This window comes from Polaribacter sp. Z014 (assembly GCF_023555435.1).
Lineage (GTDB): Bacteria > Bacteroidota > Bacteroidia > Flavobacteriales > Flavobacteriaceae > Polaribacter.
In genome coordinates, this window is record NZ_JALCZP010000005.1 from 1 (window position 1) to 57,671 (window position 57,671).

Genomic DNA, 57,671 nt, shown 5'->3' on the forward strand with positions numbered 1-57,671 from the left:
GCTCACTTGGGAAATTCCTCCGGAATTTCGCCGTTCGTACTTTATTTACTAAATTCACTGCTTAAACAACGCAACAAAGCTTATACAACAACGTTGTGTGTAATTTACACGCAACCAAATCGGAATTTGAACATCTAATAAAAAAACAATATTATGAAAAATTTGATTTACTTATTTATTTTGACTTTAGGAATAATTTCTTGCAGTTCTGATGATGAAATTGAAAATAATGAATATGAATTTATAGCGGAGTATTCGACTACTGTAACTGTCGGTGGTGTAGTTGGAATATCTGAGCGAACTTTCGAAATCGGAGAAGTTTACTCTGCTACGGACCAAAGTGCTGATGCAATAACAATAAGAATTGCTGAACATTCGGAATTAAATGATGATTGCCCAAATAGTTGGTGTTATCAAGAATTATTAGATGTTCCGAGTGAATTTCTTCAATTATTAGAATAAGTGATTTGAAAAAAAACTACACACAACACCGTGTATAATTAATTGCTGTTTTTGGCTCACTTGGGAAATTCCTTCGGAATTTCGCAGTTCGTGTTTTATTTACTAAATTCACTCCTTAAAACACGCAACAAAGCTTATACATCAACGTTGGCATTCATTGACGTGAAACCTAAAAAAGAACAAATGACAAATAATTTATCGAAAGTCAAATCAGAGATTGAAGAATACGCAAGTGAATCAAATTTAACTGAATTACAAGTTCTTGAAAAATTAAAAGACTTTTATTTTAATAAAAAAGTAACAGAGAATTTAAGACTTTATAAAAAAGGAAAGAAAAAAGTGAGCGAAATAACAAGAGACTTGAAAATCTCGCCACGAAAATTTTATGCTATTTTGGAAAAAAAGAAAATAGAACATACTAAATATAGTAAAGCAGAAAATATCGAAGAACAAAACGAATAAAAAATCGAACAGTATTCTGAATTTAGCAAGTTTCGGAATTACAAACTCAATCGGAATTGAAAAAGTTTGCGGAATAAATAAATATCCGAATTTACTCAAATCTACGAAAAATAAAAAAACGAATTAAGCTGAATAAGCAAAACCTGAATAAAAACAACGAAATGCCAACACCGTATAAACTTTATTGCTATTTATAGCTCACTTGGGAAATTCCTCCAGAATTTCACCGTTCGTGTTTTATTTACTAAATTCACTGCTTAAACAACGCAACAAAGCTTATACAACAACGTTCTACGCAATTAAACCAAAATGACCGAAATCCTATATAAATACAGAGGTTTAGACAACTTCAAAAACTTTGTTGACATTCTTCCCTTTAAATATTCCTTTTACTAAACCTTTTTCACACAAACCTAAAAAGGCACTTTTCGGACAACTTTTTTCTTGAGAACTTATGGAGTCAGAAAAAGCCCGTTTTACTTCCGCTTCCCAATTGTCTTTTGGATTTCCTTTTGCTTTAGCTATTTTTAAAGCAACTTCTCCATATTCATTATAATTAGACATCATTTATTTTCTTTTTAATTCATACTTGATGACAATTTCTTTTCAAGCCCTAAAGTAAGCAAACGAACTGATATATAATTGTGGATTTCCGTATATAGGAAAACATTGTTCTATAATCCTAATATCATAAAACTAGATAATCTCCAATATTTTTATTGGTTGATAATATTTTGTTTTAAAAACCTTTAAATATGTGTAATACAATTGCCCCAATTTATAATTAAAGAAATAATTTTCCATTACCATTGCAATACTTTTTAAATATCATCAAGATAATTTAACAATACTTATACCAATTAAGAGCAATCCTTTGCCAATTTAAAGGATTGATTTACCAATTTAGAACCCATGTTGACCAATTCTGAATCCATGTTAGCCAATTTTGAATCCATGTTCACCAATTTAGAACCCATGTTCACCAATTTTAATCCATGTTCACCAATTTAGAACCCATGTTTACCAATTTTAATCCATGTTTACCAATTCTGAATCCATGTTTACCAATTTTGAATCCATGTTCACCAATTTAGAACCCATGTTGACCAATTCTGAATCCATGTTTACCAATTTTTTAGGCTGATTTATTAATTCTAAACGCCTGTTGTACCAATTAACTACAAATGAAATCCACTCTGCGCTTTTAATTGCAATTTGCAATACTCTTTATACAGCATTACAACGATTTTAAAGAAATCTAAAAAGGAACACTATTTGTTCCCTTGCAAGAAATCCTCCAAATCACAATTATAAAAACCTTTTTCAGTTAATTCTTCATCACTTAATCCCTTTCTCATATCCCAAATTTTTGCTGAGATATCTAAAGTTTTTAGCTCCTCAATTCTTTTATGAGCAATACTTACTGCTTGTTCACTTAAATCTGGAACAATTAAAACCTTCTCACCCGATAATACTTTCATTTTATCATCTGTTAGACCATTTATTCCTCCATAGGACAACCAATTAAAATTTGGAAAATGTATTGCACAAACAATTGCAGTTTTTTCACCTTCAACTAAAATTACAGGATAATCATTTTTAAATAAAAGATGTTCACCAAAAAGGCAATCGTGATATCCATCATCCTTTACAAATGGTACTTTAAACCGAGTTGTTCTTTTTCCGTTCTTTTGATGATAGAAAATTTTAGATTTCTGAACTTTATTATCTTTATTTACATTCCAAAAAACCGTTCCACCATCTTCAGTACTACCTATATAATACCTATTTTTTACATTATCAACCTTTATATTACCGTATAGAGCTCTCAGATGCACTAATAAATTATTTTCAGGTAGTCGCTCCATACTTTCATGAACCTTTAAAAAATCGATGTATTTTTTAGGTGTAATACAATCAGAATCATTTTTAGCAATACTCTTTATGTTTTGTAATACAGAATTATCATATAAATGTAATACAGAATTAAACTTCTTATTAATTACATTCCAATAAAACTCATTCCCAAATTCATCTTTATAAATTGTTGGTGGTAACGTTGCTTTTCCACATGAGTGACAATACCCATAATTATCTGGATACCCTTTATAAGTTACAAACTTTAAATTTTTATTGCTTTTATGACAACATGGTGTTACAATATTCTTGTTACGTTTTTTATTAAATACTAAGTATTGCTCTATTTTATGATACATATTCTTTTAGTTTGGCAACCGGCAACCAACAACATTTTCTAAACAACCTTCAAAACACTTAGAATGTGCTTTTTAGAAACAAAAACACAAAAGTTTCTAGTTGCCAGTTGCTTAGTTCTTATTCCATTTTTTAGACACCGTTCCTTTATGTACACCTGTAACTTCAGCAACCGCTTTTTGAGAAGCCTTATTTTTTTTAGCTAATACAATAACATCATCAATAGAAACTTCTTTTTGTTTTTCTCCTATAGTATCTTCAATAATAACTTGAAAATTTAAAAAATAAAACTCATTTAAAGCTATTGCCAACTCTACTGACTCAATAGTTAGTTTTGTATTAAAAGTACTCTCAGAAGCATTTAACATCATAAATGATAATAAACAGAATTTATGAATTGAAATTTGCATTTTAGACAAATATTCTTTTATCATAGGTTTCGCTTCCTTTTGATCATCAATTAACTTCTGAATGTAATTAAATAATTTTATTTCAGCTTCATTAGTAAAATCAACTTGAAATTGTTTCCTCAGTTCTTCTGGGTTTTCACTTTGCTTTTTATATTCCAATAAATTTTTAATCGATTGGTTATATTTATCTTCACAACCATTCGGAATACCTTCTGACCTTAACACCCTATTCTCAGTCAATTTTGTAGTAAATAAAAGTCTATCTATAAAGCCACTTTCTAAATTACCATTAGCAAACAAATCTTTTACAAACTGATGCTGCAAACCACCAATTAATGTGGGATAACTTTCAGGAATCCTAAAACTAACCGTTGTTTTTCTAGAAACATCTACTACACCGTTTGTATAACCTTCTAACAAAAAGTTTCTCCACTCTATACCATCCCTACTATTAGAGTTTCCCATTTTTTCGACTAATCCGAAAATTTCATCCATGCAAATGCCAATTGAATTAGGGTTTTCGAAATGAACTTGGTGAGCAGCTTCAATGGAAGCATTTTGAATAAGTGTTTGCTTCCTTGCAATTACTTCATCATCTTTATTTCTATTTAAATCTAAATAAGTTTCATAATCCTTATCGTCTGCCTTTTTTATAGGATTTGTGGCAGTTTTTATAGCTTCACTTTTTACATCTCCTCTGCTTCCAATAATTGCGAAATAAAGGTTTGCATAATTCTTATAACCTAATGCATTTATAAAAAAGGTTCTACCTGCTGCTGTTGAAAACGAAAATAACATAGAACTCAATAAATACTCTTTTGGTATTCTTTTATATTTGAATCCATTTTCAATTAAAGCAGATAAATCTAGAGGTAATTTTGAAATAATTACCTCTAATTGATCTCTTAAAATATCTTCTTTTGATTTTGTTAAATTTCCTAAAACTTCTTCTATTTCTATATTAGATTCAAACATTATAAAGAAGGATTAATTAATAATACTTGTTCTACTGTCAACTTCTTACAGTTATGGGAAAGTATTTCTTTAACTTGCTCTGCGACAAAACTTCCTTTTGATTCTAAAGACTGAATCCTTTCTTTAAAAGTTGTGTTATTTTTTACTACTACAGCAGAAGTGCAGATTGTTAATTCTTCTAAATTAACAATCTTTCTTTGCTTAATTTCTGGAAACGACATAATTATAGGTTTTAAATTAGACCGTAAAATTATGTAAGATTTGTACTTTTTTTAAACTTGGTATATACCAAGTGCTATACCAAGTGCTATTTTATTAGTGCATTTACGTAGTCTATATTGGTTTGATTTCCAACTGAAGATTTATCAAGTTTTGAAATAAATTTTCTAATATTTTGCTCACTATTACCTGTTAATAAACTAATTAGTGAAGCTCTTTTTCTGTAGTCCATTTCATCCCAAGTATCAACCTCAATTTCCCTAATTATATCTATTAAGATAAGTTTTTGTGGAATAGTTAATACCTTCTCATTTTTAAATTTACTGGTATTAGTAGAATCTAGTTGTGATTCTAAATACTCTAAAATCATCTTAGTTTCTTCAATTTTTATTAATTCGTCAAAAGGATAAGTTTCTTTATAGTAAATTGTTGACAACTCACCTGTAACATATTCTTCAATTGTCTCTACGGATATTTGATCCTTAAAATATGCTTCAAAATCTTCATATAAAATTGCAGAAAGATCCTCTGAACTCATAAGGTATGCTAGCGATAAGTCGTACTTATGAAATTTCTTAGAAGCTTTTGCATATTTCTTTTTTACAAGTGCTATCCTTTCATTTTGATCTATTGTAGTCTTCAGTTCTCCTTTAATTTTAAGAACAGGGTACTCCTCTTTTTTTACGCAATCTAAAATTTCATAGTAGAAAGTTGCATAAATTTCATTTAATAACTCCTTACTAGGTAAAACAATTTTAGTAGATTCACTTTTAGATAGAATACCTTTTGTTATAAATAATTCTCTTTTATCACTTTCATTTAATTTTTTTAAATCCTCTTTTTTAAGACTGTTTCTATATTTACTCATTTTTTATTTGGCTATAATTTTACTTAATTTTTATAAATAAACTTAAAAATATTTAATCCAAAACTAGAGTAAAATATCCACTTGAAAGAATAAAATTACAACATAATATCATTCTTTTTTAAGTGATAAAAAAGATGAAAAAAGCACCAATAATTAATAATACTGATGACTATTTATGAAAAAATCTTAAAATACAAAAACTTTATTCGTTTAGCTCTTTTATTTTTAATACTTTAGCCTTATAAATCATAAAAAAAATCGTGCCCCTATTCGTACCCCTTTGGTACTAAATAGAAAGAAAACTAAAAATATAAACAATTAACAATCAATATAGTAAATTTTCAAAATACTATACTACATAATTGAGGGGGCTGTGTTCGCAAGAACGTGGAAGTTCGAATCTTCTCGTGCGCACAATTTAATTTAACAATGTATTTAAATTCAAAGAATTAAGTTTTTTTGCCTATTTTTTTACGAATTCTACTCTACTTTTAGATCCTTAATCTTTTTATTTCCTTTTAATTAAGTTTCTATAAAATACTTTTTTATTATAATCCACAACTTTTGGTATTGATATATTATTTATGCCAATGGTGAGTTGTCATGGATGTTAAAAAAAAACTAAGCACAACACCGTGTATTAAAAAATGCTATATTAGTCCTCCATTCAATAACTTAACGCAACAAATCTAAATGAGAAATTAATAAATGAACAATAAACTTTTCTTTCATTATTTAAGTTATTTACAATACCCATTTTTAGTTGGTGGTTTATATTTTACATTTAAGTCAAACTCTAATGGATTTAATCTTCAAGCCCTTAATAATATGCTGATTTTTATGGGACTTGCAATTAGTTTTGCCTCTCTTCAAGACACAAAAAAGGTTTCTCTAAAATTTGAGAAAAAGATTTGGGAAAACCCTAAACTTGGAAAAATATTCATTCGTTACCTTATTATAACAACTCTTTTAATTTTTGTGTTTGGAATTTTTGGATATTTTATTTCAGATAATAAAAACATAAAAGAAGTATCATTTGGAATCATAATTTTTGGAGTTGGATTGATTGGAATGCTAAAAACTGGAATGGAAATTCTTGAAAATCATATAAAGAATGGAAAAAACAAAACAAATAAATAAAAACTACTGCCAACACCGTATAAACTTTAGTGCTGTTTTTAGCTCACTTGGGGAATTCATGCGGAATTCTCGCCGTTCGTGTTTTATTTACTAAATTCACTGCTTAAACAACGCAACAAAGCTTATACAACAACGTTGTAAAACATTAACAAAAAAACTATGAAAAATCTAATTTTATTAATTCTAACTTCTTTTCTTCTAATTTCATGTGATAATGATGACAGCCCAAGTGATGAAATGTCTAATGATGCCGTTATTGGTAAATGGGTACAGATTGCAAGAGCATTTGATGGTGTAAATGATGAAAATCTCGATGAATGTGAACTTATGGAAACTATAGAGTTTAAATCTAATAATATTGTATTAGAAGAAGATTACGATCCTGATTTCTTATTTCCTGATGACACTAGTTCCTCTGAATATGATGGATGTAAATTGAGTAAAACTATAGAATATACGTGGACAAAAAACGAAAATGTATATCAATTTAGTTTAGATGGAGAAACTGCTGAACCAATAATAACTTTCGAAAACGGAGATCTGAAAATAACTTTTGAAGAAATATATAATGGTGCCACACAAACAGATTCAAGAACATTTAGAAAAATTGAATAATAAAAAAGTTTTACAAGACCGTTTAAAAATAATTGCAATTTAGTGCTTAATCTAAGGTCGTTACGTGTTTGTAATGTCTGATTTTCTTTCGGAAAATCCTGACATACAAACCCGCAACATAGCTTATACAACAGCGTTATACACAAGCAAAAAAATAATTCACTCAATCAAAAAGGCAGTTTACTCATTTAGTCTTTTAATAATTTCAACTTAAATGTACTTTGGAATAAAAACAAAATGAAAATACTTCTTTACTTTTCTTTATTTATAACTCCTATAATAATTCACTCACAAAATAAAGAGTTAGATTTTGAATACTTTCTTTACGGAATAAATCATTGCTACTTTGAATATGGAAATAGAGAATTCAAGGGCAATCAAGTGGATGTTTTTTTTGAAGATTTATTTAAAGAGGATATTATCGCTGAGTTTTTGAACAAAAAAATTGAAAAAGACAGCATTGATTATGTAATAATAAAAAGAATTGATAAAGGTCCCAATTTCACGAATGACAGAGATGATAATTTAAGTCAATATTACATGTTTTCTGAATTAATAGAAAATGGACTCAAGGAAAATTTTGATGAAAAATTTTTATACAAAGAAAAGTTGAAATTAGATAAGAAGAAAGCCCACTCGTTCTTAACTGGAGCTTACCTAAGAAGTGGATTTAAAATAAATGACACATTATATAAAGTTAGTATATTTTCCTCTTCTAAACCTGAAAAATGCTATTCAGTTCTAAAATATACTAACTCAACAAATGTAGTTTATAAAATAAGGAGTCAGGAAAAAGATAGATTCATTAACCCGAAATCAACGGTTTATTTTAATCCATCTAACGAATTAAAAAAATATTTCGATTTAGTGAAAAATGTACCAAGCGTTACAGAGCGACTAAATATTTACTTCTCAGATTACTATCTTGAAAAGATTTTATCCGAAAAAGATGTAAAAAAAATAAAGAAAATAAAGGAGGAGTTTGCTGAATTTAAAACTCTAAGCGAAAAAGGTGTTAAAGAAATGAACTTAGAAGATATTAAAATAGTTGAGGAATTATTAAATGAATAATGCCTGTTTACAACGCCGTATAAACTTTATTGCTGTTTATGGCTCACTTGAGAAATTCCTGCGGAATTTCGCCGTTCGTGGTTTATTTACTAAATTCACTGATTAAACAACGCAACAAAGCTTATACAACAAAGTTAGCTACAAGTATGAAAAACATTCAGTACATATTAATAATTTTAAGCCTTTTGATTATAAGTTGCAATCAAGAAAAGCCTAAAACGGACATAACTGAAAATTCTATTTCAATATTAATAGATGATAGAGTAGAATTGTTGAGGGTTGCTTACTTCTTATCACTTGAAGATAGTATTGATGTCAATTTAAGACCTTGCAAAACGGGATTTTATAAAACAAATTTCGAGCCTTATAAAAAATACACCAACCATCCTTTAGTTCAAAAAATAGGAAATGGAGATGAATGGAATGCTGATTTACCAAGTATTGCGCTTTGCCTTGACGAAAATTTAAAACCAAATGACAATCTTAATACAAAAGAACTTTCTGAACAATTTGGTTGGTATGGTAAAAACATTGATTCGCTATCAAAACTATTGATTGATTTCAAAAAAACAATTGCTTTCAAAAATGACTACAATGTAAATTTTAAACCTTTTACGGATTCCATAAAATCTAATCGAATAACAGAAAAACTAAATAAATTTTACAGAACGAAAAAGAAAACAAGTCTTAAAATATTATTCGATCCACTAAATAGAATTACTAATAAGGCTATAACCTTTACAAACAACCCAGAAAATGAAAGGTTATTTCTTATAACATATCTGTGTGATGAACCAAATGATTCTATCAAAGTATTAAAACTAAAATGGAATGATGATTATAGAAGGATTGTAATTCACGAAAACAGTCATATTTATACTGACAAATTATTCAGTAAATACTATGACAAAGAATTAGATTCTTTAGTAAAACAAGATAAATTCAAAGAAAAATACAAGGATATTGACGAAATTATAGTTTGCGGAATAACCGCGAAAATATTGGAACTGAATTATGGACAAAAAGTTGGAGAAGATGAAATTAATCATCAGCCAAAAAACTCAAGAATCGTATATGAACATTTGGATAAATATGTAAATAATAATAAAATGGAATTTGAACAAATATATAAGGAGATTATAGAACAATTAAAGAAAAAATACCAGTAGCTACGCCGTGTATGTTTTATTGCTTGGTTTTAGCCTACTTACAAAAAACCTTATGGGTTCATGCTTTTTTAGTAATTTAGTTACTGGATTACGCAACTATCCTTATACAAACCGTTTTGTATGCAATTTAAACAGTAAGAATAAATGTTAGATAATTTTATTAATCACCTTCAAATAACCGAAGAAGAACTTCAAGATGAACTTCGCAAAAACTCAAATATAACAACACATAAAAAGGGTGAATTAATTATTAAAAACAATCAATATATTAAAGTATTAAAAATTGTTTTACGTGGAAAAGTAAGAGTCTATCAAGAAAATGAAGAACGTGAAATTCTTATTTATTATTTAAACGATATGGAGACCTGTACTTTGTCTCTATCTGCTTGTTTTGAAGATTGTAAAAGTACTGTAAATGCTATCGCTGAAGAAGAATGCACCATTTTAAATATACCTGTGAGGTTTGTTAAAGATTGGAATTATAAATATAAATCTTGGAACACTTTTACAACAAATACCTTTCGAGAGAGTTATAATTATCTGATTAATCAATATTCTAATTTAGCCTTTCAACCACTTAAAGATAGATTATTTGATTACCTGATTTCAAAAGCAGATAATTCGATAGTAAAGAAATCTCATCAAGAATTAGCAAGAGAATTGGGCACAACTAGAGAGGTTATTTCTAGACTATTAAAAACACTCGAAAAAAACAAAAAACTTCTTCTAGGCCAAAAAGAAATACTCATTTTAAACGCTATTTAAGTTGTGTGCTAAAAGTCACAGGTAATTATCCTTTCATTACTTTTTCTTTGTACCAACTTAAAACTACAATAAAATGAAAAGTGTTAAAAATAAACAGTCATTTACAGAACATACTCCAACAGCACACCACCAAATAGCATTAGAGGTATTGAATGCCAGTAAAGCTTGGTTAAACAATTTCAATAATGGAAATGCTGAAGCTTGCGTAAAAGGATATGATGAAAAAGCAACAATGAAGGTTACGCCAATTGGAATAAAAAAAGGGACAACAGAAATTTCAGAATTCTGGACACCTTTTATTAAATCGGGGGCAAGCAACTTAATTTACACAAACGTAAGTATAGAAATAGCAGATGAATCTACCGCATTTTTATCTGCAAATTGGAGCATGAATGTTGGAAAAGGAATTATTTATCAAGAAAAATGGGAGAAAATAAATGATGAGTGGTTATTAACATATGATGAATTTGAAATATTAGAACAGTTTGAGTCTCCAAAAGAAAATACGACTAGCCCTATAGCAAGTCATATAATCTTAGAAGATGTAATTAAAGCTTCTATTAAATTTACTAAAGGTTTTAACGCAGGAAATGGAATAGTGTGCGGAAATGGATATTCAGAAAAAGCGACGCTAAACGCAATACCATTTGCATCTATAAATGGAAAGAATGAAATTCAGGTTTTTTGGGAGAAACTGATTAAAGATGGTGCTACAAACCTTACATACCACAATCCTACATTTAAAGTAACAACAGGTAATAATGCTTTTATATCATCACAATGGAGCATGAATATTGGTGAAGGTAAAATATACCAAGAAAAATGGGAGAGAATTAATAACGACTGGTTATTAACTTATGATGAGTTTAAAGTATTAAAACAATATTAATTATTTTAATAAGCGCTTTCTATTAAAAGGAAGGCGTTAAATCTTTTTTATATGAAATTACAAAGTTTTACATTACACATATTCGAGTCAGAAAAGACGGTATCCTTTTATATAGATGTATTAGGATTTAAACTATTAAATGAATTATCAGAAAATGATTCTACGTATTATAACTTATGTTTTGAAAGCACTCGTTTTTACCTTCAGTTAAAATACACGCCATCACTTAAAAAAAACAGCATATCAACAAGAATCGGTAGACAATTATTGGAAGTATAGCATATTTGTAAATGACATTCAAAGCGTTTATAAAGAGTTACAAAAACAAAACATTGTTATAAGTGAACCTTCTCAATTTGGCGATATTGGTTATCTAGCTCACACCACTGACCCAGAAAATCATCAAATAGAATTTATCCAAAAAACATTTAAACAAAATACGGTAAAAACGTTAGCTAATAGTAACTCCCCTTTATTAGAAAATCCGGAACTAGGATTAATCACAATTAGAACAAAAGACCCAATCAAGAGTATCAATTTTTTTGAAGAGATATTAGATTTAAAATTATTTGTTAGGATGTATGTCACTAGAGGAAATGGATTTACATTATATTTTTTAGGAGACAAAAACTTAAACGTTCCTAATCTAGATATTGATGCTATAGAAAATAGAGAATGGCTGTATCAACAAAGCCACTTGTTTATTGAAATCCAACATTATTGGAACAGTGAGTATGATACTAATTTCTCTTTAAAGGCAACCCCAAACAATGGATTAAAGCGTATTAATTTTTCAGGAGATTTAAAACTATTAAAAGAAAAATTAGAAATTAATAATATTCCGGTTCATCAGGAAGGAGATAGCATCACTTTTGAAACAATAGATAAACATCTAATCTCGTTAAAAAATTGCATTCAACACCGTGTTTAATTAATGGCTAGTTCTCGACTACTTACGAAAGTCTTATCGTATTTTACTCTGAGATAAATAGTTATATGTTATTTGAGGGTAATGTATGATGTGTATGACAGAGCAATATGACCCGTATGAAAACGCAATTGCAGAGCGAATTAATAAAACTTTTAAATATAAATATGGACTAAAAAAAATGAGTGAAATACTTCCATTGCTCAAGAAGCAACAAAACAAGCTGTAGATATCTAAAATAATTAAAAACGCATTTTAGTCTAGATTTAAGAAAAACGTCAGAAGTACATTTAAATCAAGTACCAATCGTATCGAAAAAATAATGTAATTTTACTTGAACTAACAATTTAAAAACAAACCTAGTTCAAAATATTTTTCACCTTCTAAACGGTTAAAAAAATAGTTTGAACTATATAAATTAACCTAAAAAAAGTCAACTTTTATAAGTTTAAAACAAAAAAGAAATGAGGAATATATTAATACTAATTTTGATTTCAGGAATATGGAGTTGTAAACCTGAAAAAACACAAGTTCAAAACTTTGCAACATTTACAGGTCAACAGGTAACAGGTGTAACTGTAAGTGATAAGGGTAGAGTTTTTGCTAATTTCCCAAGATGGAGAGAAGGTGTGAAACACTCCGTTATTGAGGTATCTGAAAAAGGAACGTCAACAGCCTATCCTGATCAAGAATGGAATAATTGGAAAATGGGTAAAACAGTTTCTGATAGTGTATTTGTAGCTATTCAGTCAGTAGTAGCCTTCGAAAATATTCTTTATGTTTTAGATACACGTAATCCATTATTTAAAGGCGTAATAGATTCACCTAGAGTTTTTGCCTTTGACCTTTCAACAGGTCAATTAATAAAAACCTATATCCTAAGCAAAGAAAGTTTCCACAAAGATTCGTACATCAATGATTTACGTGTGGATAAAAAAAATGGCAAAATCTATTTTACAGATTCAGGACATGCAGGAATTGTAGTGATGGACATAAAGTCTGGAAAAAGCTTTAGAGTACTAGATAATCACCCTTCAACACTTGCAGAAACAGATCATTTAACTTTTAACAATGGAGTATGGAAAAATACGGTTCATTCAGATGGAATAGCACTCGATACTCAAAATGATGTGTTATACTTTCACGCACTTACAGGCTATAATTTATATGCCCTTTCTACAAAAAAATTAATAACAGAAAATAATAAAGAAATAGAGGAAAGTGTAAAACTTATCACAAAAACATCTGCACCAGATGGAATGATTATTGATTCTTCGGGGAATCTATTTTTTGCTGATTTAGAAAATCAAAAAATTATGAAACTAGATATTTCAAGTGGAAAAATTAGTGTTGTAGTGGAAGGTGAAAAAATTAAATGGGCTGACACATTTAGTATCTATAAAGACGAGCTATATTTTACAAACTCAAGAATTAACGAAGCTAAAGGAGATATTAGCGAAATGGAGTTTAGTATTCATAAAATAAAAATAAACTAAGCACAACTCATACAATTTACCGTTAGCCACAATATATAACAAGAACTAAAATGAATAAACTAAAAATGACGAGACTACTATTGATACTATTTTTATGTGCTAATATTTCTTCCTACGCTCAAGAATCAAGCACGTTTGATGATAAACATTTTGTTGAATATCTTACGAATTCATTAAAAAATAACGACGTAAATATTGAAAATAAAAATGCCTTTTTAAAAGCATCTAGAAATTATTGGAACGATAGGAAATTAGATTATAACTTACATCCAGAAAATTATGAAAAAGCAATATCTTTATTTCACGAGAATCAAGAAAAATTTAAAGGAATAGAAAGAGCCGCAAATAATAAGAGCAATAACAGGATTGAAAATGCTGTTAAGAATTTTCAAAATCTTGATGATAGAAATACATTTTCAAAAAATTCAATTTTATTTGTAGGAAGTTCAAGTATTGCTGGTTGGAAAACTTCAATTTCATTTCCTGAATTCTATATTATTAACAGAGGAATTGGAGGGATGAATATGACAGAAATAATACAACACTATGAAATTTTAATAAAAAAACATGCTCCTTCAGTAATTGTAATTTATTGTGATATTGACATTGAGCAAGGAAAATCTCCTGAAATTGCTGTTAATGCATTCAAAGAACTTATACGTAAAATTAAAGAAGACTTACCTAAAACATCTATATTATTACTTTCTATGAAACCTGTAATGATAGATGATTTCATAGGTAGAAATATCCGTAAAAATAAGATGATTACAAATGAACTACTTTTAGAATTTAGTGAAAAAGAAAATAATATTCAATTTGTTGATCTTGCTTCTCCAATGTTACATATAGATGGAAAACTAAAAACGGAGATTTTTATTAATGATGGAATGCATTTAAACAAATTAGGTTATGAAATTTGGAATCCAATAATTCGAAATATTTTACTTGAATTAACTAAATAAAAGCACAGCACACAACATCTTGGTATATTTTATTGCTTAAACAAGCAACAAAGTATACCAAAAACCGCTGCCAGTAATTAAAAAAATCTCAAGTTGTTTTCAATACAATCTATAGAAGCAAAATATTTTATTAAAAATTATAATGTTCCCTTGTATTCCATTATTTTATTGGATGACGAGTCGTATTTTTCTGTCAATTTTGTAAAATATAAAACGAAACGAAAGTCTATTTTATTCCTTTCTCCTTATCAAAATTTAAAATGGTTAGGTTCTACTTCTTCAAAAGTGAAATTACTACAATTTCACGGAGATTTTTATTATATTGAGTATCATAAAAAAGAAGTTGCTTGTAATGGATTGTTATTTAATAATATCTATTTGCAACCATACATTTCACTCAATAAAATTAAATTTCAAGAAATATCGCAACTAGTCGATAAAATGGAAAAAGAAGTTGGAGCCAATAAAAGGTTTTCAGAATCTGTTATAAAATCTTATCTACAGCTCATATTAGCTATTTGTAGTAGTGAAAAAGATGAACAACTTGGCAATAGACTCACACAACAAACTAATGAAAATGAGCTGCTCATATTTCAAGGTTTGTTAGAATTGCATTTTCATAAAGAACGTAATTCTTCATTCTATGCCAATAAGTTAAATATGTCCCTTTCTTCATTTAGTAAAAAAATAAAATCTCAAGTAGGAAAAACACCAACGCAACTCATTCAGGAGCGTGTTATTTTAGAAGCTAAGAAATTATTGCACCTAACTTTTAAAACTGTAAAAGAAGTTTCAATTGAGTTAAATTTTGATGACGAATTTTATTTTAGCAGATATTTTAAAAAAGAAGTTGGATTATCACCCACTCATTTTCGCGAGAAAGTTGGGATTTCTATAGTGGCAAAATAGTCCATTGTTCATCCGCTTTTATCCATTCTTTAGCTCATTCTTAATATTTAGTTTTGCTCTCAAACAAATATAATTATGAATAACTTACTTAATTTACTAATAAACAGTCAAACTAACTTTATCAATTTTATTCGTTTTGCCATTTTTATAGTGATGGTTTGGATTGGTGGTCTAAAAGCTTATCAATACGAAGCAGATGGAATAGTTCCTTTTGTAACAAATAGCCCTTTAATGAGCTTCTTTTATGAAAACAGTAACAAAACAGGCATCAATGAAGAAGGAAAAACTGTTAAAGAATACATGTTACACAAAAACCCAGAAGGTAAAATGGTAGAAAAAAATATAGAATGGCATAAATCAAATAATACATATGCCTTCTCTTATGGGTTAGGAAGTGTAATAGTTATTATAGGACTTCTGACACTTTTGGGAATTTGGTTTCCAAAAATCGGTCTTTGGGGTGGATTGTTGACGTTTGGAATGTCTATTGTTACCTTAACTTTCCTCATAAGCACTCCAGAAGTATATGTTCCAAATTTAGGAGGCGATATGCCAACACCTCAATTTGGATTTCCTTTTCTATCTGGAGCCGGAAGATTGGTTTTAAAAGACATTATTATGATGGCAGCTGGGTTAATAATTGCATCTGACTGTGCAAAGAAGATAAAAATTACTGACAACATTAGGCGAAATTAACTGATTAATTTTCATCTACTTAGAGAAGTACTCACGAACTTTCTATCTATGCTTATTTACAAAGTTCCGCTAAACCGAAAAGTAAGAATATTTTAACCCTTTACTATTAACAGGCATAACAACCAATAATTAAAACCAGAAGTAGAAAAACCCTCTTTTCATGTTAATCGCATCATACATTTTTCAAAAAAAAACACCATTTATTGAAATTTGATGTTGCATAAATTTTTATAATTTCATAATTTAGATTGAATAAAAAAACAAAGCCGAAATAGACTAAAAAAAGAGTGAACTATATTCGGATGATATCAAAAATTAAAAACAAAATAAGTAAACCATATGAACAAAAAATTAATTGTCATCACAGGAGCAAGTTCTGGATTTGGAATGGAAATGGCTAAGGAATTCGCAAAAGAAAATTACCCATTACTTCTATTAGCAAGAAGAATTGAAAAAATGGAAGCTTTAAACCTTCCAAACACAATGTGTGAAAAAGTAGATGTTACTGATAAAGATTCATTTGAAAAAGCAGTTAGAAAAGCCGAAAGTATTTACGGAGAAACTGATTTATTAATTAATAATGCAGGAATAATGCTTTTAGGAGATATTGCCTCTCAAGATGCTAAAGAGTGGAAGGCAATGTTAGATGTAAATGTAATGGGAGTTATGCATGGTATGCAAATTGTCATGAATAACATGAAGGAAAAAAAATCAGGAACGATTATCAATCTTTCATCTATTGCAGGGATTCAAGCCTTCGGAGATCATGGAGCTTATTGTGCAAGTAAATTTGGAGTTACAGGTCTAACACGTGTTGCAAGGGCAGAAATGTCTGCACATAACGTTCGTGTATTATCTATTTTGCCTGGAGCTGTAAACACAGAGTTATTAAGTCATACAACAAGTGATGAAATAAAAAAAGGATATAATCAATGGAAAGAAAGTGTTGGAGCAGTTAATATTACAGCCAATGATGTAGCTAAAACAGTTAAGTTTATGTATGAATTACCTCAAAGTGTCTCGTTAAGAGAAGTTATAATTACAGACACAATGCAAGATAACTAACTAAACACAATACTTTTGCTTACAAGGTATAAAAATAATAAAGGTTAAGTGCCAAACCCAAAGTTGATGCTTATTAACAAAGTTTGCCAAATTTAAAGTTTGACGGTTAGATGAAAAAATAAAGAGTAAAATTGTAAATTTGGTTGATTGTTAAACTCGAAAATCATTGTATAATCACCCCCTTGTTACTCATAAAAAAATAGTTACCAATAATTAAAGAATTGGAAGTATTATTAACTTCTTTGAACGAAAATGATACTTTAAAAATAAACAGAGTAATAAGTAATGCTACTATAGATTTTAATATTGAGCATAAAAATGCTGTTATAACTAAATTAAAAGATATTCTCACTAAAATAAATATCAAAGGAATCCATTGGTATAACGAAAATGGATTGTACAAAATAACAACTGATGATGGCTATTTTCTAAACGAAACATCAATTAAAATAAAAGGTAAAGAAATCACCTTAAGCTATAATGATATAGGACATTCATAATTATTATTAGATGAAACATCATTTGACTTTGGAGGTAGTTATGATTCAACTAACGAATATGCTTCTTGGTATACATTTGAAATAAAAAATAATAAATTAGTGCTAATCCAACATCAAGTGGCAGGATAAAAAACTATTGGTTGGTTTTAGCTTACTTAGAATTTTAATTTAAAAATGAGTCAAGCTAAAAGAAGTAATTTATTGATTTATAAAAAGGTAAATAATTACTAGTAAGTACAATACCATCTAAAAAATTAATTTTAGATGGTCTTAATACATTATATAAGTCCCCCAACTTTTAAATGTATATGTCTTTATATTGCGGTAACAAAATTATAGCTTTTATGACTTTGAATTTTTAGTTTTCGATAACTTGATGGTTATGGAAGTTGAATGGATTAAAAAGGGCTTTAAGTATAATAGTATGCTTTTTCTTCTTTCTGTGTTATACCAAATGAATTTTGATATTAGTAAGAATTTAATACTTCTAGCACTTCATTTCGTTTTCGTACAGAAACCGGAATGCTAGAGTTATCGGTAAGCATAAGATAGCCGCCATCAGATTTTATAAACTCTTTTATATAAGTTGTATTTATTAAATGACTTTGGTGTACTCTTAAAAAACCGACTTCCTTTAACATGTCTGCGTAATACTTTAATGTTTTAGAAACGAGTATTTTATAGTTGTCTTTAAAGTAAAATGTAGTGTAGTTATTATCCGATTTACAGCGGATTATATCTTCAATATTTACCACAATTATTTTTTCTGAAGTATGTAGAGATATTTTACTAGGCTTATTGTTGGGAGCCGTTACCGCTTCTTGTAAAACATGCAGTTGTTCTTTATCTGGTTGAATTTGACTTTGGGCTTTTTCTATTGAAATTGCTAAATCTTCATCAGAATATGGTTTTAAAATATAGTCTATTGCTGCAAACTTAAAAGCTTTTATAGCAAAAGCATCACTTGCGGTTACAAAGATAATTTTCGATTTTAAATCAGGAAAAATTTCTAGGATATCAAAGCCTGTTCCATCGCCTAACATAATATCTAAAAATAAAATATCTGGTTGTTGTTTGCGTAATAATTTGGATGCTTCTACAACTGATTTAGCTTTTCCTATAATTGATATTTCAGGGTGATTGTTAGAAATATCATTTTCTAACATTTCTAATGCTACAGGCATGTCATCTACAATAATTGCAGTTAATTCTTTCATATTAAACTTCTTCAGTTAGTTCAAATAGTGTAATTTCTGGTCGTACATTTAGTCTTACTTGATATAAATTTCCGAGAGCTCTATTTATATATAAGGTTCTACCGTCATATAAATCAAATTCACCAGAAGAGTATCTTTTATTTTTTACAGGAAGAATTGGCGGGTTTAAAAACGGGGGTTTTACTTGTCCACCATGCGTGTGTCCAGACAATATCCATCCTTTATAATTATTCCAAACATTTAGATCGCAAACATCTGGATTGTGGCATAATACTACGTTGGCTTTTTTAGAATCATACTTATTCATTATTTTTACTGGGTTAAAATTAGAACTCCAATAATCATCAATACCTAGTATATTTAAACCACTAAAACTTACTTCTTCATTTCTTAAAATAGTAATATTCTTTTTATCTAAAATGGTAGAAATTCTATCGGCAACCTTGGGTTCTAACCAATTAATGCCATAATCATGATTTCCTAAAACACCTGCAGTTCCTAACGTTCCGTTTACGGCATGTTTAAAAACTTTTTCTAATTGATCAAACTGTTCAGGTGTTTCATAAGAAACAAAATCTCCTGTATAGACTACAAATTCAGGATTATAAAGTTTTGCTTTTTTAAAAGAATCTATAATATATTCATAGTTAAATCTATTACCAACATGTATATCGCTAATTTGCATAAGCGTTTTTCCTATTAAGTTTTTTGGTAAATTTTTTATAGGCATTTTTACTTTTACAAATTCCAACCAAAAAGGTTCTACTTGCCAAGAGTAAAGTCCGCCAATAAGGCTCGCTCCAACACCTGTTAATAATGTGTTTTTTATAAATTTTCTTCTTTCCATATTTTTAATAATCTGTTTTTAGGGGAATTTTAAACATAACTTTGGTACCTTTTATTTCATTTTTCTCTTTTATTTCTTCCATAGAAAATGAATTATATTTGGTTAAATGCAGAATCCGTTCTTTAGTAACTTCTAGCGCCACAGATTGATGATTTGATTTTACTTTTTTAGATTGATGAAAGCCAATGCCGTTATCTTCTATGGTAAAATATAAGAATTTATTTTTGATTTCAAATAAAAGTTTAATTGTAGCGTCTGTTTTATTAGGAAGAAAAGCGTGTTTAATACAGTTTTCTACAAAAGGCTGCAATAACATTGGCGGAATTAAAATTTCTTCGGAGTCTATATTATTTAAAGCAGTTTCAATGCTATAGTTAAAAGATTTGGAATTCATTTTTTGTTCTAAATCTAAATAATTCTTTAAAGTATCAATTTCATCTTGTAAGCTTATTTCTTCTAATCGAGAATTATTTAAGATACTTCTTAGAAGTATTGAAAACTGAGAAATGGTCTTGTTTAATTCCTTCGAATTTCCAGAATTACCAAGTGCTTTTATCCCATTTAAAACATTAAAAATAAAATGCGGATTCATTTGTAGCTGTAAGGCTTTCTGTTCTAAAGTTAATACATGATTTTCTGTTTCTAAAGCAGTAATTTTTTGTTGATTTTTTTTATTCGTTTTTCTAATATAGATTTCAATAATTGCAGCTAAAAGTAAGCATAAAAGAACGCCACATAAAATTAAAAACCAAGCTTTTTGGTAGATTGGGGTTTCTATAAAAAATGAAAAAGACACTTTTTTACTAAGTAGGCTTCCTTCTTTAGATTGAATTGTAAACGTATAATCTCCTGCTTTTAAATTTGCAAAATCAACTTTATTTTGATGACTCCAAGGCGTAAACTCATTGTTTAGTTGATAACGATATTCTATGTTCTTCGGACTCTTTAAATTGATCGTTTTAAAAGAAAACGAAATGTTATTCTCATTTGGTTTTAAGGCTAGTTTGGCAATGTTTAAAGAATCGATTAATTTATAATTTACAGCAATACTTTCAATAAAAATTGTAGGTTTAACTATGGCTATAGCAGTACTATATTTGTACAATCCTTTGTTTAAGCTTGCAATCCAAACAGAATTATGGTTGTCTTTAAAAACAGTATTTATTTTATCAGAAATAGCAGCATTGTATTTGTTTATTTTTCTATTAAATAGATACGTATTTGCATCTAAAATGTCAATTCCCTTTTTTTGGGAAGTAACCCAAATTTCATCATTTATTTTTTTGATAGATGAAATGTTTTCTAACGTAGAGATACTTTTTAAAATACTATTATCACCAATAATTTTTAACCCTTTATTATACGTTGACGCAATTAACTGATTCTTATTTATTAAAAGAGAGGTGCTGTTTTCTTCTAAAATTCTATTAACTTTTAATGGTTTGTAAAGTTTGTCTATACTCCATAAACCTTTTATAGAAGCTATATAAATGCTGTTTTTAAAAGAAATAATGTCATTAATAATAGAAAAATCTATTTGAGTATTTATCTTTAAAGGCTGTATATAATCTTTTTTCAATTCGCAAACTCCTTGCACGGTTGCTAAAACTATTTTATTACGAATCGATTTTATTTTAAGAATTTCTTTACTCTCATAAAATGTAGATTTGTTATTTTGTAGTAGTAAAAGTCCGGTTTTTAAACCGATATAAATTTTGCCTTTTTCAATAAAAATACAAGTTGCTTTTTCTTGTTTGTAGTTCGTGAAATTTACACCATCAAATTTTGAGTAACCATTATCGGTTGCAATCCATAAATAACCTATCTCATCTTGAACAATATTATTTATTACGGTTGATGGTAATCCGTCTGAAATTGAAAAATTTTGAAGTTGATTCTCTTGAGAATGTATCGGTTTTATCAGGAAAAAAATAAGAAAAAATATTAAAAAGATGAGATTCTTTTTCATGCTACGTTTAGAAAAATAGGGTAAAAACAAAATTTTAAAAAATATTTTCATGATAACAAATTTACTAATTAAAACGTCATTACACCTTTTTTAATTTTGGGTAATGACGTTTATTACTATACAATTTCTTTTTCAGTTTACTATTTCATTGCGTATAAGCGTTTATTATTCGTGTCTGGTTCTATATGTTTTAAATCTCCATAAGGTTTAATTAAGGGTTTTAAGACTACCAAACCAGTTGTTCTACCTCTAATAATTAGGGTGCTATTTTTTGTACTCCAATTCCATCTGTATTTTTCTAACGGAATGTTATGTTTGTTAATTTCTACCATTAGCTCTTCATGTAACTCAATCCAGTCCATTACTTCTTCTTGAGAAGTGAATATTGGCATTTCATCATCGGTGTTATGAAAACCAAATTCCCACTTAATTGGTATAGAAAATTGAGTTGTATATGCTTCACCTACATATCTTTCTTCTTCATTATTAAGTGCATCATACCAAATGATTTCTTTTTCTTCAGGGTATTTTCTTGCAATTTCTTTAGATAAATCAATTTTTCCTGGCGAATGAGCTGTAGGATAAAATACATAATAAGGTTGTGCTAAATAGTAGTTAGAAAACTTACCACTAAAAACAGTGTAATAAGGAGATGCAATAACTTTTGGTAAAGTTGGTGCGGAAAAAGCATCTTTTAAAGTTTTTAATAATTCTGTATTTTCTACTAAACCAGACGCATGAAACACTATTTTAGTATCTTTATTTACTACATTTTTAAGGGTTGGTAGAGTACCTTGTGTAATACTTCTTCTTAAGGTTTCTGTTGTAATTTTATCTCCCTTTACAATGGTTTCTAAATTCATACCTTTATAAGGATTGCTTTTATTTACAATATGAACATCACCATAAGGATTTGTGTTTGCATTTTTATTTAACCATACAATAATTTCTTCCAGAGAATATTGTCCGTCAATTATTTTGATGCCTTTTTCCTGAAAATAAGTTCTTGCGTTGGAATAATAAGTTTCATTTCCTTTATCGAAACCAGCTATAAAAACAATTGGTTTTCTATACTGAAACTCTGTTGTTGTTTCCTTTTCAATAGGAATGTTATTGTCTGCAATATTAATAATTTCATTTTCCTTTTTTATTTCGTTGTTATCACAACTGATAAAAGGACTGCTTAATAGGATTAAACCTGCTACAAATACTGATTTTTTTAAGAGCGTTTTCATAATTTCTGCTTTTTTAAGTGTTAATACACTGTAAAAGTAGAAGGGAAGTTGACTTAAATTTTACCGGTTTTAGAATCCGTAGATAATGAATTAGAATTCGTAATTTAATTTAAGATTAAAGTATAATCAATGTCTGCAGTAGTTATCATTTCACTTTTATTGCCTGTGCTAATACCTAAAAGTATTTTTAATTCTTCAATTTCATAAGAATCAAAAACCAATACTAAATTCTGATGAAAAGTGGGTACAGGTATTTTTCTTCTTTGCGTTGTACTTGCGCTATACTCTAACCAATAATTAATATCTATTTCTGCAACATATTCTTTAAATTTATTCAGTTGTTCTTCATTAAACTGAAAAAAGATATTATTGAAAACAAGGTTATAATTTTTGCAATCTTTACAAACAGATATTTCTCCGTTTTTAACGCTGGATATTATTTTAGATTTTTGGCACATTGTTTTAATTTTTAGTAACAGTCAGTTTTTATTTGATTGTTTTCTTCAAATTTATGTAATGAAGATTGCAAGTGTGTTTTAGATATTTCTTCTAATACTTTAGTTACACCTTTTTGCATGGAAATAGATCCGCAAAGCATAATTATATTTCCATTATTTAAAGTATCTGCAATTAATTTTGAGTGATTAATTAATACATCTTGAACGTATGTTTTCTCTTTTCCTTCTTGAGAATACGCAGCATAAAAGGAATGAAGTGTATTATTGTTTAAAGCAGTATTTATATTTTTTTTATAGATTTCAAAAGATTCTTTTGTTCTTCCTCCCCAAAATAAATGAACTTTTGTTTTAGATTTCTTTTGATGAATCATTCCTAAAAAGGGAGCAATTCCGGTTCCGTTGGCAATTAAAACAACTTCTTTTGTTTTCTTCGGAAGATGAAATGCCGCATTCTTTTGAATGTTAGCAACCATTTTATTACCTTTTTGTAAACTATTAAAATAGGTAGAACAAAGTCCGAATTCATGTTTTTTAATACTTAGCAGAATTGTATCGTCAATTTTAGCAATAGAGTATAAGCGGCTTCTTGTTTCATCTTTTGGTGTGATAGCAAGTAAATCTCCAGATTGGAATTTCGATTTTTTATTCGGCTTTAATTCAATTAAAAAAGTGTCATCAATATTAATTTCTGTTTTACGTACCACTTTAAACTCTTGTTCCTCTTTCTTAAAACTGAGAAGGTTTTCTGAGGTTATAGTAAGTTCCATTTTGTAGAAAGTATTCCATTCTTTTAACCATTGATTAAAATCAGAAAAAGACTGATTATTCACTTTAAAAAGAGGTAAAACCGGAATAAATTTATCTTGTAATTGTAGGCTAGCTTGCACTAAAATTGCAAACTTACAGTACTGTGTATATTCTTTAGAGCCAAAACCAACTACAGAAAAATTTAAACTATTTTTTTGAGGTATTTTTTCAATCTTTTTAACGAATTTATTGGCATTTATAGGGGCATCACCTTCACCATAAGTAGCGGCAAATACAATAATGTTTTTTGCATTTTTATACGTTGTATATGCGTTTAATTCTGATAAAAAAACGGTTTTACCATTTGCTATTAATGCTTTGTAGAAAGCAGAAGCAAAGTTAAATGTACTTCCGGTTTCGGAACCCACAAGAATAATAAATTCAGCATTATCTTTATTGTATTTGTTTTTTATCAACGTAGTTTTCTTTCTTCTTTTGAGGGTCATATAAAACCCCGAAAAAATAAAGAATAAAATAGCAAAGCAAGATAATAACAAGACAATAGACCATAAAATAGATCCTTTACCTGTATGAAGTAATAAACTATAATAAGAACCAAAAGTAACTAAAGGTTGTTTTTTTAAACTGATTATTTGCCCGGTAATTTGATTTACAGCAGCTTCTTTATTTGTAAGTTTTATATAGAAATAATCTTCTTTATCTGAAGAAAAAGGGAACTCTATTTTTTTAACTTGGTCTAATTTTGTGGATGTAAAGAATTTAGAATCAACATTGTTTTCTATCTTTTTTGTTGATGAAATTGTTACATGTTTACTTTTGTCCTTAGGTAATAAAGAAAACTTTTCTAATGATAAATAAACTCCGGTTATGGTAATAATGATAATAGGAATTAAAGTATATCTACCAATAATTATATGATAATATTGATTAAAATCTTCTTTAATAATTTTAGAGAAAAACTTAGAAATACCACCTTGTCTTTTTGTGATTAATATAATGCCCGTTATAGAAATTAAGAACAATAAAAAAGAGACAATACCGATAATAATTCTCCCCGTAGATTTTAAGAAAAGCGAACGATGTAAGTTTTTTGCAAACTCATAAATTGGTTTTTTCTTTATGATTTCGCCAATTTTTTCACCTGTTTTTGGGTTGATGTAAAAGGTAGCACTTTTACCGTTTTCTAAAATAACATTAGCAGACACAAAATCATTCTCATCAACTTCTATGGAGATTACTTCATTGTATTTTTGTTGTAATATGTTAATTGTTTCTGCAATAGAAACGTCACTTGTAGCAACAACATCAAACGAATTTAACTTATCTGATATTGGTTCAAAAGCTAATATAATTCCGGTTACAGAAGCAATTATAATAAATAAAGCAGTAGATATAGCCAGGGTTAAGTGGCTATATCTCCAAATAGAAATTGTCATTCAGTTTTTTTTTATTGTGCTAACATTCTTACGTAACGGATAAATCCCTTACCTTCAATTTTAGATTTTAAGTTGTCTGTTGTAAGTTCAAATTCTACATCATCTTTATGATATTTTTGATCTTCCACAGCCGTTTCAAAACGAATTTTATAGCCTTTGTCTATTTTATCTTTATCAATTCTAATTACGCTAATTGTACGCTGACCGCCGCTAATGGTAGCTCCTGTAATTGCATCAATTTCTGCTCTTTTTTTACCTTGAAAATTCCACCATTCTGTAATGTCAAAATACCATTCATCATCATCACCTTGCACATACAAAGTTTCTTCATATTCGCCTTTTGGGTTTAATAATGAAACCACAACATAAGCACCTTCGCCAGTGTAATTTTTCATCTGAATCATACATTTGTATGGAGTACTTTCACTTGCTTTCTTAAAGCTGAATAAAGCTGTTACTGCCAATAAAAATATTGGAATAATAAGTAAGATTTTTTTAATCATTGTTCTAGGGTCTTATTTTAAAAAGTTGATATTTTGTGTATTCAATAATTCGTTTTCTGAAGCTAAATCAAAAATAGATTCATCAAAATCTGTTTTTACATTTTTGTTGGCACCAATACTTAGTAAATATTTAATGGTTTCTGTATTTTTTGCTTTCATAACTGCAATTTGTAGCGCAGATAAGTTTTCTTTATTTAGTGTATTTACATCAATATTGAAAGGCGCTAGTTTTTTTAATAAAGGCAAATTATTTTCTTGAGCAGCAATATGTAATAAAGTATTTCCAGAATTTTGAAGTTGATTTAGAACCAATCCATTTTTCTCTAATAGGTTTAATTTAGCGTCAAAAATTTCTGGCTTATTCACTTTAAAAGTATTCAACAAATAGTACGATAATGTATTCCCATCTTTATCCGTTGTGTAAATATCTGCACCTTTTTCTAATAAATAGGTAATAACGTCTACAGAGTTTCTACTCACTGCGTTTGTTAATGCAGAACGCCCATCATTATTTTTTAGGTTGATGTTTTTTACATCCTTAGCTAATAATTTTACAACTTTTAAAGTGTTGCTATTGGCAGCATTCATGAAAGGAGAATTCCCTTCTTTATCTTGTAAATTAGTAGAAACCCCTTTATTTATAAAGTAATTAAAAACGGCAAGATCCTTATTGTTTCTAGCTATAAAATGAAGCGGATTTCTATTATTGTCATCAACAACATTTGGTTTTATACCATTTTTTTCTAAAAATTGATATGTTTCTAATTTATTCTGACTTCTTCTAGAACCTTGTGCAGCAAATAACATCGCATTCTTTCCGGTGTTAATTCCTTTATCTAAAAGGATTTTTAAGAACTGTGTATTTCCTCCTTTGGCAGCATATTCAAACAATCCGTTTCCGTTGGCATCTTTATCGTTTAAAGTAGCTCCTTTTGTGGTAAGGTATGCAACCAATTTAAAATCTTTTAAATGAGGAGCTACTAATAATAAAGCATTTGCGCCGTCATGGTTTTTCTCTATAGTAATGTCTGCACCAACACTAAAACTGTATTTATACAATTCTATATCTAACTGACCAGCGGAAGCGGCAAAATTTAAAAAAGTGTTACCATGGGTATCAATAATATTTGTTTTTGCTCCTTTAGCAATAACATGTTTCATAATTTCTAAGTTGTTCGTATAAGCAGCCCAAAAAATATAAGTTCGTCCATCGTGTGTTTTTTTATTGACATCGTTTCCTTTTTTAGTTAAAAGGTATTCAATTGTTTTATTATTTGTTTTGCTTAAAATAGCATATACAACACCGTCAAATGCATTTTTATTGGATGCAGAAACGTCATTTCCTTCAGCAATTTTTTGGTCTATAGTAGCAATATTAGGGTTTGTTTCCCAAAAGCTTCTCTCATGAAAAATATTTGATTTTTGTGCTGATAATGTAATACTTATTAGTAAAAATAGTATTGATATTCTATGTGTTTTTTTCATTCTTATTATTTTACAAATGATTCAATTATTGCATTCATTTCTTTCTCTTCTGTTATTTTATCAGAAAATAAAAACTTGTACAATGGTTTATTATCTACTTTAGTTTCTAAGGATAAATCTTTATTTCTACCATAAACTTCATTCCATTTATTTCTTACCAATTGCCATTTATTAGTGTTTGTTGTCCACCAATCTGCTGCTGCTTTACATCTGCTATTAGCTACTTTTACGTAAGTGTTATATCCTTTTTCTTTAGCTAAAACAACATCTTCTTTACCTGCTTCTCTAATGATTTTACTGTTATCTTGGTCATGAACCCAACCATAGCTTGTAATTTCATGTCTATTCCCTCTTAAAGTAATGTTGTAATCGCTTCTTTTAGTGTATTCTCTTCTAGGTAAAGGAGCTGTTGTTTCGTTTTCCCAGTAGTTTTTTCCATCTACATGAACCCAAGTTCCGGATCCTTCGTAACGCGGACTATCATCTACTTGATACACTTTTTGTGTCCACTGACCTTTTACCTCTTTTTTGCTTTTCTGCTCAAAAGTCCAGTTATTATCACCGTTATACGTGTAAAAATCTTTGTTTTGGAATAACCAATCTTGTCTCCAATGTTTTATAATCATCGGTTCTGCAGGATTACCAACTTGTAGTAAATGCTGAATTGATATTTTATTGTTTCCATCTTCAACCAATGTTGCCCACTCTAAACCTTTATCAACTTTAGTTTTAGAAGGTTTGTAGTTTTCATCTTTACTATAATTAAAAGTTTCTGCAAAGTTAAAAGTAACTTCATAACAACCACACATTTTTTTTATGGCGTTTTTATCTTTTGTTTTTTTGCTTTGTGCATTCATCGAAATTGACAAAAGAAGTAGTAGTGTGCTTAATAGTAATTTATTCATTTTTATTCTTTTTGTTTGGTTTTTAATTTCGACAAAAATATAAAATTTATTTAGATTGATTAAAAATAACGTATATATTTGTCGAAAATTATTAAGAATGTTTCTAAATAGAGGAATTGCAATTGTATTACTATTATTTTCATTGCCTATTTTTAGTCAAGAAAAGGATTCAACAAACACTACTGTCTTAGATGAAGTGGTGGTTACCGGACAGTACAATGCTCAATCCGTTAAAAAATCGGTACATAATGTAACAGTTATAAAAAGGGAGCAGATAGAAAATCAGGCAGCAAATAATTTAGCAGATTTATTAAATTTCAATTTAAACTTAACCATTATGCCTAGTTCTCAAACCGGAAAATCTACGATTTCTTTCTTCGGATTAGATGCTCAATATTTTAATATTTTGGTTGATAATATTCCGTTAGTAAGCGATAACGGTTTAGGAAACAATATAGACTTAACGCAAATTAATTTAGACGATGTTCAGCAAATAGAAATTGTAGAAGGCGCAATGGGCGTAGAGTATGGTGCCAATGCTGTGTCTGGAGTTATAAATATTATCACTAAGAAATCGATTACTAATAAGTGGAATATTAAAGCATCTTTACAAGAAGAAACCGTAAGTGATGAGTATGCTTGGTTTGATGAAGGTAGGCATATACAAGCATTAAATATTGGGCATAATATTAATGAAAATTGGTTTGCTAGAGTTGGTGTAAATCGTAATCAATTTGCAGGTTTTTATAATGGAAGACAAGGTAAAGGATATTATCAAAACGATGGTTTAAGAGGTTATGATTGGTTGCCAAAAGAACAGCTTAATTCCACTGCTTTTGTACAGTATAAAAAACAAAATTTTCAGTTATTTTATAAGTTTGAATACTTTAATGAGACTATAAATTATTACGACGCTGCTGTTAGAGCAAATATTGATATAGAGGCACAAACGAGTAATCCGACTGCAACGGATAAAAATTTTAGAACGCATAGATTTGTAAATAATGTAAACCTTGTAGGAAGTTTAAATTCTGGAGCTAATTACAATGTTTCATTATCCTATCAGCAGCAAAAGCGTTATTTAAACGAGTTTAACTATTACATTTTAAGTACAGAAAAAAGTGATGAAACTGATGAAGTTTATCAATCTAGTAAAGTTTTCTTTTCTAAAGGAAGCATCAATAATTTGGTTAAAAGTGATTTTTTAAACTTTCAGTTAGGATATGAAACAAGGTTTATAAATGGTTTTGACACACAAGCTTCTGGAGATGTTACACAGCTAGATAAAACTCAATCTCAGAACAATTATGCTTTTTATACCTCGTCTGAACTAAAATTTTCTGATGCTTTTACGTTAAGACCTGGTGTACGGTACGAGTATAATTCCTTATTCAAATCTAAATTATTGGCTTCTCTAAGTGCACGTTATTTAATGAATAATGGATTTGAATTACGTGGTAATATTGGAACTTCATATAGAACTCCAAATTTCGAGGAATTGTATTATTATTTTGTTGATTCTAACCACGATGTAAGAGGGAATGAAAACCTGAATCCAGAAAACGGATTTACTGCGTTTATCAACCTAAAAAAATACAGTTATATTGATGAGTTTTCTCTGTTAAATACATTAAAATTAAGCTATTTAGATGTTGCTGATAAAATAGATCTTGCAATTGTAAATCCCACGCCTTTACAATATCAGTACATTAATATTGATGCGTATAAATTATGGGGAGTTTCTTCTGAAAATAGCATCAAAAAAGACAATTGGACTTTTAATTTAGGCGCTACTTTACAAGGTATTTCTAGAATTGCTACCAATGAAGTAAATGCAGAAAACGACTTTTTGTATTCCTTTCAATTAAATACGAGTGCCAATTATAACATCAAAAAATGGAAAACAGCACTTACTGTATTATTTAAACACAATGGTAACCAGCAGAACTATATTTCATCTGGTGTAGATGATAATGGGAATGCTGTATTTTCTAAATCTACCACAAGCGCTTATAATTGGGTAGATGCTTCTATAAAAAAATCATTCTTTAAAAACAAAATTCAAGCCACTTTAGGCGGAAGAAACTTATTTGATGTTACCAATGTAAATGTGAGTAACGCAAGTACAGATGGAGCAATTCATGCCTCAAATAACAATTCTTTGTTATTAGGCTACGGACGCTCTTATTACCTAAAACTATTATATAATCTTAATTTTTAAACACTAATAACCAAATATTAAAATCATGACTAATAAATTTTTAACTTTTATTTTATGTGCAGCTGTATTTTCTTTTACAAGTTGTAGTTCAGAAGACACACCTCAAGCTCCAATAGTTGTAGTAATAGATGGCGCAGCAGTTTCACCAGAAGTTGGTGGACCCAATGAACCAAATCAAGTATATGTAGATTTAAGTACAAATACAACTACGGTTGTAAAAAGAGACTCTTGGGATTTAGGTTTCTATTCAGGATCTGAATTTAGAATAACCATAAATGGCTCACTTTATATGGCAACAGCTCAATTATCTACAACAGATATAGATGCTGTAAATTCTACTACAGAAGAAGTGTTAGAATTACAAGGTAAAGTTGCTGTAGGTACTTTTGATCCTGCAAACACTGCTTATGTAGATGCACCAAGCGGAACAATAACCGAAACTGCAATTGCAGAAATTTCTGATGCTGATACTAGTAATAATGTGTACTTAGTAAACTTAGGGTATGAAGTTGGTACGGAAGCAGCATCTACAGGAAGTGTTGCTGTTGCAGGAGATGCTAGAGGATGGAAAAAAGTAAGAATCTTAAAAAATGGTAATAATTATGTATTGCAATATGCAGATTTAGATGCTACTACACATAAAGAAGTAACAATTTCTAAGAGTGCAACGCATAGTTTTACTTATTTTAGTTTTAATACAGAAAGTGAAGTTACTGTTGCTCCAGAAAAAGCTAATTGGGATTTAAACTTTACTGTTTTTACAAACGAAATTACAGATTATGGTTCTTATGGTTATGCAGATTTTGTAGTAAATAATTCAAGGTCTTCTTCATTAATTTATATGATAGATACAGAAGTAGATGCATATACTTATGATGCTTTTTCTTTAACAGATGTTGATGCAACAAAATTTACAACAGACCAACGAAGTATTGGAAGTAGTTGGAGAAATGGTGGTGGACCAGGAAGTTTACCTTCTTTAAAAGACAATGTATTTTATGTTGTAAATGACACCGATGGCAACCTATATAAATTGAAGTTTTTAGCACTAACAAACGAAGCAGGAGAACGTGGGCATCCTGAATTTGTGTATAGTTTGTTACAATAATATAATTCCATAGCAATCTTTAGATTGTAGTTTTAGTTGGAAAGGCCGTTTAGATGAAAGTTTAAACGGCTTTTTTATTTCTTAATAACATTGTTATAGTTTAACAATTGCGTTAAACCTTCTTTATCTGGATCTTCTGCAAAAGAACGCAGATAAGTATCTAAATATTCAATGGCTCTATCTTCTGGATAAAACAAAACTTTGTTTTGGTCTGTAGACCATTCTATGATATTTATATAGGTTTTTCCTTCAAAAGTTCTATAAAAATTTTTAGCATTTTCCGGTAGTTTTTCTTGCAGCTCTTCATCAATATAGATAATGTAATATTTTAAATCTGCTGTAAAAAAATGGAAGGATAACAGGTTGTCATAAAAACCAGTTAGATTATTCGCCAATGGTAAAATTATAGTAAAAACCAATACAGCTATTTTTTGTTTGTTAAAAAACTGTAAGAAAAATTCTAAAGCATTCGTTGTTTTTAAAGTCCAAAAAATGATAACAACACTTAACATGTTCTGAATATTCCAAGGGACAACATTATAACCATATCCTAAATAGAATAATAGAAAAGTAATTGTTCCGTGCATGCATAGAATAAAAACGACTCCGAATTTTCTTGTCTTATTAAAGAGTAGTAAAACACCCATTAAAGCTTCTAACCAAGGTACTGCATACGTAAAAGAAACTAAAAACCATTGCGGTAAAAAACTAAAATGTTTGTTGATGGCGCTTAACCATTGTATGTAAAAAGCTTCATTTAATTTCTGAATTCCGCTCCAGAAATAGGTAGCGAAAAAGATAAGAATGATGGCATATAATATTTTTCTCGGATTTGCTTTTCTATTGAAAATTTCAATTGCAAAAATGGTTAAGAAACTTTGATAGAAGTAAGGCTGCAGTCTATTTTGATCTGCGAGTGCTAAAAATAGATAGAGTGCAAGGATAGTCCAACCTTGCCACCTTTTGTTCTGAAAAATGTAGACAACTTGAATTAAGAAAAAGAATCCGGCTAAAATATAATCGAACGGATATGTTGGTATTGGTAACCAATCGAACAACGGGATTACTGGGAAGTTTTTTGTGGTGACCCATAATTTTGGAGCGTACACCATCATCACTAAAACCGCAAGAATAGCAAGGATTCTTACCCAGTTTATTTTCTGTTTGTCTGTTAGGTTTGTAATCATCGTATTATTTATTTAACTAGACCTCACAGGTTTTTAAAACCTGTGAGGTCTTAATATCTATCTATTTTATTTTCTAACTCTTGTCATTTCGAAATGAACTTTTTCAGTGATTGAGAAATCTCATAATTTAATTCTATATGATAAGATTTCTCCTTATTCTTCGCAAGGAATGACAAACATACTTTAACGATATCTCTTTATTGGCAAACAAGTCTAGCCCTGATTGAAACGGCATCCTTTTTATTGCTTTTATAAATAAGCGTCTTTCTTCAATTAAGAGATTGCCACAGTTTACAAAAAACTAAACTTCGCAATGACAGCTATAAAAAGATACAGTGAAAAGCAGGAAATAGCTTCTAATAAACCAGTTTCTCTGCCAAATATTTAGCGGTATAAGATTCCTTATTTTTAATTAAATCCTCTGGAGTTCCTTGAAAAATAAGGTTTCCACCATTTTTACCACCTTCTAAACCTAAATCTATAATATAATCTGCACATTTAATTAATTCGATATTGTGTTCTATGACAATAATGGAATGTCCTTTGTCGATTAAAGCATTAAATGACGCTAATAATTTTTTAATATCATGAAAATGTAAACCTGTTGTAGGTTCATCAAAAATAAATAATGCCTTGTCTTTGGTGTTTCCTTTTACTAGAAAGGAAGCCAATTTTATACGCTGCGCTTCTCCTCCAGAAAGGGTAGAAGAAGATTGGCCTAATTTTACATATCCCAAACCAACATCTTGCAACGGTTTTAATTTACTGGCAATTTTAGGAACTAAGTTTTCCGAGAAAAAAGCAACAGCATCATCGATGGTAAGGTTTAGAATATCATCAATAGATTTTCCGTCGAATTTAACTTCTAATACTTCTTTTTTAAAGCGCTTTCCGTTACAAACATCGCATTCTAAATGCACATCTGCCATAAATTGCATTTCAATAGTAACTTCTCCTTCACCTTTACAAACTTCACAACGACCGCCTTCTACATTAAAAGAAAAGTGTTTGGGCTTGTAATTTCTGATGGTTGATAATTTTTGATTTGCAAACAATGAACGAATATCATCATAAGCCTTAATATACGTTACCGGATTGGAACGAGAAGAACGACCAATAGGATTTTGATCGATAAATTCTACATGTTTTAAAGTATCAAAATCACCAATAACATCTGTGTGTTGACCGACTTTTTCTCCGTGACCAATCAGTTTTTTTTGCGTTGTTGGGTACAAAATACTTTTAACCAACGTACTTTTTCCGGAGCCAGAAACTCCGGTAATTACAGACAAACAATTTAAAGGAAATGTAACATCTACATTTTTTAAATTGTTTTCTCTGGCACCAATAATTTGTATTTTATTTCTATAAGTTCTACGTTTTGTAGGGACTTCTATTTTTAATTCTTCGTTTAGATATTTTGCTGTTAAAGATTCTGATTTTAAGATTTCTTTAAAGTTTCCTTCTGCAACTACATGACCACCAAGAGTTCCGGCTTCCGGACCAATATCTATAATATAATCGGCCTCTCGCATAATATCTTCATCGTGTTCTACCACCACAACCGTGTTTCCAAGATCTCGTAAATCTTTTAAAACACCAATCAATCTTTCGGTATCTTTTGGATGCAAACCAATACTAGGTTCATCTAAAATATACATAGAACCAACTAAAGAACTTCCAAGAGAAGTAGCTAAATTGATACGCTGACTTTCACCTCCAGAAAGTGTGTTAGAGGTTCTGTTGATGGTTAAATAAGACAAGCCAACATCGGTTAAAAACAACAAACGATTGTTGATTTCTGTTAACAAACGTTTTCCTATTTTTTCTTCGTATTTGTCTAATTTGATGTTCTTAAAAAAGACAGCCAATTCATCTAAAGGAAGCGTTACTAAATCTGAAATTGTTTTCTCATTTATTTTTACAAAATTAGCTTCGTGTCTTAAACGTTTTCCGTTACACGATGTACATTTTGTTTTTCCGCGGTAGCGAGAAAGCATCACTCTATTCTGTATTTTATAACTCTTTTCTTCTAAAACGGTAAAGAAATGATGTATTCCGTTAAAGGATTTATTTCCGTTCCAAACTAATTCCTTTTGTTCTTCGGTTAACTCAAACCAAGGTTTATGAATAGGAATATCAAATTGATACGCAACGTCTATTAAGTCTTCCTTATAATGTATATAAGAAGGAGTCTTAAACGGAAAAATACAATCTTCCATTATTGATAAACCAGTATTTGGTATCACCAAATCTTCATCAATACCAATTACATTTCCATACCCTTCACAAGTAGGACAAGCACCATACGGATTGTTAAAACTGAATAAATGTGTATTGGGTTCTAGAAATGACATTCCATCTAAATCGAACTTATTACTAAATTCTGTTACTTTATTGTCTGCTAAATTTTCTATAAAACAAATGCCTTTTCCTTCAAAAAAAGCAGTTTGAATTGAATCAGCCAATCGATTGTAAAAATCTTCATCGTCTTTGGTTATAATTCTATCTACAACCAAATGTAAAGGTTCATTTTTAAATTCGCCTTGTGGAAAATCTGAAATTCTATATACCTTATCATTCCATTTTATACGGGCATATCCTTGTTGCTCTAAAACTTGTAAAACTGTTTTTAAGTCGCGGTTTTCATCAATAGAAATAGGTGCTAACAGTAAAAGTTTTGTTTTGTTTTCAAATTTTTTAACAAAAGTTACCACATCCGAAACCGTATCTTTTTTTACTTCTTTACCAGAAATAGGAGAGAAGGTTCTACCAATTCTGGCATATAATAATTTTATATAATCGTAAATTTCTGTTGAGGTACCTACTGTAGAACGCGGGTTTGTAGAATTTACTTTTTGCTCAATAGCAATTGCAGGAGCAATGCCTTTTATATAATCTACCTTAGGTTTGTGTAATTTTCCTAAAAACTGACGCGCATAAGAACTTAAACTCTCTACATAACGTCTTTGACCTTCTGCATACAACGTATCAAAAGCTAAAGAAGATTTTCCTGAACCAGAAAGACCTGTAATAACTACCAATTTATTTCTTGGTATAACTACGTCTATGTTCTTTAAATTGTGGAGTCTAGCTCCTTTAATTATAATGTTTTCTTTAGGATTTACTTTAGAAATGTCAGTCTTCATTCATCAAAAATATAAGCTATAAAAATACCTTTTTTTTAAGCCAATATAAAAGAAATGTTAATGAATTTTGTTAATTTATTTGTTGATTTGAAAAATAATAAGGATATTTACAATTCATAAGCACCACTAAATTAGAAGCATATACATAAAAAACTACTTTTAAATTATTAATTTAATAATAAAATCGAAGAACAACTTGTTCTTTAAAAGTGGTTATGGTGCAAAAAAACTCAATTACAGACAGTACTTTAGTAAGCGGTTATATACATGGAAATGAAGCAGCTTTAGAGGTTTTAATTAAAAGACATCATCAAAGACTGTTTAGCTTTATTTATAGTAAAGTTAAAGATAGAGATATTACAGAAGACATTTTTCAGGATACATTTATAAAAGTTATTAGAACATTAAAAAAAGGAAATTATAACGAGGAAGGTAAATTCTTACCTTGGGTTATGAGAATTTCTCATAATTTGGTGATAGATCATTTTAGAAAAATGAATAGAATGCCAACATTTAAAAATACAGATGAATTTGATATTTTTTCTGTGTTGGGTGATGGTAACTTAAATGCAGAAAAAAAAATTATACAAGAGCAGATACATAATGATGTAAGGGAGCTTGTAAATGAGTTACCAGAGGAACAAAAAGAAGTTTTGGTAATGCGTATGTATAAAGATATGAGTTTTAAAGAAATTAGCGAAAATACGGGAGTTAGTATTAATACAGCGCTCGGTAGAATGCGTTATGCACTTATAAATATGCGTAAATTAATAGAAAAGCATAAAATTATTTTGGTAGAATAACAATAAAAGAAAAAAGGTGTCGTTAGTTGTTTATAACCAGTTTATTAAATTAACTATATGATGCAAATTTACTCTAAAAAGCCTTCGGATTTTCGGATGCAACCTAAACAAGAAACAGTTCAATTTTTGATTAATTTTTCCAAATCGCTAACTTTTGTAAAAACGAAATCAAAAGACTTCATTGAATTGAATTTGAATTAAGAGAGGAAAAAGCTTCAACTAACGTTGGAGCTTTTTTTTCAAATAATTGATTACAAGTTTAATTACTATTTTTTGATTTTTTAATAAAAAAAAGAAAGTCAATTGAAACTAGTTTCAATTGACTTTCTTTTAATTGTTTGTTTTTTTATTAACAAATATTTTAATTATTCACCAAAACCCATTCTCCTTTTGCTAATAAAGGAATAGCTTGTTTGTATTTAACCTCTTTTTCTTGACCACTCATTACATTTTTAATGGTTACATGTTCATTTCTACCAATTTTAGGTTGGTCTCTAACTATCGTTTCAATAGGTTCTGATTGTTGAGGTTTAGAATTTTGGATGGCTTGTTCTGTAGAGTTTTGAACATCTGCTTTAGAGGTATTTAAACTTTCTCTTTTTTGTTGACGTGCTTCAGAAATTTGATTTACATCTTGATTTGGTAATTCTCCTTTAAATAAGAAAGACAATACCTCTTTGTTGATGTCATCTACCGTAGTTTTAAATAATTCAAAAGCTTCAAACTTATAAATTAATAATGGGTCTTTTTGCTCGTAAGATGCATTTTGAACGGATTGTTTTAAATCATCCATTTTACGTAAATGATCTTTCCAGTTTTCATCAATAATTGCTAAAGTGATGTTTTTTTCAAAATCTGTAATTAAACTTTTTCCTTCACTTTCATAAGCTTCTTTTAAGTTAGTAACAACTTGTAAAGATTTGGTTCCGTCTGTAAAAGGAACAACAATTCGTTCGTATTTATCACCTTCATTTTCAAACACATCTTTAATTACAGGAAATGCTAAAACGGCATTTCTTTCAATTTTGTTTTTATAATGTTCAGTAACAATATCGTATAATTTATCTGTAATTTCTTTTTCTGAAAGTTTTTCAAATTCATCTTCAGAAAAAGGAGAAGTCATTGAAGAAAATTTAATCAATTCGAATTCAAAATTATGAAAATCTTTAGCAGCTTTGTTGGCGTTTACTATAGATTCGCAGGTATCATAAATCATATTTGCAATATCTACTTGTAAACGTTTACCATCTAAGGCATGACGTCTTCTTTTATAAACAAACTCACGTTGAGCGTTCATAATATCATCGTATTCTAACAAACGTTTACGAATACCAAAGTTATTTTCTTCTACTTTCTTTTGTGCTCTTTCAATAGACTTACTAATCATAGAATGCTGAATTACTTCACCTTCTTTTAAGCCCATTCTATCCATCATTTTTGCAATTCTGTCAGAACCAAATAGACGCATTAAATTGTCATCTAAAGCTACGTAAAATTGAGTTGACCCAACATCACCTTGTCTTCCTGCACGTCCTCTTAACTGTCTATCTACACGTCTAGAATCGTGTCTTTCTGTACCAATAATAGCTAAACCACCGGCGTCTTTTACTTCGTTGGTTAATTTAATATCTGTACCACGACCCGCCATGTTTGTTGCAATGGTAACTACACCTGGTTTACCAGCTTCTGCAACTACATCTGCTTCTCTTTTGTGTAATTTTGCATTTAAAATATTATGAGGAATTTTACGCATTTGTAACATTCTACCTAATAATTCTGATATTTCTACAGAAGTTGTACCTACTAATACAGGTCTGTTTTCTTGAACTAGTTTTACGATGTCTTCTATAACAGCGTTGTATTTTTCACGCGCAGTTTTGTAGATTAAATCTTCTTTGTCATCTCTTTGAATTGGTTTGTTAGTAGGAATTTCTACAACATCTAATTTGTAGATTTCCCATAATTCACCAGCTTCTGTAATAGCAGTACCTGTCATACCAGACAGTTTTCTGTACATTCTAAAGTAATTCTGTAAAGTTACAGTAGCAAAAGTTTGTGTAGCGTCTTCTATTTTTACATTTTCCTTTGCTTCAATAGCTTGGTGTAAACCATCTGAATAACGACGACCGTCCATTATACGACCTGTCTGCTCATCAACAATCATTACTTTGTTATCCATAACAACATACTCAACATCTTTTTCAAAAACTGTGTAAGCTTTTAAAAGCTGGTTCATTGTATGAATACGCTCACTTTTGATGCTAAAGTCTTTGTATAGTTCTTCTTTTTGAGCCGTTTTTTCTTCTTTACTACTTTCTGAATTGTCTATTTCACCAATTTTGACTCCAATATCTGGCAATACAAAAAAGTTGTCATTTGCTGTTTTTTCTGATAAATGAGCAATCCCTTTATCCGTTAAATCAATTTGATTATTTTTTTCTTCAACAACAAACCATAAGTCTTCATCTACTTCTGGCATTAATTTGTTGTTATCTTGCATGTAATAGTTTTCTGTTTTCTGCAAGATTTGTTTATTTCCTTCTTGAGATAAAAACTTGATTAATGCTTTATTTTTAGGTAAACCTCTGTAAACTCTTAATAATAAGAATCCACCATCTTTATCATTTCCTTCTGCAATTAATTTTTTAGCTTCTGCAAAAACACTTACTAAATGTTGTTTTTGTAACGTAACTAAATCAGACACTAAAGGTTTTAATTCTGTAAACTCATGTCTGTCTCCTTGTGGTACTGGTCCAGAAATAATTAATGGCGTTCTAGCATCATCAATTAAAACAGAATCTACTTCATCAATAATAGCGTAATTTGGAGCTCTTTGCACTAAATCGTCTTTAGAGCTAGCCATATTATCACGCAAATAATCGAAACCAAATTCATTATTTGTTCCATAGGTAATATCTGCATTGTAGGCTTTTCTACGAGCGTCAGAATTAGGTTGGTGATAATCGATACAATCTGTTGTAAAACCATGAAACTCAAAAAGAGGTCCCATCCATGCTTTATCACGTTTTGCTAAATAATCATTAACAGTAACTAAGTGAACTCCATTTCCGGTAAGTGCATTTAAGTAAACGGGTAGGGTAGAAACCAATGTTTTACCTTCTCCAGTCATCATTTCGGCTACTTTACCTTGGTGTAAAACAGAACCACCAATTAATTGAACATCGTAATGAACCATGTCCCAAGTAACGGGTTTACCAGATGCATCCCAAGAATTCGCCCAAAAAGCTTTATCACCTTCTAAGGTAACATTGTCTCTTTCTGCAGATAATTCTCTGTCAAAAGGAGAGGCTGTAACTTCTATTTCTTTATTTTCAACAAAACGTTTTGCGGTTTCTTTAACTACGGCAAAAGCTTCTGGCATAATTTTAAGTAAAGTTTCTTCAGAAACTTTATATGCTTCATCTTTTAACGAATCTATTTCTGTATAAATGTCTTCTTGACGATCGATGTCTGCTGTTTTAGCTTCTTCTTCTAATCCAGTAATTTTATCATCAAATTCTTTTGTAGCTGTTTTTATTCTTTGTTTAAACTCTATGGTTTTATCTCTTAAACCATCATTAGAAAGTTTAGAAAATTCTATTTCGAATTTTTTTACATCATCAACAACTGGTTGTAAAATTTTTAAATCTTTTTGTTGTTTATCACCAACAAAAATTTTGATTACTGAATTTAAAATATTCATTTATTATGTTATTTTCAATTAAATTAATAACTGCATTATAGTTCCGTATCAGGTTTTTTAAAAGCCTGAAAAATAGTTTTCTAGGTTAGGAGAAAACAAAAAAAAAGCCTCTTTAGAGACTTTTTAAATTTAATTATTATGTTTAGTATTCATCCTCATTCCAAAGATAATCATCTTCGGTTGGATAATCTGGCCATATTTCAACAATTGAATCATATGCGTCACCTTCATCTTCTATGTCTTGTAGGTTTTCTACTACTTCTAAAGGAGATCCAGTTCTAATAGCATAATCGATTAATTCGTCTTTGGTTGCTGGCCAAGGTGCATCTGCTAAATAAGATGCTAATTCTAATGTCCAATACATTTCTTAATGTTTAATTTTGTGCAAAAATAATTTTTTTACTGAATTATACAAGTCTTTTTTAAGAAATATATGGAGAAGTTATTTTATAATTTTGTTAATATCTTAAAATTAATGATTTAAGTGTGAAATAAAATTTAAAACTACTTCAAATCGATAAAAAAAGAACGTGTTAATTTTTTGTGGGAATCCATTTGATTTCCGGTACTGATAAGTCTTTAGACAACTTTCGTGCCAACGTAAAAAGGTAGTCAGAAAGTCGGTTTAAATATTTTATGATGTCATTATTAATATTTTCTTGATCGTTTAGTTCTACAACTAAACGTTCTGCACGTCTGCAAACGCATCTTGCAATGTGACAAAATGACACTGTTTGATGACCTCCGGGAAGAATAAAATGAGTCATTTGAGAAAGTTCTAAATCCATTTTATCTATTTCTTCCTCTAAAAAAAGAATAGAAGTTTCATCAATTTTTGGAATATTGAGTCTTTCTTTTCCGTTTTTTAGCGTTTCTTTTTCCGGTGGAGTAGCTAACATTGCTCCTAAAGTAAATAACTCATTTTGAATTATTAATAAAGCTTCTTTAATAGGTGTACTGATTTCTTGATCTTTGATTAAACCAATATAAGAGTTTAGTTCATCTATATTTCCGTAACTATCTATACGTAAATTGTATTTTTTAACTCTTGTTCCCCCAAAAAGTGCAGTTGTACCAGTATCACCAGTTTTTGTGTATATTTTCATAATATTAGTTGCAAAATTTTAGAAAGCCAAAGTTACAAAGTTTATTTTCTAAGAAAATGTTAAACTCTTATTTTAAAATGTTCTTTTTTCTGTTCTTTTCTGAAGAAAACAATTCCCCAGTAAAAAACATCTACCGTAACGGTTACTTTTTTGTGATTTTTAATTTCTATCCAAGCCTCTTTCATTTCATCACTCCAATAAATATCGTCAAAAATCCAAACTGAATTATTAGTAATGGTCTCTAAACAAGCATTAAAATAATGTAAGGTATCTTTTTTTGTGTGATTTCCATCAAAATAGATACAATCGAATTGTTGGTTTTTGATAGCGATTGGCAAAGTCTTTTTAAAGTCGCCTGTTATAATTTTAATATCATTATAATTATTTTTAGAAAATAAATTGTCCGCAACTTTACTGGTTTCTGGGCATCCTTCTAACGTAGTAATAATTGAATTTATATTCCCTATTTTAAAAGCAGAAGTACCTAACCCTAACGAAGTACCAATTTCTAAAATATTTTTAGGTTTAAAATATTGAATTATACGAATTAGTAACTTTGCTTTTTTGTTTGATAAGCCAGCAATTTTGGCAATTTTAGAAACTTGACGGTTATTATTTTTAAAAATTTTAGATCCTGCACCAAAATCTGTGACTTTTATAAAAGTTTTGTTGTCTAACAGTTGTTGCTTGTTTTTAGAAAATAATTTAACTAAAATAGCATCTGTTTTTTTGTAAAAACATTTGGTTACTAAATCATACACAAAAGGAGAGTGAACACCGTGTTGATTGGAAGATTTTGTGAGAAATTTTAAATATTCTGTTATCAAATAAATCATTTTTATATAAAAGACGAAAGTAAAATAAAATTATAGTAAACCACTTTTAAAAAGTATATTTGTACCTATTCATGATTAAAATTACAATGAGAAAACATTTTTTACTGCTATTATTCATCCCTTTTCTTTTTTCGTGTATACCTGCTAAGGATATAATTTACCTACAAGGAGAACCTGTTGCTAGAAAAGAAATTAAAAGAATAAATAATATACCCTATAAATTACAGGTTGATGATATCTTAAATATTGATATTAAATCTAACGATGAGTCGTTAGTTTCTGTTTTTAAGAAACAATCAACTGGAAGTGGAGGAGGAAGTGCTAATACAAGTGCAAGTGCAGGAGCATCATTTTTTTCTGGATATAGTATAGATAGTTATGGAAATATAAGAATGCCTACTTTAGGAGAAATAAATGTTTTAGGTTATACCGAACTGGAGGTTAGGAAAAAACTTGAAAATGAATTAAAAAAATTCATTAGGACTGAAGAAGAAATTTTTGTTTCTGTAAAATTAGCAGGAATTAAATATACTGCTATTGGAGAAATAGGAAGTCCTGGGCCTAATGTTATTTTTCAGAACAAACTTTCTATTATAGATGCAATCTCTAGTTCTGGAGATATTACTACATTAGGAAATAAAAGAAAAGTTGAAATTATTAGAAATTCAATTACTGGAACTGAAAAATTCACAATCGATTTAACACAAATAAATGCTTTTGACTCTGAAGTTTTTTATATTAAACCAAATGATATTATAAACGTTATTCCATTGAAACAGAAAACATGGGGGACAGGTACTACTGGTCTTGGAGCACTAGCTACTATAGTTTCGATACTTTCATTGGTTAGTACTACTTATTTATTAGCAAGAAACCTATAGAGATTTATGGATAATTTAAATAAATTGAAAAGCAGTACTATTCAGGCCAATATTGATGTTAAAGGGTATATTTTTAAGGTTTTATCTTATTGGAAACTTTTTTTTGTAACAATTGTTATCGCATTGATTGTTGCTAAATTTATGAATGACTATGAACCTAAAGTTTATAATCTAAATACTGTAATTTCTGTAAAGGAAGAGAATAATCCATTGTTTTCTACGGGTACAAACATTGCTTTTAATTGGGGAGGAGAAAGTGATGCTGTAGAAACTATTAAAGTAGTTTTAACTTCTAGAACTCATAATGAAAAGGTAGTTAGAAAATTAAATTTTTTTATAAATTATTTAAAAGAGGATAGATATAGATTAGAAGATGTTTATGGTTACACTCCGTTTGTTGTGGATTTAGATACAAGTAAACCTCAACTGTTTGGGAAACTTATACAGATAGAAATTACCGGAGAGAATACCTATAATTTATCATTTGATCTTAAAGAGGCAACTTCTAGTGAATTAATTACCTATGATACCAATAAAACAAGTCTTCACCATTTTTCTACTCCACTTTTTTCGAAAGAGTATAAAATAGGAGAACAAGTAAATACAGATTTTTTTAATTTTTCATTAAAAAAGACTAAAAAGTTTACTGTTGGAGAAAAATTTTATATTCAATTTGCTAGTTTTGATGGTACAGTAGGTAGCAATAGGTCTATTTCTGTTGCTGGTATCGCAAATGGAGCTTCTATGCTTAGATTATCTAAAGGGGGGACGAATAAAAATAGAATTGTAGATTATCTAAACGCAACTGTTGTAATTCTTGATGAAGATAAACAAGAACAAAAAATTCTTTATGCTAAAAAAACTAAAGATTATATCGAACTTTTATTTACGCAATTAGAAGATAGTTTACAGCGAATAGAAAAAGAATTAAGTGTTTTTAAGGAGAAAAATAATATTTATAATTTATCGGAAGAAGGTAGTGTTGTTTTTAATGAAACTATAGAAATAGAGCAAGAGAAAAAAAATATTTTTGAGTTTAATGACTATTTAAATAATTTAAGAAGTTATATCCTTTCTCATGATACTTATGGAGAAAACATACCGGTTCCTGCTTTAATAGCTGTTCAGGATGGAAAAATTTCTGGAGAAATAGCTACTCTCATACAATTATCTAGTTTAAGAGAAAGGCTAAGGGGATCAGTAACAGACAACCATCCACAGATTATAAAATTAAGTAATGAACTTAATATTTCGAAAGCTAATTTACTAGAAAATATAGCTACGTTAAAATTAGTAAATCAAAATAAAATAAATAAATTAAGTACTGAATTATCTACTTATAAAAGTAAACTTAAAAAATTACCTAAAACAGAACAGGGTTTATTAAAGTTTGAAAAGAACTATCAAATTTCTGAAGCAAATTATAATTACTTAAAGCAAAAAAGTTACGAAGCTGGATCTGCAATCGCTGCAAATGTGTCTGATGTTAAAATAATAGATACCGCAAAAGATTTAGGTAATGGACCTGTCTATCCTGTACCTAGTTTTAATTATTTAGTAGGTTTAATGTTAGGAATTGTTTTTCCTTTATTCTACATCATAACTAAAGAGGTATTAGATAATAAAATTCATACTGCAGAAGATATTCAAAATAATTATGCAATACCAGTTTTGGGAGTTGTGGGTAAAAATCATGGAAATAATAATTTAGCTGTTTTTGATAAACCAAAATCTTCGGTATCAGAATCTTTTAGAGCTTTAAGATCTAATATTCAATTTTTGTTTAAGAATGCACAAAAGGATGAATCTAAAACATTAGTTTTAACCTCGTCTGTGAGTGGAGAAGGGAAAACAATGATTTCTATTAATATGGCAACCGTTTTTGCTTTAAGTGGAAAGAAAACGGTATTAATAGGTTTAGATTTAAGAAAACCTAAAATTTATGATGATTTTGATTTACCTAATGATATTGGTGTGGTAAATCACTTAATTAATCAAAAGACATTGGATGAAATTATAATTAACACAAAAATACCAAACTTAGATCTTATTTTATCAGGGCCAATACCTCCAAACCCTTCTGAGTTGTTGCTGAATGAAACAGCAGATAAAATGATTAAAAGTCTTCAAGAAAGATATGATTATGTCATTATTGATACACCTCCTGTAGGTTTAGTTTCTGATGCATTAGAGCTGTTTAAATATGGTGATGCCATTATTTATGTTATTCGTCAGGATTATTCAGAAAAAGGAATGATGAGAATGATAGATGATAAATATAAAAACAAGGAAGTAACCAATATTAGTTATGTTTTAAACGACTTTACTGTTAAAAATAAGTACGGTTATGGTTACGGTTATGGCTATGGATACGGTTATGGTTATGGGAAATATGGTAACGGTTATCATGAAAATGAAGAAAATATAAGTTTCTTTTCAAAAATATCTAGTTTATTTAAAAAGAAATAATACAAAAAAAAAGCATCGTTAATTCGATGCTTTTTTTTGTTCATAATTTAGGTTGACACTAATTTTACTTTTTAAAACCTAATATTCAGTTTTGTCTTGTTTCTCTGCCCATTTATTAAAAGGCTCTAGTGCAATTTCTCTACCTATTTGTTCAAAGGGAATACTTCTTTTTTCATAAGGTAAAGGAATTTCTTTGTAGATAAACTCGTCATCAAAACCAATTTTTGCGGCATCTTGCTGATTACTTCCGTAAAAAACTTTGTCTGGTCTAGCCCAATAAATGGCACCTAAACACATAGGGCAAGGTTCGCAAGAAGTATACACAATACAACCATCTAACTGAAAAGAACCAATATTTTTACAAGCATCTCTAATTGCTGTAACTTCTGCATGTGCAGTTGGGTCGTTGGTAGAAGTAACTTTGTTATTTCCACGACCAATTATTTTTCCATCTTTTACAACGATACAACCAAATGGACCGCCTTCATTGTTATTCATTCCTTTTAAAGCTGCTTTTACAGCTTCGCTCATAAATTCTTCGTGTTTGTTCATCTTCATTTTCTGTTATTATGATTTATTTATTTTAGCCAAAAAAAGCTGCATTAGATATGCAGCTTTTAGATAATGTAAAATTAATATTTTTATTTTAAACTACCCGTCATTTCTTCTGGTTTTACCCATTCGTCATATTGTTCTGGAGTTACATAACCTAAACGTACTGCTTCTTCTTTTAAAGTGGTTCCGTTTGCATGTGCAGTATTTGCAATTTCTGCAGATTTATAATACCCAATTTTAGTATTTAAAGCAGTAACTAACATTAAAGAATTATTTACCAATTCTGTAATTCTTGCATGATTTGGTTCTATACCAGCAGCACAATTTATATCAAAAGATTTACAAACATCTCCAATTAATTGAGCAGATTGTAAAACGTTTGCAGCCATTATTGGTTTAAAAACGTTTAATTCATAATGCCCTTGAGCACCACCAATTGTTACGGCAACATCATTACCCATAACTTGTGCAGCAACCATAGTCATTGCCTCACATTGTGTTGGGTTTACTTTTCCTGGCATAATAGAAGAACCTGGCTCGTTTGCTGGAATAATAATTTCTCCAATTCCAGATCTTGGTCCTGAAGCCATCATTCTAACATCGTTTGCTATTTTATTTAAAGATACTGCAATTTGCTTTAAAGCTCCATGTGTTTCTACTAAAGCATCGTGAGCTGCTAAAGCTTCATATTTATTTTCTGCAGTAATAAAAGGCATTTCTGTAAAATCTGCAATATATTTAGCAACCAATACATCGTAACCTGCAGGAGTATTCATTCCTGTACCTACTGCTGTACCACCTAATGCTAACTGAGATAAATGCTCTAAAGTATTATTTAATGCTTTTAAACCGAAGTTTAATTGTGCAACATAACCAGAAAATTCTTGACCTAAAGTAAGTGGAGTCGCATCCATTAAATGCGTTCTACCAATTTTTACCACGTCTTTAAATGCTTCAGATTTTGCTTTTAAAGTATCTCTTAATTGTGTAATTCCTGGAATTGTAGTTTCTACAATTTTCTTGTAAGCAGCAATGTGCATACCTGTAGGAAATGTATCGTTAGATGATTGTGATTTGTTTACATCATCATTTGGTTGAATCACTTTTTCTCCTTCACCAATTACTTTTCCTGCAATTTCTTGCGCTCTATTAGCAATTACTTCGTTCACATTCATGTTAGATTGTGTACCAGAACCTGTTTGCCAAATAACTAAAGGAAATTGGTCGTCTAATTTTCCTTCTAAAATTTCATCACAAACCTGTGCAATTAAATCTCTTTTTTCTTCTGTTAAAACACCTAATTCTGCGTTTGTATATGCAGCTGCTTTTTTAAGATAAGCAAAACCATAAACAATTTCTAAGGGCATAGAAGCCGGAGCACCAATTTTAAAGTTGTTTTTAGAGCGTTCTGTTTGTGCACCCCAATATTTGTCTGCAGGAACATTTACTTGTCCCATAGTGTCTTTTTCGATTCTATATTTCATAATTATAATGTAAATTTTAGATATAACAAATTTACAAAAAACTATGTTTACAGAAAGTTGATATTTATCATTTTTAGATAAGTAAAAAAAATATTTTTTTGATGCCTATTTTTTTAAAAATAAATATTATTTTTGCAATAATAATTTTACAAAATATACAAATGTTAGATTTTTCAGAATTTTCAGGATTGGTTTTATTCATGTTTATTTTTACAGCTGGTTTCTGGTTGTTAATATTCTTATTAACATTTGTGGTTCCTTATTGGATTGGCGGAACTATTTGGGAAAACATGAAATTAAAAAAAGAAGCAAGAAAAGCTGCAGAAGGTAAGTAGTCTTTAAAGCACATATAATTTATAAAAAGAAACTCGTTCATTTAATTGAACGAGTTTTTTTTGGGCGTTACCACAAGGGTCGGGCTTTTTGTTACAAGTCCTCGTTTTTTACAAAAAAGTAAAAACCTGTGGGCTTTTCACTACAATCCCTAACGCGGGCAAACTAGCAAGAACTTGTTATGATAAACAAAGGATTTACAAATATGCCCGCGTTAGGGATTGAAGTAATTGTTTGAGCTCTTTTTTCTTTTTCAGAAAAAAAGCGAGTACGGAAAGCCCGCTCGAACGCCCAAATTTAGAAACTTTTAAAAAGCATCTCCTCCGCCATCATCTTCTCTATTTTCTCCAGATTTTCTATTTTTTTGATTTTTATTCTGGTTAAACCTATACGTAAATGTTAAAGAAACTTGACGCATTCTTCTCTGAAATGTTTGGTCTGTAATATTTGTAGGATTTTCTCTACTTGGTGCATAGCCCAAAACTTGGTATTTTCTAGAGTTAAAAAGGTCGCTAACATTAAGTACTAAAGTTCCTTTATTTTTTAAAATATCTTTACTAAAAGCTAGGCTTGTAGATAAAATACCTTCTATATTGCTTTGAGCATCGGTTTTTGGGCCATAATAAAAAACTCTTGTTTGGGATTGAATATCCCAAGGAAGTGTAATTTTTGCATCTAAACGTGTAAACCAGGCATTGTTTTTTGTATCAAAATTTTGAGTAATTGGAGTAATATCATTTGTGCTAGGGTCTGTTACATTATACGTATATTCTCCTAGTGTTTTAAACTGATAAAAGTTGAAACTACCCGAAAAACGCACTTTATTACTAGCGTTATAGTTTGCTGTAAACTCAAAACCAGATCTGTCTTCTGAAGCTAAATTAATAGGTTGTCTTACCAAAATATTGGTTTCTTTGCCGTTTATAATTCTAACATCCTGACTGTTAACTCTAGTTATGTTATTTGTTGAATGCTGATAATAAATAGAGGAGTTTAAGGTTAATTTGCCCCATGTATTTAAATATCCTAAATCGAAAGAGTTGGTGTATGTTGGGTCTAAGTCTACATTTCCTTTATAGAAAATAACTTCACTTTCTCTACTTTCAAAAGGGTTTAAGTATCTAGAGTGTGGTCTTCTTAATCTTCTGCTGTATCCTAAAGTAAAACTTTGGTCTTCTGTTAATTCGTAACCGAAGTTTACCGTTGGAAAAAAGTCGGTATACTTTTTATTGTAACTTTCTTTGGTATTAAGTAATGAAATATCAATGTTTGTTATTTCTGCTCTTATACCTAAGAGGTAAGAAAACTTGTTAATCTTACTACCAAATTGTGTATAAAAAGCATTTACATTTTGAGTAAAGGCTAGGTTATTAGAAGGATTGTATGCTGCAGCTAAGTTTGGGGCAACTACAATATAATCTGATGTTAAGTCTTGAAAACTACCACGGTAACCTGCTTCAAATTGTGAGTTTTTACCAATTGGCAACACGTAATCTGCTTGAAGTAAGTTATCTAAAGAGAGCTCGTCTGTTGTATTTGTTTCTGGGTTTGTATCTGTAATTATAGCAAATTCATTTTCAGAACTAGCGCTGTGTTGTAAATCTACAGTCAATTTTTGACCTTTATCGTCTAAATTATTTGTATAATTTAAAGAGAATTGAAGTGTTTGATCTTTTTCTGATTCATCTTGTATACGTAAAGAATTGTATAAAGCGTTTTTGCTAGTATCAAAAGAATTAATGCTATTTGTAGAAATATTATCATTATTAGAATCTCTTACAAATATAGTACCTGTAATAGAACTTTTTTTGTTGAGGAAATATTCTAAACCAAAATTAGCATTAAAACCATTTCTAAGTCTTTCATTATCTCTATTTTCTATTCTTATACTATCTACAGTATTGTCTGTTAAATAAGTAATATTAGAATTGTAAATACCAGGGTTTCTGCTATTATTATAACCAATGTTAGAAAAAACGTTTATTTTTTCTGTACGTAAATTTAAATTTACACCGGCTTGATAATTTTTAGGATCTCCGGCAGTAACATTTACAGAGCCATTAAAACCAGAAGCTTTTCCTTTTCTTAAAATGATATTTAAAATTCCTGCGGTTCCTTCAGAATCGTATCTGGCAGAAGGAGATGTAATAACTTCAACTCTTTCTATTGCGTCTGATGGCAATTGCTTTAATGCTTCTGCGCCAGATAAACCTACTAAAGCAGATGGTTTTCCGTCTATTAAAATACGAACGTTTTCGCTACCTCTTAAGCTTACAACTCCATCAGGATCTACGTCTACAGAGGGTACGTTATCTAAAACATCTGAGGCGGTACCACCTTTTACGGTCATGTCTTTACCTACATTATAGATTTTTTTATCTAAACGAATATCTACGGTAGATTTTTCTGCAACCAATACCACTTCATCTAAACTACTAGAATCTTCATGTAGTTTAATGGTTCCTAAATTTTTGTTTGCTATTATTTCTTGATTAGGTAGTTTTAAAGTTTTAAAAGAGATAAATTCAATACTAATCTCGTAAGTTCCTTTAGGAGTTAGAATTCTAAAATTTCCTTTTCCATCTGTGATTCCCCCAGAAATTTTTTGTGTTTTACTGTTTTTTATAACAACGGTTGCATATTCTAACGGTTGGTTTGTGTTTGCTTCAATAACCTTCCCAGTAATTGATATGGATTCTTTATTAGGCCTTTGAGCCAGTAAAATAGTTGATGTTAGTAAAAAGAATAATAAAAATGTAGTTTTTTTCATGTGTGCCTTTGAATAGTAGTTCAATTAAGACAGCAAAGTTCTTGCTAAGTTTAACTAGATGTAGTTAATAAAAAGTTAAAGAAAACATAAAAAGGTTCTCCCTAAATGATTGATAAAATAGCTTCTGTTGGCCTTCCAATAACGGCTTTGTTATTGTTAATTACAATTGGGCGCTCTATTAACTTAGGGTTTTCTATCATTGCTTTAATAATTTGTGTATCTGAGAGTTCTTTCCCTTTAAAGTTTTCTTTCCATATTTTTTCTGTTTTACGAACCAATTGAATAGGAGTGATGCCTAATAATTGGATTATTTCAGTGAGTTCTTTCTCTGTTGGAACGTCTTCTAAATATTTAACAATTTCAAATTCTTTTTTAGAGTTTTCTAAAATTTCTAAACCTTGTCTAGATTTAGAACAACGTGGATTGTGGTATATTTTTATCATATATAAGCCCCTTTTAATTTCCCCAAAGGGGAAAACACTCTGATGGGAAAATGAGTGTTTTTTTGTTGTTTTTATTTGTTTTTAGACCTCACAGGTTTTTTTAACTTGTGAGGTCTTTTATTTCACAAGAGTGTTTCTTCCCTTCGGAAAGATTAAGATGGGCTTTTTTGCCCATTTAACATTAAATAAGCTTTTAAAAACGGGTTGATATCTCCGTTCATTACGTTGTCTACATTACCAGTTTCATAGCCTGTTCTTACATCTTTTACCAATTTATAAGGATGCATAACGTAGTTACGTATTTGACTTCCCCATTCTGTTTTTAGCTTTCCAGATTCAATTTCGTCTCTTGTTGCTTGTTGTTTTTGTAACTCTATTTCGTATAATTGCGATTTTAGCATTTTTAAAGCTGTAGCTCTATTATCGTGCTGAGAACGTGAGGAAGAACAAGAAATTTGTATTCCGGTTGGTTTGTGTGTTAACTGAACTTTGGTTTCTACTTTGTTTACATTTTGTCCGCCAGCACCACTAGAACGGGCAGTTACAATTTCTATATCCGCAGGGTTTACTTCAATTTCAATAGAATCATCTACCACGGGAAAAACATAGACAGAACCAAAGGTTGTATGGCGTTTTCCGTTAGAGTCGAAAGGTGAAATACGAACTAATCTGTGTACGCCGTTTTCTCCTTTTAGCCAACCAAAAGCATAATCGCCTTCAATTTCTATCGTAATTGTTTTAATACCAGCAACATCACCGGCTTGATAATTGAGTGTTTTTAATTTAAAACCTTGCTTTTCTGCCCACATGGTGTACATTCTAGACAGCATTTCTACCCAATCGCAGCTTTCTGTTCCGCCTGCACCCGCATTAATTTGTATGGTGGCAGAAAGAGAATCTCCTTCATCTGAAAGCATATTTCTAAATTCTAGATCTTCTAAAAAAGTACTTGCTTTTTCAAATTGTTCTATAACTTCTGCTTCTTCAACTTCGCCTTCTTTGTAAAACTCATACAAGACGTTTACATCTTCGTTTAACGAAATGGTTTTATTGTAGTCTTCTACCCACTTTTTTTTGAAACGAAGTTCTTTCATTAGAACTTCTGCTGCTTTTGGATCGTTCCAAAAATCTGGATCTACCGTTTTTTCTTCTTCGTTAGCAATTTCAATCAGTTTTTTATCAATCTCTAAATAAGATTTTAGTTTTTCTATTCTTGTAGCAATATCTTTAAGTTGGTCTTGTGTAATCATAAGTTCTACAAAAATAAATGAAATTTTAAGATTACTTGTTTTATATGTTGATAGATATTTTAATTCCACATAGATTCGCAAAGAAAAAGAGAGAGATTCATGGAGTAATAAAAATTTTCTGTGAAACTCAGTGAAAACTTAGCGTAACTCTGCGAAATAACTAAAAGTTATTCCACCATAATTTTACTTGTACCATAGACTGGGATTCCGTTTTCTGTAATTCCTTCAACTTCTATTAAGTAATTGCTTTTAGAGTCTGATGTGAAAAATGAAATAGAGACATCTCCTGTTTTTGTAGTTTTAATTTTAGGAACCCAATGTAATGTAGTTCTAATGTCTGCTTTTGTTTGTTCTTCAATTCCGTTAATATGGTCTGGTGCATAAAACTCTTTAGCGGTATAAAAACCTACGGCTTTAAAATCTATAATACCTGGTTTTCTTTTTACGTTTTTACTAGAATTATATCCTTCTCCAGATTTAGAGTAAATAGAAACTACGGCACCATTACTTGTAAATACAGAAGCTTCTCCTCCTAAAAGTAAATCTATAAAAGAAACATCAGAGGCAGAGATAACTGTTAAATCTGTTACGTCTATAGGTACTTCATCAAACATAATTAGAGGTATGGTTTTAGAACCAAAACTTTTAACGTACACCGTGTCTTGCTCAATGTAGACTCCGTTTACATTAAATAATAAATCTAAAGCAGTACTTCCAGAATTGCTATCTGCTGCATCAAACCTTCTAAAAGAACCTCCATAAGAAGTTTTAGCATTCATTTCATCATTTCTTTTACTTTTTTCATCTTTTAAAGAAGTGCTTATTACTATTTCGTCTAAAACATTTTGTTGCTGTTTAAAAGTGGAGTCTAATTCTTTTAAATAATTTTCATAATTTAAAAAAGCACTCATACTTTTCTTGTTATCTAAGTTTTTATTTAGGCTATCTCTTATTATTTCGGGTCTTTTTTTGTCTTTATCATGTATGATTAATACTTTTCGGTCTCTTTCTCTTTCCGATTTAAAGTTGGTTAATCTTGCTTCTAAAAGAACAGGAACGCTATCAAAGAATATATATGGACCATAACTAAATTCTCCTTTAGAATTGGATGTTTGAATTGGTTCTTGAGCAATTTTTTTTCCAAAAAAAGTAAATCTTGTAGGCACAGATTTTATTTCGTACGGAGCTTTCATTGCTAATGTTTTACCAGAAATGGTGATTCCTTTTTCTACTTTAAATTCAGGTTGGGTTGCTGTGTTGTATAATAAGTTTTGCCAAGTAAAACGTCTCCAACCATTGGTACGCATAATCAAATCTAATAAATAAGAACGTTCTCTGTCGTTTTCTTTTTCAAAGAAATAGCCAGGGTTTTTTATTTTTCCTCTTAAATCTGAATTTAATAACAACCAAGTTTTAATATTTTCTGCTTTATGGTCTTCTGGATATGCATTTAAATCTCGAACACTCATAGACAAATTGCTAATTAAGTTTTCTTTTTTTATGTTCTGTACATTTAAATTTAGATGTACTTGTTTTCGTCTACCATAATAATCTTTTGGTTTAGTTATGGTAACTGTAGCTTTATTATTTGCACTGTTAATAAATATAAGTCTTTCAGAAACTGGTTTTCTTTCAGGATTAAATAGTGTAATATGGATAACTCCGTTTTGAAGCGTTTTGTTAGAAATTTTTAAGGTTTGATTCTTTTTTTCTGTAGTTTGTGTAACATTATAAAGTAAATTTCCTCTTTGATGAATTACTAATGAAGTGCCAAATAAACCCTTACTAACATTAGATTGTAAATTAATTAAGAGTTCCTTTCCATTATTTAAAGCATTTAAAGTGTAACCATTTTCTAAGGCTTTTGGTAAAGGATATCTATATTCATTACCCTCTAATTCCATAAGTGCAAAATAAGTTTTACCTAATTCTGGTTCTAAATAGAAAAGCCCTAAACCAAATTTAGTAGAGGTGAATTCTGTTATAAATTGATTGTCATTATCTACAATAGAAATACTAATGGGTAGTTCATTAAATAAATTGTTTTTCAGCTTTATAGCAATGGCGCTCTTTAAATTATTTACCAAATAACCACCTTCTGGATAGAAGTTTAAATCAGGTTTAAATGAATTTGATTTTTTCTCTGTTTGTATATTTTCAGGTGTTTTAGTTACTGTTTTTGTTTTATCCAAAGATAAAATAGAAATTTCTTTTTGAAAAAATGAAGTTGGTTTTTCATTTCTCATATAATTGGTATAGGCTCTTATCAAATAGTTTCCGGGTACTGTTTTTTTTGGTATTTTAAAATTTCCTGCAGTATTAACATCATTCATAAAGAGTTTTTCTTTAGCAATAATACTGTCGTTGCTGTTTATTAATTCTGCATATAGTAAATTACTTTTATTAGACTTGGTATGCGTAACACCATTTACTAAATATGCAGAAAACCAAATATCATCTCCAACAGAGTAATAGGGTTTATCTGTATGAACATATACTTTTTCAGGATAATTTACCAAAGCATAATTATCTACCTTTTCCTTTATCAATTTTGTAAATATATTTTCTTGAATACTGATAAATGAAGCAAAAACAAGAAGTGCAATAGAAAGGAAAATAAATTTTTTCATCAATGTATAATTTTAAAACTAAATTAACTTATTTTTCTATATGAGATATAAAAATTAAAGTATTTTTAGGTCTTATTATTTACATGATGATTATAGACTTAATTTCCGATACAGTGACTAAGCCAACAAAAGGAATGTTGGATGCAATGATGAATGCCAAAGTGGGTGATGATGTTTTTAAAATGGATCCAACGGTGAATGCTTTACAAGAAAAAGCGGCTGCCATGTTTGGTATGGAAGACGCATTGTTTTTTCCATCAGGAACCATGGCAAATCAAACGGCTATAAAACTACACACACAACCTGGAGATTTGGTTATTTGCGATAAATATGCACATATTTATAATTACGAAAGTGGTGGAGTAGCCTTTAATTCTGGTGTTACTTGTAAGTTAGTAGATGGTGATAGAGGTATGTTTACAGCTAATCAAATAGAAGAAATGGCAGCGGTAAACCCCGAAATCTATTTACCGTATACAAAACTTATCTGCATAGAAAATACTACAAATAAGGGCGGAGGTGCTTGTTGGGATTTTGAAGAAATAAAAAAAATACAAAAGGTAGCTAAAAAAAATAATTTAGGTTTTCATTTAGATGGAGCGCGTTTATTTAATGCTTTGGTTGCAAAAAATGAAACTCCAAAGCAATATGGAGCGTTATTCGATACCATTTCTATTTGTTTATCAAAAGGACTAGGTGCACCAATTGGGTCTCTTTTATTAGGTTCTAAAAAAGATATCAAATACGCATTAAGAATTCGAAAATTGTTAGGAGGAGGAATGAGACAAGTTGGTTTTTTAGCAGCAGCAGGTATATATGCTTTAGATAATCATGTAGAAAGATTAGCTGAAGACCACTTAAAAGCAAAAGAAATAGGAGCCGTATTAGAGTCTGTTTCTTATATTACAAAAGTAGAACCAATAGAAACGAATATTGTTATTTTTTATGTAGATAAAAAAATAGGAGATACAAATTTCATCAAAAAAATGGAACAAAAAAATATTCTCTTAACGCCAATGGGCGAAGGGAAAATTAGAATTGTTACCCATTTAGATTATACAGATGAAATGCATGAAATTCTTTTAAAAGAATTGAAAAATTTCTAGAAATAAAAACGAACAATTGGTGAAAAAGCAGAAGAATATACGCTTTTATTGCCAGGATATAAAACATCATATCTAAAACCAACAGCAAATCTACCTTGGTTATAAGCCGCACCAAGATACAAGGCAGGAAAACTAGTAGTTGTACTATTAAGGTTATTCGAAGTGTTTTTTGCAAAAGATTGTTCAAATTCTCCAGAAAGTTGAATGCCTATTTTGGGTATTTGATACAAAGAAATAATACTAGCTCCATAAACATTGGTTTTATTATCTTCATACTTGCTATAAATATAAGTTAACCCTGTACCTAAAGAAAAACCATTGTCAAAATTATAAATAGCACTAGGAGAAATACCAATTGTGGTTTGGTTGCCAAAACTCATACTAACACCACCACCAAACTGTACATTATCCCAGAAATCAATTTTTTCCTGAGAAATCATTGTAAACGAGCAACATAAAAACAAAAGAAGAAAATACTTTTTCATATTAGATATTAATTAGTCTCGTCTAATTTAGACAATTCTTTGTGATTTCTATTTAATTTTTTTAATAAAATTCCATAAAGTATTTGATAAAAGAGCCATAATACACCCAATAATACCAGTGTAACAACAAGAGTTAAAAGAATTACTAAAAATATTTGTTTGGTTTCTAAGTCTTCAGATTTAAAGTTTATTTCTGCAACCATAACAATTATCATCAACAAAGCCATAAAAACTAAATTAAAAAGTACATAGTTTCTTACCGTTTTTCTTGTTCTAAGAATTTTTTTCATTAAAACTTTGGTTGAATCAGAAGTAGATATGCTTTTATAATTTAAATAAAACTTTATTAAAAAATAAAAAATCACTAAATAGAATAATATATTAGAGATGTATATAAATTTTTCTAATCCAATTTTTTTATACTCAGCATAAGCTTCATCTAAGTCTATAAAAAAGTACAGAGAATTTAAACCAACAAATTCTATAATACCAATAATAAATATCCATTTTACAA

The 57,671-nt window shown here is 29.4% G+C and carries 51 protein-coding genes (1 of these 51 running past the window's edge); 23 read left to right on the plus strand and 28 right to left on the minus strand.

Going from position 1 to position 57,671, the window contains the following annotated elements:
• The first annotated feature begins 153 nt into the window (after nt 1-153).
• A complete protein-coding gene (locus tag MPF19_RS08245; RefSeq protein WP_215602665.1) occupies nt 154-462 on the plus strand; it encodes a hypothetical protein in 309 nt (102 codons plus the stop codon).
• A 183-nt stretch (nt 463-645) separates the two neighbouring features.
• Nucleotides 646-924 (plus strand): hypothetical protein, encoded by a 279-nt coding sequence (locus MPF19_RS08250; RefSeq protein ID WP_249987709.1) that lies wholly within the window; start codon nt 646-648, stop codon nt 922-924.
• A gap of 339 nt (nt 925-1,263) precedes the next feature.
• On the opposite strand, the gene MPF19_RS08255 is transcribed toward MPF19_RS08250, so the two are convergent.
• The 5 genes from MPF19_RS08255 to MPF19_RS08275 form a co-directional block, all read right to left on the minus strand.
• Complete coding sequence (locus tag MPF19_RS08255) at nt 1,264-1,491, minus strand: DUF6979 family protein (protein ID WP_249987710.1); 228 nt, start codon at nt 1,489-1,491, stop codon at nt 1,264-1,266.
• A gap of 704 nt (nt 1,492-2,195) precedes the next feature.
• Nucleotides 2,196-3,140: a DUF6371 domain-containing protein gene (locus tag MPF19_RS08260; RefSeq protein WP_249987712.1), complete on the minus strand. Its 945-nt coding sequence runs from the start codon at nt 3,138-3,140 to the stop codon at nt 2,196-2,198.
• Nucleotides 3,141-3,251: 111 nt separating this feature from the next.
• Nucleotides 3,252-4,523 (minus strand): DUF3987 domain-containing protein, encoded by a 1,272-nt coding sequence (locus MPF19_RS08265; protein WP_249987713.1) that lies wholly within the window; start codon nt 4,521-4,523, stop codon nt 3,252-3,254.
• Nucleotides 4,523-4,744 (minus strand): hypothetical protein, encoded by a 222-nt coding sequence (locus MPF19_RS08270; protein WP_249987715.1) that lies wholly within the window; start codon nt 4,742-4,744, stop codon nt 4,523-4,525. Before MPF19_RS08270 ends, MPF19_RS08265 begins: the two co-directional genes overlap by 1 nt.
• Before the next feature lie 86 nt (nt 4,745-4,830).
• Nucleotides 4,831-5,610: a hypothetical protein gene (locus MPF19_RS08275; protein WP_249987717.1), complete on the minus strand. Its 780-nt coding sequence runs from the start codon at nt 5,608-5,610 to the stop codon at nt 4,831-4,833.
• Between the two features lie 708 nt (nt 5,611-6,318).
• On the opposite strand from MPF19_RS08275, the gene MPF19_RS08280 reads away from it, so the two are divergent.
• The 14 genes from MPF19_RS08280 (at nt 6,319) to MPF19_RS08345 (ending at nt 17,815) form a co-directional block, all read left to right on the plus strand.
• Nucleotides 6,319-6,750: a hypothetical protein gene (locus MPF19_RS08280; RefSeq protein ID WP_249987718.1), complete on the plus strand. Its 432-nt coding sequence runs from the start codon at nt 6,319-6,321 to the stop codon at nt 6,748-6,750.
• Between the two features lie 159 nt (nt 6,751-6,909).
• Nucleotides 6,910-7,365: a lipocalin-like domain-containing protein gene (locus tag MPF19_RS08285; RefSeq protein WP_203394355.1), complete on the plus strand. Its 456-nt coding sequence runs from the start codon at nt 6,910-6,912 to the stop codon at nt 7,363-7,365.
• A gap of 237 nt (nt 7,366-7,602) precedes the next feature.
• Nucleotides 7,603-8,436, plus strand: coding sequence for a hypothetical protein (locus tag MPF19_RS08290; protein WP_249987719.1), 834 nt, complete (start codon nt 7,603-7,605; stop codon nt 8,434-8,436).
• A 146-nt stretch (nt 8,437-8,582) separates the two neighbouring features.
• Nucleotides 8,583-9,605 carry a hypothetical protein gene (locus MPF19_RS08295; RefSeq protein WP_249987721.1) on the plus strand — a complete coding sequence of 341 codons (1,023 nt, stop codon included), beginning with the start codon at nt 8,583-8,585 and terminating at the stop codon, nt 9,603-9,605.
• 144 nt (nt 9,606-9,749) lie between these two features.
• Nucleotides 9,750-10,370 carry a Crp/Fnr family transcriptional regulator gene (locus MPF19_RS08300; RefSeq protein WP_249987722.1) on the plus strand — a complete coding sequence of 207 codons (621 nt, stop codon included), beginning with the start codon at nt 9,750-9,752 and terminating at the stop codon, nt 10,368-10,370.
• A gap of 73 nt (nt 10,371-10,443) precedes the next feature.
• Complete coding sequence (locus MPF19_RS08305) at nt 10,444-11,259, plus strand: Cif family virulence factor (RefSeq protein WP_249987724.1); 816 nt, start codon at nt 10,444-10,446, stop codon at nt 11,257-11,259.
• A 51-nt stretch (nt 11,260-11,310) separates the two neighbouring features.
• Nucleotides 11,311-11,538: a VOC family protein gene (locus tag MPF19_RS08310; RefSeq protein ID WP_249987725.1), complete on the plus strand. Its 228-nt coding sequence runs from the start codon at nt 11,311-11,313 to the stop codon at nt 11,536-11,538.
• 298 nt (nt 11,539-11,836) lie between these two features.
• A complete protein-coding gene (locus tag MPF19_RS08315; protein ID WP_249987727.1) occupies nt 11,837-12,190 on the plus strand; it encodes a hypothetical protein in 354 nt (117 codons plus the stop codon).
• A 461-nt stretch (nt 12,191-12,651) separates the two neighbouring features.
• The gene (locus tag MPF19_RS08320; protein WP_249987729.1) at nt 12,652-13,683 is read left to right on the plus strand and encodes an L-dopachrome tautomerase-related protein; all 1,032 of its coding nucleotides are present in this window, start codon (nt 12,652-12,654) and stop codon (nt 13,681-13,683) included.
• A 50-nt stretch (nt 13,684-13,733) separates the two neighbouring features.
• Nucleotides 13,734-14,645: a GDSL-type esterase/lipase family protein gene (locus MPF19_RS08325; RefSeq protein ID WP_249987730.1), complete on the plus strand. Its 912-nt coding sequence runs from the start codon at nt 13,734-13,736 to the stop codon at nt 14,643-14,645.
• A 93-nt stretch (nt 14,646-14,738) separates the two neighbouring features.
• Complete coding sequence (locus tag MPF19_RS08330) at nt 14,739-15,554, plus strand: helix-turn-helix domain-containing protein (RefSeq protein WP_249987731.1); 816 nt, start codon at nt 14,739-14,741, stop codon at nt 15,552-15,554.
• A 75-nt stretch (nt 15,555-15,629) separates the two neighbouring features.
• Nucleotides 15,630-16,250 carry a DUF417 family protein gene (locus MPF19_RS08335; RefSeq protein WP_249987733.1) on the plus strand — a complete coding sequence of 207 codons (621 nt, stop codon included), beginning with the start codon at nt 15,630-15,632 and terminating at the stop codon, nt 16,248-16,250.
• Nucleotides 16,251-16,589: 339 nt separating this feature from the next.
• On the plus strand, nt 16,590-17,315 hold the full coding sequence (locus MPF19_RS08340) for an SDR family oxidoreductase (RefSeq protein WP_249987734.1): 726 nt from the start codon (nt 16,590-16,592) through the stop codon (nt 17,313-17,315).
• A 221-nt stretch (nt 17,316-17,536) separates the two neighbouring features.
• Nucleotides 17,537-17,815: a hypothetical protein gene (locus tag MPF19_RS08345; RefSeq protein ID WP_249987736.1), complete on the plus strand. Its 279-nt coding sequence runs from the start codon at nt 17,537-17,539 to the stop codon at nt 17,813-17,815.
• Nucleotides 17,816-18,282: 467 nt separating this feature from the next.
• Here MPF19_RS08345 and MPF19_RS08350 read toward each other — a convergent pair whose 3' ends face one another.
• The 9 genes from MPF19_RS08350 to MPF19_RS08390 form a co-directional block, all read right to left on the minus strand.
• On the minus strand, nt 18,283-19,032 hold the full coding sequence (locus tag MPF19_RS08350) for a LytR/AlgR family response regulator transcription factor (RefSeq protein WP_203394367.1): 750 nt from the start codon (nt 19,030-19,032) through the stop codon (nt 18,283-18,285).
• 1 nt (nt 19,033) lies between these two features.
• Nucleotides 19,034-19,879 carry a metallophosphoesterase gene (locus MPF19_RS08355; protein ID WP_249987738.1) on the minus strand — a complete coding sequence of 282 codons (846 nt, stop codon included), beginning with the start codon at nt 19,877-19,879 and terminating at the stop codon, nt 19,034-19,036.
• Nucleotides 19,880-19,883: 4 nt separating this feature from the next.
• Nucleotides 19,884-21,848: a sensor histidine kinase gene (locus MPF19_RS08360; protein ID WP_249987739.1), complete on the minus strand. Its 1,965-nt coding sequence runs from the start codon at nt 21,846-21,848 to the stop codon at nt 19,884-19,886.
• 140 nt (nt 21,849-21,988) lie between these two features.
• Nucleotides 21,989-23,083 (minus strand): hypothetical protein, encoded by a 1,095-nt coding sequence (locus tag MPF19_RS08365; protein WP_249987740.1) that lies wholly within the window; start codon nt 23,081-23,083, stop codon nt 21,989-21,991.
• A gap of 104 nt (nt 23,084-23,187) precedes the next feature.
• Nucleotides 23,188-23,541, minus strand: coding sequence for a DUF6686 family protein (locus tag MPF19_RS08370; protein ID WP_203394371.1), 354 nt, complete (start codon nt 23,539-23,541; stop codon nt 23,188-23,190).
• Nucleotides 23,542-23,552: 11 nt separating this feature from the next.
• Nucleotides 23,553-25,745, minus strand: a complete 2,193-nt coding sequence (locus MPF19_RS08375) for a PepSY domain-containing protein (protein WP_249987741.1) — start codon at nt 25,743-25,745, stop codon at nt 23,553-23,555.
• A gap of 11 nt (nt 25,746-25,756) precedes the next feature.
• On the minus strand, nt 25,757-26,248 hold the full coding sequence (locus MPF19_RS08380; RefSeq protein WP_203394373.1) for a DUF2271 domain-containing protein: 492 nt from the start codon (nt 26,246-26,248) through the stop codon (nt 25,757-25,759).
• 12 nt (nt 26,249-26,260) lie between these two features.
• Nucleotides 26,261-27,733, minus strand: a complete 1,473-nt coding sequence (locus MPF19_RS08385; RefSeq protein WP_249987742.1) for an ankyrin repeat domain-containing protein — start codon at nt 27,731-27,733, stop codon at nt 26,261-26,263.
• A 5-nt stretch (nt 27,734-27,738) separates the two neighbouring features.
• Nucleotides 27,739-28,638 (minus strand): DUF6607 family protein, encoded by a 900-nt coding sequence (locus MPF19_RS08390; protein ID WP_249987744.1) that lies wholly within the window; start codon nt 28,636-28,638, stop codon nt 27,739-27,741.
• 97 nt (nt 28,639-28,735) lie between these two features.
• Here MPF19_RS08390 and MPF19_RS08395 point away from each other — a divergent pair, with 97 nt between their 5' ends.
• Entirely contained in the window at nt 28,736-30,859 is a 2,124-nt protein-coding gene (locus MPF19_RS08395) for a TonB-dependent receptor plug domain-containing protein (RefSeq protein WP_249987745.1), read from the plus strand.
• 25 nt (nt 30,860-30,884) lie between these two features.
• On the plus strand, nt 30,885-31,967 hold the full coding sequence (locus MPF19_RS08400) for an HmuY family protein (protein ID WP_249987747.1): 1,083 nt from the start codon (nt 30,885-30,887) through the stop codon (nt 31,965-31,967).
• 74 nt (nt 31,968-32,041) lie between these two features.
• On the opposite strand, the gene MPF19_RS08405 is transcribed toward MPF19_RS08400, so the two are convergent.
• The gene (locus tag MPF19_RS08405; protein WP_249987748.1) at nt 32,042-33,154 is read right to left on the minus strand and encodes a MauE/DoxX family redox-associated membrane protein; all 1,113 of its coding nucleotides are present in this window, start codon (nt 33,152-33,154) and stop codon (nt 32,042-32,044) included.
• Between the two features lie 356 nt (nt 33,155-33,510).
• Complete coding sequence (gene uvrA / locus MPF19_RS08410) at nt 33,511-36,303, minus strand: excinuclease ABC subunit UvrA (protein ID WP_249987750.1); 2,793 nt, start codon at nt 36,301-36,303, stop codon at nt 33,511-33,513.
• A 215-nt stretch (nt 36,304-36,518) separates the two neighbouring features.
• Here uvrA and MPF19_RS08415 point away from each other — a divergent pair, with 215 nt between their 5' ends.
• A complete protein-coding gene (locus MPF19_RS08415; protein WP_249987751.1) occupies nt 36,519-37,106 on the plus strand; it encodes an RNA polymerase sigma factor in 588 nt (195 codons plus the stop codon).
• 361 nt (nt 37,107-37,467) lie between these two features.
• On the opposite strand, the gene secA is transcribed toward MPF19_RS08415, so the two are convergent.
• The 4 genes from secA to MPF19_RS08435 form a co-directional block, all read right to left on the minus strand.
• The gene (gene secA / locus MPF19_RS08420) at nt 37,468-40,809 is read right to left on the minus strand and encodes a preprotein translocase subunit SecA (RefSeq protein ID WP_203394382.1); all 3,342 of its coding nucleotides are present in this window, start codon (nt 40,807-40,809) and stop codon (nt 37,468-37,470) included.
• Nucleotides 40,810-40,951: 142 nt separating this feature from the next.
• Entirely contained in the window at nt 40,952-41,173 is a 222-nt protein-coding gene (locus MPF19_RS08425; protein ID WP_065318236.1) for a DUF2795 domain-containing protein, read from the minus strand.
• 169 nt (nt 41,174-41,342) lie between these two features.
• Nucleotides 41,343-41,915: a cob(I)yrinic acid a,c-diamide adenosyltransferase gene (locus MPF19_RS08430; RefSeq protein WP_249987753.1), complete on the minus strand. Its 573-nt coding sequence runs from the start codon at nt 41,913-41,915 to the stop codon at nt 41,343-41,345.
• A gap of 59 nt (nt 41,916-41,974) precedes the next feature.
• Nucleotides 41,975-42,751: an O-methyltransferase gene (locus tag MPF19_RS08435; protein ID WP_203394384.1), complete on the minus strand. Its 777-nt coding sequence runs from the start codon at nt 42,749-42,751 to the stop codon at nt 41,975-41,977.
• Between the two features lie 86 nt (nt 42,752-42,837).
• Here MPF19_RS08435 and MPF19_RS08440 point away from each other — a divergent pair, with 86 nt between their 5' ends.
• A complete protein-coding gene (locus tag MPF19_RS08440; RefSeq protein WP_203394385.1) occupies nt 42,838-43,632 on the plus strand; it encodes a polysaccharide biosynthesis/export family protein in 795 nt (264 codons plus the stop codon).
• A 6-nt stretch (nt 43,633-43,638) separates the two neighbouring features.
• Complete coding sequence (locus tag MPF19_RS08445) at nt 43,639-46,101, plus strand: GumC family protein (protein WP_249987755.1); 2,463 nt, start codon at nt 43,639-43,641, stop codon at nt 46,099-46,101.
• Between the two features lie 78 nt (nt 46,102-46,179).
• Here MPF19_RS08445 and MPF19_RS08450 read toward each other — a convergent pair whose 3' ends face one another.
• Together MPF19_RS08450 and fumC are read right to left on the minus strand one after the other, a co-directional pair.
• Nucleotides 46,180-46,653, minus strand: coding sequence for a nucleoside deaminase (locus tag MPF19_RS08450; protein WP_203394387.1), 474 nt, complete (start codon nt 46,651-46,653; stop codon nt 46,180-46,182).
• Nucleotides 46,654-46,742: 89 nt separating this feature from the next.
• The gene (gene fumC, locus MPF19_RS08455; RefSeq protein ID WP_203394388.1) at nt 46,743-48,140 is read right to left on the minus strand and encodes a class II fumarate hydratase; all 1,398 of its coding nucleotides are present in this window, start codon (nt 48,138-48,140) and stop codon (nt 46,743-46,745) included.
• A 161-nt stretch (nt 48,141-48,301) separates the two neighbouring features.
• Between fumC and MPF19_RS08460 the strand changes: the two genes are divergently transcribed.
• Complete coding sequence (locus MPF19_RS08460; RefSeq protein WP_036821348.1) at nt 48,302-48,475, plus strand: hypothetical protein; 174 nt, start codon at nt 48,302-48,304, stop codon at nt 48,473-48,475.
• A gap of 305 nt (nt 48,476-48,780) precedes the next feature.
• Here the strand turns inward: MPF19_RS08460 and MPF19_RS08465 are convergent, their stop codons facing one another.
• The 4 genes from MPF19_RS08465 to MPF19_RS08480 all read right to left on the minus strand — a co-directional run bounded on the left by MPF19_RS08465 (nt 48,781) and on the right by MPF19_RS08480 (nt 55,566).
• Nucleotides 48,781-51,243: a TonB-dependent receptor gene (locus MPF19_RS08465; RefSeq protein ID WP_249987757.1), complete on the minus strand. Its 2,463-nt coding sequence runs from the start codon at nt 51,241-51,243 to the stop codon at nt 48,781-48,783.
• A gap of 101 nt (nt 51,244-51,344) precedes the next feature.
• Complete coding sequence (gene arsC, locus MPF19_RS08470; protein WP_203394391.1) at nt 51,345-51,686, minus strand: arsenate reductase (glutaredoxin); 342 nt, start codon at nt 51,684-51,686, stop codon at nt 51,345-51,347.
• A 152-nt stretch (nt 51,687-51,838) separates the two neighbouring features.
• The gene (gene prfB / locus MPF19_RS08475; RefSeq protein WP_203394392.1) at nt 51,839-52,936 is read right to left on the minus strand and encodes a peptide chain release factor 2; all 1,098 of its coding nucleotides are present in this window, start codon (nt 52,934-52,936) and stop codon (nt 51,839-51,841) included.
• A 167-nt stretch (nt 52,937-53,103) separates the two neighbouring features.
• Complete coding sequence (locus tag MPF19_RS08480) at nt 53,104-55,566, minus strand: alpha-2-macroglobulin family protein (RefSeq protein WP_249987759.1); 2,463 nt, start codon at nt 55,564-55,566, stop codon at nt 53,104-53,106.
• 86 nt (nt 55,567-55,652) lie between these two features.
• Here MPF19_RS08480 and MPF19_RS08485 point away from each other — a divergent pair, with 86 nt between their 5' ends.
• On the plus strand, nt 55,653-56,672 hold the full coding sequence (locus MPF19_RS08485; RefSeq protein WP_249987760.1) for a threonine aldolase family protein: 1,020 nt from the start codon (nt 55,653-55,655) through the stop codon (nt 56,670-56,672).
• Here MPF19_RS08485 and MPF19_RS08490 read toward each other — a convergent pair.
• Both MPF19_RS08490 and MPF19_RS08495 read right to left on the minus strand, forming a co-directional pair.
• Nucleotides 56,669-57,112 carry a hypothetical protein gene (locus MPF19_RS08490; protein WP_249987762.1) on the minus strand — a complete coding sequence of 148 codons (444 nt, stop codon included), beginning with the start codon at nt 57,110-57,112 and terminating at the stop codon, nt 56,669-56,671. The genes MPF19_RS08485 and MPF19_RS08490 overlap by 4 nt on opposite strands.
• A 53-nt stretch (nt 57,113-57,165) precedes the next feature.
• Nucleotides 57,166-57,671, minus strand: partial view of a DUF8845 family protein gene (locus MPF19_RS08495; RefSeq protein ID WP_203394395.1) — the 3' portion only. Its footprint extends 109 nt past the window's final position; only the last 506 of its 615 coding nucleotides appear in the window; its start codon lies beyond the right edge, outside the window; its stop codon occupies nt 57,166-57,168.

Excerpts from the sequence above, each read along its gene's own strand:
- MPF19_RS08245 (WP_215602665.1), top strand. The coding sequence starts at position 154 with ATGAAAAATTTGATTTACTTATTTATTTTGACTTTAGGAATAATTTCT.
- MPF19_RS08250 (WP_249987709.1), top strand. The coding sequence starts at position 646 with ATGACAAATAATTTATCGAAAGTCAAATCAGAGATTGAAGAATACGCA.
- MPF19_RS08255 (WP_249987710.1), bottom strand. The coding sequence starts at position 1,491 with ATGATGTCTAATTATAATGAATATGGAGAAGTTGCTTTAAAAATAGCT.
- MPF19_RS08260 (WP_249987712.1), bottom strand. The coding sequence starts at position 3,140 with ATGTATCATAAAATAGAGCAATACTTAGTATTTAATAAAAAACGTAAC.
- MPF19_RS08265 (WP_249987713.1), bottom strand. The coding sequence starts at position 4,523 with ATGTTTGAATCTAATATAGAAATAGAAGAAGTTTTAGGAAATTTAACA.
- MPF19_RS08270 (WP_249987715.1), bottom strand. The coding sequence starts at position 4,744 with ATGTCGTTTCCAGAAATTAAGCAAAGAAAGATTGTTAATTTAGAAGAA.
- MPF19_RS08275 (WP_249987717.1), bottom strand. The coding sequence starts at position 5,610 with ATGAGTAAATATAGAAACAGTCTTAAAAAAGAGGATTTAAAAAAATTA.
- MPF19_RS08280 (WP_249987718.1), top strand. The coding sequence starts at position 6,319 with ATGAACAATAAACTTTTCTTTCATTATTTAAGTTATTTACAATACCCA.
- MPF19_RS08285 (WP_203394355.1), top strand. The coding sequence starts at position 6,910 with ATGAAAAATCTAATTTTATTAATTCTAACTTCTTTTCTTCTAATTTCA.
- MPF19_RS08290 (WP_249987719.1), top strand. The coding sequence starts at position 7,603 with ATGAAAATACTTCTTTACTTTTCTTTATTTATAACTCCTATAATAATT.
- MPF19_RS08295 (WP_249987721.1), top strand. The coding sequence starts at position 8,583 with ATGAAAAACATTCAGTACATATTAATAATTTTAAGCCTTTTGATTATA.
- MPF19_RS08300 (WP_249987722.1), top strand. The coding sequence starts at position 9,750 with ATGTTAGATAATTTTATTAATCACCTTCAAATAACCGAAGAAGAACTT.
- MPF19_RS08305 (WP_249987724.1), top strand. The coding sequence starts at position 10,444 with ATGAAAAGTGTTAAAAATAAACAGTCATTTACAGAACATACTCCAACA.
- MPF19_RS08310 (WP_249987725.1), top strand. The coding sequence starts at position 11,311 with ATGAAATTACAAAGTTTTACATTACACATATTCGAGTCAGAAAAGACG.
- MPF19_RS08315 (WP_249987727.1), top strand. The coding sequence starts at position 11,837 with ATGTATGTCACTAGAGGAAATGGATTTACATTATATTTTTTAGGAGAC.
- MPF19_RS08320 (WP_249987729.1), top strand. The coding sequence starts at position 12,652 with ATGAGGAATATATTAATACTAATTTTGATTTCAGGAATATGGAGTTGT.
- MPF19_RS08325 (WP_249987730.1), top strand. The coding sequence starts at position 13,734 with ATGAATAAACTAAAAATGACGAGACTACTATTGATACTATTTTTATGT.
- MPF19_RS08335 (WP_249987733.1), top strand. The coding sequence starts at position 15,630 with ATGAATAACTTACTTAATTTACTAATAAACAGTCAAACTAACTTTATC.
- MPF19_RS08340 (WP_249987734.1), top strand. The coding sequence starts at position 16,590 with ATGAACAAAAAATTAATTGTCATCACAGGAGCAAGTTCTGGATTTGGA.
- MPF19_RS08350 (WP_203394367.1), bottom strand. The coding sequence starts at position 19,032 with ATGAAAGAATTAACTGCAATTATTGTAGATGACATGCCTGTAGCATTA.
- MPF19_RS08355 (WP_249987738.1), bottom strand. The coding sequence starts at position 19,879 with ATGGAAAGAAGAAAATTTATAAAAAACACATTATTAACAGGTGTTGGA.
- MPF19_RS08360 (WP_249987739.1), bottom strand. The coding sequence starts at position 21,848 with ATGAAAAAGAATCTCATCTTTTTAATATTTTTTCTTATTTTTTTCCTG.
- MPF19_RS08365 (WP_249987740.1), bottom strand. The coding sequence starts at position 23,083 with ATGAAAACGCTCTTAAAAAAATCAGTATTTGTAGCAGGTTTAATCCTA.
- MPF19_RS08370 (WP_203394371.1), bottom strand. The coding sequence starts at position 23,541 with ATGTGCCAAAAATCTAAAATAATATCCAGCGTTAAAAACGGAGAAATA.
- MPF19_RS08375 (WP_249987741.1), bottom strand. The coding sequence starts at position 25,745 with ATGACAATTTCTATTTGGAGATATAGCCACTTAACCCTGGCTATATCT.
- MPF19_RS08380 (WP_203394373.1), bottom strand. The coding sequence starts at position 26,248 with ATGATTAAAAAAATCTTACTTATTATTCCAATATTTTTATTGGCAGTA.
- MPF19_RS08385 (WP_249987742.1), bottom strand. The coding sequence starts at position 27,733 with ATGAAAAAAACACATAGAATATCAATACTATTTTTACTAATAAGTATT.
- MPF19_RS08390 (WP_249987744.1), bottom strand. The coding sequence starts at position 28,638 with ATGAATAAATTACTATTAAGCACACTACTACTTCTTTTGTCAATTTCG.
- MPF19_RS08395 (WP_249987745.1), top strand. The coding sequence starts at position 28,736 with ATGTTTCTAAATAGAGGAATTGCAATTGTATTACTATTATTTTCATTG.
- MPF19_RS08400 (WP_249987747.1), top strand. The coding sequence starts at position 30,885 with ATGACTAATAAATTTTTAACTTTTATTTTATGTGCAGCTGTATTTTCT.
- MPF19_RS08405 (WP_249987748.1), bottom strand. The coding sequence starts at position 33,154 with ATGATTACAAACCTAACAGACAAACAGAAAATAAACTGGGTAAGAATC.
- uvrA (WP_249987750.1), bottom strand. The coding sequence starts at position 36,303 with ATGAAGACTGACATTTCTAAAGTAAATCCTAAAGAAAACATTATAATT.
- MPF19_RS08415 (WP_249987751.1), top strand. The coding sequence starts at position 36,519 with ATGGTGCAAAAAAACTCAATTACAGACAGTACTTTAGTAAGCGGTTAT.
- secA (WP_203394382.1), bottom strand. The coding sequence starts at position 40,809 with ATGAATATTTTAAATTCAGTAATCAAAATTTTTGTTGGTGATAAACAA.
- MPF19_RS08425 (WP_065318236.1), bottom strand. The coding sequence starts at position 41,173 with ATGTATTGGACATTAGAATTAGCATCTTATTTAGCAGATGCACCTTGG.
- MPF19_RS08430 (WP_249987753.1), bottom strand. The coding sequence starts at position 41,915 with ATGAAAATATACACAAAAACTGGTGATACTGGTACAACTGCACTTTTT.
- MPF19_RS08435 (WP_203394384.1), bottom strand. The coding sequence starts at position 42,751 with ATGATTTATTTGATAACAGAATATTTAAAATTTCTCACAAAATCTTCC.
- MPF19_RS08440 (WP_203394385.1), top strand. The coding sequence starts at position 42,838 with ATGAGAAAACATTTTTTACTGCTATTATTCATCCCTTTTCTTTTTTCG.
- MPF19_RS08445 (WP_249987755.1), top strand. The coding sequence starts at position 43,639 with ATGGATAATTTAAATAAATTGAAAAGCAGTACTATTCAGGCCAATATT.
- MPF19_RS08450 (WP_203394387.1), bottom strand. The coding sequence starts at position 46,653 with ATGAACAAACACGAAGAATTTATGAGCGAAGCTGTAAAAGCAGCTTTA.
- fumC (WP_203394388.1), bottom strand. The coding sequence starts at position 48,140 with ATGAAATATAGAATCGAAAAAGACACTATGGGACAAGTAAATGTTCCT.
- MPF19_RS08460 (WP_036821348.1), top strand. The coding sequence starts at position 48,302 with ATGTTAGATTTTTCAGAATTTTCAGGATTGGTTTTATTCATGTTTATT.
- MPF19_RS08465 (WP_249987757.1), bottom strand. The coding sequence starts at position 51,243 with ATGAAAAAAACTACATTTTTATTATTCTTTTTACTAACATCAACTATT.
- arsC (WP_203394391.1), bottom strand. The coding sequence starts at position 51,686 with ATGATAAAAATATACCACAATCCACGTTGTTCTAAATCTAGACAAGGT.
- prfB (WP_203394392.1), bottom strand. The coding sequence starts at position 52,936 with ATGATTACACAAGACCAACTTAAAGATATTGCTACAAGAATAGAAAAA.
- MPF19_RS08480 (WP_249987759.1), bottom strand. The coding sequence starts at position 55,566 with ATGAAAAAATTTATTTTCCTTTCTATTGCACTTCTTGTTTTTGCTTCA.
- MPF19_RS08485 (WP_249987760.1), top strand. The coding sequence starts at position 55,653 with ATGATTATAGACTTAATTTCCGATACAGTGACTAAGCCAACAAAAGGA.
- MPF19_RS08490 (WP_249987762.1), bottom strand. The coding sequence starts at position 57,112 with ATGATTTCTCAGGAAAAAATTGATTTCTGGGATAATGTACAGTTTGGT.